Annotated in this window: 60 protein-coding genes (1 of these 60 cut by a window edge); 52 read left to right on the forward strand and 8 right to left on the reverse strand. The window is 69.1% G+C overall.

Going from position 1 to position 48,094, the window contains the following annotated elements; translation table 11 throughout:
• From IF30_RS0115760 to IF30_RS0115855, 21 genes are all read left to right on the forward strand, one after another.
• On the forward strand, nucleotides 1-40 hold the 3' end of the coding sequence (locus IF30_RS0115760; RefSeq protein ID WP_030237902.1) for a hypothetical protein. It extends 215 nt beyond the left edge of the window; the window shows 40 of its 255 coding nt (coding positions 216-255); its start codon lies off the left edge, out of view; the stop codon is at nucleotides 38-40.
• Between the two features lie 19 nt (nucleotides 41-59).
• A complete protein-coding gene (locus IF30_RS0115765; protein ID WP_030237904.1) occupies nucleotides 60-941 on the forward strand; it encodes a hypothetical protein in 882 nt (293 codons plus the stop codon).
• On the forward strand, nucleotides 941-1,471 hold the full coding sequence (locus IF30_RS0115770; RefSeq protein WP_030237905.1) for a hypothetical protein: 531 nt from the start codon (nucleotides 941-943) through the stop codon (nucleotides 1,469-1,471). The genes IF30_RS0115765 and IF30_RS0115770 overlap by 1 nt, the downstream gene beginning before the upstream one ends.
• 45 nt (nucleotides 1,472-1,516) lie before the next feature.
• Entirely contained in the window at nucleotides 1,517-1,882 is a 366-nt protein-coding gene (locus IF30_RS0115775) for a hypothetical protein (protein ID WP_030237907.1), read from the forward strand.
• A gap of 4 nt (nucleotides 1,883-1,886) precedes the next feature.
• Nucleotides 1,887-3,131 carry a hypothetical protein gene (locus IF30_RS0115780; protein WP_030237909.1) on the forward strand — a complete coding sequence of 415 codons (1,245 nt, stop codon included), beginning with the start codon at nucleotides 1,887-1,889 and terminating at the stop codon, nucleotides 3,129-3,131.
• A gap of 41 nt (nucleotides 3,132-3,172) precedes the next feature.
• On the forward strand, nucleotides 3,173-3,556 hold the full coding sequence (locus IF30_RS0115785) for a hypothetical protein (protein ID WP_030237911.1): 384 nt from the start codon (nucleotides 3,173-3,175) through the stop codon (nucleotides 3,554-3,556).
• Between the two features lie 107 nt (nucleotides 3,557-3,663).
• On the forward strand, nucleotides 3,664-3,786 hold the full coding sequence (locus IF30_RS50225) for a hypothetical protein (RefSeq protein WP_267884539.1): 123 nt from the start codon (nucleotides 3,664-3,666) through the stop codon (nucleotides 3,784-3,786).
• Between the two features lie 14 nt (nucleotides 3,787-3,800).
• Entirely contained in the window at nucleotides 3,801-4,259 is a 459-nt protein-coding gene (locus tag IF30_RS0115795; protein WP_051710367.1) for a hypothetical protein, read from the forward strand.
• Nucleotides 4,260-4,284: 25 nt separating this feature from the next.
• The gene (locus IF30_RS0115800; protein WP_030237917.1) at nucleotides 4,285-7,446 is read left to right on the forward strand and encodes a phage tail tape measure protein; all 3,162 of its coding nucleotides are present in this window, start codon (nucleotides 4,285-4,287) and stop codon (nucleotides 7,444-7,446) included.
• 22 nt (nucleotides 7,447-7,468) lie between these two features.
• Nucleotides 7,469-10,906 (forward strand): hypothetical protein, encoded by a 3,438-nt coding sequence (locus IF30_RS0115805; RefSeq protein ID WP_030237920.1) that lies wholly within the window; start codon nucleotides 7,469-7,471, stop codon nucleotides 10,904-10,906.
• 96 nt (nucleotides 10,907-11,002) lie between these two features.
• Nucleotides 11,003-11,524, forward strand: a complete 522-nt coding sequence (locus IF30_RS0115810; RefSeq protein ID WP_030237922.1) for a hypothetical protein — start codon at nucleotides 11,003-11,005, stop codon at nucleotides 11,522-11,524.
• Nucleotides 11,525-11,914: 390 nt separating this feature from the next.
• Entirely contained in the window at nucleotides 11,915-12,451 is a 537-nt protein-coding gene (locus tag IF30_RS47875) for a hypothetical protein (RefSeq protein ID WP_158835153.1), read from the forward strand.
• A complete protein-coding gene (locus IF30_RS45260) occupies nucleotides 12,444-12,803 on the forward strand; it encodes a hypothetical protein (RefSeq protein WP_078891410.1) in 360 nt (119 codons plus the stop codon). The genes IF30_RS47875 and IF30_RS45260 overlap by 8 nt, the downstream gene beginning before the upstream one ends.
• A 246-nt stretch (nucleotides 12,804-13,049) precedes the next feature.
• Entirely contained in the window at nucleotides 13,050-13,409 is a 360-nt protein-coding gene (locus IF30_RS0115815; protein WP_030237925.1) for a hypothetical protein, read from the forward strand.
• Nucleotides 13,410-13,424: 15 nt separating this feature from the next.
• Nucleotides 13,425-13,838, forward strand: a complete 414-nt coding sequence (locus IF30_RS41545) for a hypothetical protein (protein ID WP_030237928.1) — start codon at nucleotides 13,425-13,427, stop codon at nucleotides 13,836-13,838.
• 61 nt (nucleotides 13,839-13,899) lie between these two features.
• On the forward strand, nucleotides 13,900-14,346 hold the full coding sequence (locus tag IF30_RS0115825) for a hypothetical protein (RefSeq protein ID WP_030237930.1): 447 nt from the start codon (nucleotides 13,900-13,902) through the stop codon (nucleotides 14,344-14,346).
• Nucleotides 14,343-14,687: a hypothetical protein gene (locus tag IF30_RS0115830; protein ID WP_051710369.1), complete on the forward strand. Its 345-nt coding sequence runs from the start codon at nucleotides 14,343-14,345 to the stop codon at nucleotides 14,685-14,687. Before IF30_RS0115825 ends, IF30_RS0115830 begins: the two co-directional genes overlap by 4 nt.
• Nucleotides 14,687-16,414 carry a peptidoglycan-binding protein gene (locus IF30_RS49315; protein ID WP_030237936.1) on the forward strand — a complete coding sequence of 576 codons (1,728 nt, stop codon included), beginning with the start codon at nucleotides 14,687-14,689 and terminating at the stop codon, nucleotides 16,412-16,414. Before IF30_RS0115830 ends, IF30_RS49315 begins: the two co-directional genes overlap by 1 nt.
• Before the next feature lie 72 nt (nucleotides 16,415-16,486).
• Nucleotides 16,487-16,666, forward strand: coding sequence for a hypothetical protein (locus IF30_RS0115840; RefSeq protein ID WP_030237940.1), 180 nt, complete (start codon nucleotides 16,487-16,489; stop codon nucleotides 16,664-16,666).
• Nucleotides 16,663-17,409: a CHAP domain-containing protein gene (locus tag IF30_RS49320; RefSeq protein ID WP_051710370.1), complete on the forward strand. Its 747-nt coding sequence runs from the start codon at nucleotides 16,663-16,665 to the stop codon at nucleotides 17,407-17,409. The genes IF30_RS0115840 and IF30_RS49320 overlap by 4 nt, the downstream gene beginning before the upstream one ends.
• A gap of 19 nt (nucleotides 17,410-17,428) precedes the next feature.
• On the forward strand, nucleotides 17,429-17,740 hold the full coding sequence (locus IF30_RS0115855) for a hypothetical protein (protein WP_030237945.1): 312 nt from the start codon (nucleotides 17,429-17,431) through the stop codon (nucleotides 17,738-17,740).
• Between the two features lie 157 nt (nucleotides 17,741-17,897).
• Here the strand turns inward: IF30_RS0115855 and IF30_RS0115860 are convergent, their stop codons facing one another.
• Both IF30_RS0115860 and IF30_RS47885 read right to left on the reverse strand, forming a co-directional pair.
• Complete coding sequence (locus tag IF30_RS0115860) at nucleotides 17,898-18,500, reverse strand: hypothetical protein (protein ID WP_030237948.1); 603 nt, start codon at nucleotides 18,498-18,500, stop codon at nucleotides 17,898-17,900.
• 242 nt (nucleotides 18,501-18,742) lie between these two features.
• Complete coding sequence (locus IF30_RS47885) at nucleotides 18,743-19,237, reverse strand: hypothetical protein (protein WP_158835156.1); 495 nt, start codon at nucleotides 19,235-19,237, stop codon at nucleotides 18,743-18,745.
• A gap of 365 nt (nucleotides 19,238-19,602) precedes the next feature.
• Between IF30_RS47885 and IF30_RS50230 the strand changes: the two genes are divergently transcribed.
• Both IF30_RS50230 and IF30_RS47890 read left to right on the forward strand, forming a co-directional pair.
• Nucleotides 19,603-20,550, forward strand: coding sequence for an AAA family ATPase (locus IF30_RS50230; protein ID WP_051710372.1), 948 nt, complete (start codon nucleotides 19,603-19,605; stop codon nucleotides 20,548-20,550).
• Between the two features lie 121 nt (nucleotides 20,551-20,671).
• The gene (locus IF30_RS47890) at nucleotides 20,672-20,992 is read left to right on the forward strand and encodes a hypothetical protein (protein ID WP_030237955.1); all 321 of its coding nucleotides are present in this window, start codon (nucleotides 20,672-20,674) and stop codon (nucleotides 20,990-20,992) included.
• A gap of 23 nt (nucleotides 20,993-21,015) precedes the next feature.
• Here the strand turns inward: IF30_RS47890 and IF30_RS0115875 are convergent, their stop codons facing one another.
• A complete protein-coding gene (locus IF30_RS0115875) occupies nucleotides 21,016-21,507 on the reverse strand; it encodes a hypothetical protein (RefSeq protein WP_030237959.1) in 492 nt (163 codons plus the stop codon).
• 15 nt (nucleotides 21,508-21,522) lie between these two features.
• Nucleotides 21,523-22,497, reverse strand: coding sequence for a hypothetical protein (locus IF30_RS0115880; RefSeq protein ID WP_158835158.1), 975 nt, complete (start codon nucleotides 22,495-22,497; stop codon nucleotides 21,523-21,525).
• Between the two features lie 30 nt (nucleotides 22,498-22,527).
• Here IF30_RS0115880 and IF30_RS0115885 point away from each other — a divergent pair, with 30 nt between their 5' ends.
• From IF30_RS0115885 to IF30_RS49330, 11 genes are all read left to right on the forward strand, one after another.
• Complete coding sequence (locus IF30_RS0115885; protein WP_158835162.1) at nucleotides 22,528-22,959, forward strand: hypothetical protein; 432 nt, start codon at nucleotides 22,528-22,530, stop codon at nucleotides 22,957-22,959.
• A gap of 133 nt (nucleotides 22,960-23,092) precedes the next feature.
• Nucleotides 23,093-23,449, forward strand: a complete 357-nt coding sequence (locus IF30_RS0115890) for a hypothetical protein (RefSeq protein ID WP_030237968.1) — start codon at nucleotides 23,093-23,095, stop codon at nucleotides 23,447-23,449.
• Between the two features lie 56 nt (nucleotides 23,450-23,505).
• Nucleotides 23,506-24,276 (forward strand): hypothetical protein, encoded by a 771-nt coding sequence (locus IF30_RS0115895; RefSeq protein WP_030237971.1) that lies wholly within the window; start codon nucleotides 23,506-23,508, stop codon nucleotides 24,274-24,276.
• Between the two features lie 92 nt (nucleotides 24,277-24,368).
• Complete coding sequence (locus IF30_RS0115900; RefSeq protein ID WP_107054407.1) at nucleotides 24,369-24,695, forward strand: hypothetical protein; 327 nt, start codon at nucleotides 24,369-24,371, stop codon at nucleotides 24,693-24,695.
• Nucleotides 24,692-25,252, forward strand: a complete 561-nt coding sequence (locus IF30_RS43645; RefSeq protein ID WP_158835165.1) for a hypothetical protein — start codon at nucleotides 24,692-24,694, stop codon at nucleotides 25,250-25,252. Before IF30_RS0115900 ends, IF30_RS43645 begins: the two co-directional genes overlap by 4 nt.
• A gap of 26 nt (nucleotides 25,253-25,278) precedes the next feature.
• Nucleotides 25,279-26,382: a hypothetical protein gene (locus IF30_RS0115910; RefSeq protein ID WP_030237980.1), complete on the forward strand. Its 1,104-nt coding sequence runs from the start codon at nucleotides 25,279-25,281 to the stop codon at nucleotides 26,380-26,382.
• Nucleotides 26,379-26,945 (forward strand): hypothetical protein, encoded by a 567-nt coding sequence (locus IF30_RS0115915; protein ID WP_030237983.1) that lies wholly within the window; start codon nucleotides 26,379-26,381, stop codon nucleotides 26,943-26,945. The genes IF30_RS0115910 and IF30_RS0115915 overlap by 4 nt, the downstream gene beginning before the upstream one ends.
• Entirely contained in the window at nucleotides 26,942-28,285 is a 1,344-nt protein-coding gene (locus IF30_RS0115920; protein WP_030237984.1) for a tyrosine-type recombinase/integrase, read from the forward strand. The genes IF30_RS0115915 and IF30_RS0115920 overlap by 4 nt, the downstream gene beginning before the upstream one ends.
• 118 nt (nucleotides 28,286-28,403) lie before the next feature.
• Nucleotides 28,404-28,694 carry a hypothetical protein gene (locus IF30_RS0115925; RefSeq protein WP_030237985.1) on the forward strand — a complete coding sequence of 97 codons (291 nt, stop codon included), beginning with the start codon at nucleotides 28,404-28,406 and terminating at the stop codon, nucleotides 28,692-28,694.
• Nucleotides 28,695-28,805: 111 nt separating this feature from the next.
• Entirely contained in the window at nucleotides 28,806-29,744 is a 939-nt protein-coding gene (locus IF30_RS0115930; protein WP_030237986.1) for a hypothetical protein, read from the forward strand.
• 74 nt (nucleotides 29,745-29,818) lie between these two features.
• Entirely contained in the window at nucleotides 29,819-30,478 is a 660-nt protein-coding gene (locus IF30_RS49330) for a hypothetical protein (RefSeq protein ID WP_158835168.1), read from the forward strand.
• A gap of 131 nt (nucleotides 30,479-30,609) precedes the next feature.
• Here IF30_RS49330 and IF30_RS43650 read toward each other — a convergent pair whose 3' ends face one another.
• Nucleotides 30,610-31,410 carry a hypothetical protein gene (locus IF30_RS43650; RefSeq protein ID WP_051710373.1) on the reverse strand — a complete coding sequence of 267 codons (801 nt, stop codon included), beginning with the start codon at nucleotides 31,408-31,410 and terminating at the stop codon, nucleotides 30,610-30,612.
• 307 nt (nucleotides 31,411-31,717) lie between these two features.
• Between IF30_RS43650 and IF30_RS0115945 the strand changes: the two genes are divergently transcribed.
• The 11 genes from IF30_RS0115945 (at nucleotide 31,718) to IF30_RS47895 (ending at nucleotide 40,061) form a co-directional block, all read left to right on the forward strand.
• Complete coding sequence (locus tag IF30_RS0115945) at nucleotides 31,718-32,191, forward strand: hypothetical protein (RefSeq protein ID WP_030237993.1); 474 nt, start codon at nucleotides 31,718-31,720, stop codon at nucleotides 32,189-32,191.
• A gap of 86 nt (nucleotides 32,192-32,277) precedes the next feature.
• Nucleotides 32,278-33,369, forward strand: a complete 1,092-nt coding sequence (locus IF30_RS0115950) for an AAA family ATPase (protein WP_051710376.1) — start codon at nucleotides 32,278-32,280, stop codon at nucleotides 33,367-33,369.
• Between the two features lie 115 nt (nucleotides 33,370-33,484).
• Nucleotides 33,485-34,615: a hypothetical protein gene (locus IF30_RS0115955; RefSeq protein WP_030237998.1), complete on the forward strand. Its 1,131-nt coding sequence runs from the start codon at nucleotides 33,485-33,487 to the stop codon at nucleotides 34,613-34,615.
• 98 nt (nucleotides 34,616-34,713) lie between these two features.
• A complete protein-coding gene (locus IF30_RS0115960; RefSeq protein WP_030238001.1) occupies nucleotides 34,714-35,091 on the forward strand; it encodes a hypothetical protein in 378 nt (125 codons plus the stop codon).
• Between the two features lie 14 nt (nucleotides 35,092-35,105).
• A complete protein-coding gene (locus IF30_RS44580; protein WP_234322714.1) occupies nucleotides 35,106-35,849 on the forward strand; it encodes a hypothetical protein in 744 nt (247 codons plus the stop codon).
• A 19-nt stretch (nucleotides 35,850-35,868) separates the two neighbouring features.
• Nucleotides 35,869-36,093, forward strand: coding sequence for a hypothetical protein (locus IF30_RS0115970; RefSeq protein WP_030238007.1), 225 nt, complete (start codon nucleotides 35,869-35,871; stop codon nucleotides 36,091-36,093).
• Between the two features lie 733 nt (nucleotides 36,094-36,826).
• Nucleotides 36,827-38,119 carry a hypothetical protein gene (locus IF30_RS0115975; protein WP_051710382.1) on the forward strand — a complete coding sequence of 431 codons (1,293 nt, stop codon included), beginning with the start codon at nucleotides 36,827-36,829 and terminating at the stop codon, nucleotides 38,117-38,119.
• A gap of 161 nt (nucleotides 38,120-38,280) precedes the next feature.
• Entirely contained in the window at nucleotides 38,281-38,895 is a 615-nt protein-coding gene (locus tag IF30_RS43660) for a DciA family protein (RefSeq protein ID WP_051710384.1), read from the forward strand.
• Complete coding sequence (locus IF30_RS0115985) at nucleotides 38,892-39,101, forward strand: hypothetical protein (protein WP_030238011.1); 210 nt, start codon at nucleotides 38,892-38,894, stop codon at nucleotides 39,099-39,101. The genes IF30_RS43660 and IF30_RS0115985 overlap by 4 nt, the downstream gene beginning before the upstream one ends.
• Nucleotides 39,102-39,119: 18 nt before the next feature.
• Entirely contained in the window at nucleotides 39,120-39,326 is a 207-nt protein-coding gene (locus tag IF30_RS0115990; RefSeq protein ID WP_030238013.1) for a hypothetical protein, read from the forward strand.
• A gap of 420 nt (nucleotides 39,327-39,746) precedes the next feature.
• On the forward strand, nucleotides 39,747-40,061 hold the full coding sequence (locus IF30_RS47895) for a hypothetical protein (RefSeq protein ID WP_158835171.1): 315 nt from the start codon (nucleotides 39,747-39,749) through the stop codon (nucleotides 40,059-40,061).
• Here the strand turns inward: IF30_RS47895 and IF30_RS0116000 are convergent.
• Nucleotides 40,058-41,086, reverse strand: coding sequence for a hypothetical protein (locus IF30_RS0116000; protein WP_158835174.1), 1,029 nt, complete (start codon nucleotides 41,084-41,086; stop codon nucleotides 40,058-40,060). The two genes, IF30_RS47895 and IF30_RS0116000, sit on opposite strands and share 4 nt — an antisense overlap.
• A 157-nt stretch (nucleotides 41,087-41,243) precedes the next feature.
• Here IF30_RS0116000 and IF30_RS0116005 point away from each other — a divergent pair, with 157 nt between their 5' ends.
• The 7 genes from IF30_RS0116005 (at nucleotide 41,244) to IF30_RS0116030 (ending at nucleotide 45,011) form a co-directional block, all read left to right on the forward strand.
• The gene (locus IF30_RS0116005; protein WP_030238021.1) at nucleotides 41,244-41,501 is read left to right on the forward strand and encodes a hypothetical protein; all 258 of its coding nucleotides are present in this window, start codon (nucleotides 41,244-41,246) and stop codon (nucleotides 41,499-41,501) included.
• An 81-nt stretch (nucleotides 41,502-41,582) separates the two neighbouring features.
• On the forward strand, nucleotides 41,583-42,110 hold the full coding sequence (locus tag IF30_RS43665; protein ID WP_051710386.1) for a hypothetical protein: 528 nt from the start codon (nucleotides 41,583-41,585) through the stop codon (nucleotides 42,108-42,110).
• Between the two features lie 110 nt (nucleotides 42,111-42,220).
• Complete coding sequence (locus tag IF30_RS47900) at nucleotides 42,221-42,388, forward strand: hypothetical protein (protein ID WP_158835177.1); 168 nt, start codon at nucleotides 42,221-42,223, stop codon at nucleotides 42,386-42,388.
• Between the two features lie 251 nt (nucleotides 42,389-42,639).
• Nucleotides 42,640-42,972 carry a hypothetical protein gene (locus tag IF30_RS0116020; protein ID WP_030238026.1) on the forward strand — a complete coding sequence of 111 codons (333 nt, stop codon included), beginning with the start codon at nucleotides 42,640-42,642 and terminating at the stop codon, nucleotides 42,970-42,972.
• A gap of 142 nt (nucleotides 42,973-43,114) precedes the next feature.
• The gene (locus tag IF30_RS45275; RefSeq protein ID WP_078891414.1) at nucleotides 43,115-43,654 is read left to right on the forward strand and encodes a RusA family crossover junction endodeoxyribonuclease; all 540 of its coding nucleotides are present in this window, start codon (nucleotides 43,115-43,117) and stop codon (nucleotides 43,652-43,654) included.
• Nucleotides 43,602-44,477, forward strand: a complete 876-nt coding sequence (locus tag IF30_RS0116025; RefSeq protein WP_030238029.1) for a hypothetical protein — start codon at nucleotides 43,602-43,604, stop codon at nucleotides 44,475-44,477. Before IF30_RS45275 ends, IF30_RS0116025 begins: the two co-directional genes overlap by 53 nt.
• Before the next feature lie 12 nt (nucleotides 44,478-44,489).
• Nucleotides 44,490-45,011, forward strand: coding sequence for a single-stranded DNA-binding protein (locus tag IF30_RS0116030; RefSeq protein ID WP_030238032.1), 522 nt, complete (start codon nucleotides 44,490-44,492; stop codon nucleotides 45,009-45,011).
• Between the two features lie 257 nt (nucleotides 45,012-45,268).
• On the opposite strand, the gene IF30_RS0116035 is transcribed toward IF30_RS0116030, so the two are convergent.
• Both IF30_RS0116035 and IF30_RS0116040 read right to left on the reverse strand, forming a co-directional pair.
• Nucleotides 45,269-46,207 carry a ParA family protein gene (locus tag IF30_RS0116035; RefSeq protein WP_051710388.1) on the reverse strand — a complete coding sequence of 313 codons (939 nt, stop codon included), beginning with the start codon at nucleotides 46,205-46,207 and terminating at the stop codon, nucleotides 45,269-45,271.
• On the reverse strand, nucleotides 46,204-47,742 hold the full coding sequence (locus IF30_RS0116040) for a ParB/RepB/Spo0J family partition protein (protein ID WP_078891415.1): 1,539 nt from the start codon (nucleotides 47,740-47,742) through the stop codon (nucleotides 46,204-46,206). Before IF30_RS0116040 ends, IF30_RS0116035 begins: the two co-directional genes overlap by 4 nt.
• Nucleotides 47,743-48,094: the final 352 nt, after the last annotated feature.

A 48,094-nucleotide genomic window follows, 5' to 3' on the forward strand; every position in this document is an offset into this window, starting at 1 on the left:
GATGGCCGTGGGCTGCGAGCACGGCCACTGGACGCGCTGACCCGGAGGGAGGAGGCCACGTGCTCACTCTCCCGTACGTGACCCCGGCCGCGTTCCGCGCCCATCCGACGTTCCTGGACACCTACAACCTGCGCTCCGGGAACTCCTCCCTGGCCGCGCAGGACGCCGAGCTGACGAACGTCCTGCTCATGTCGAGCCAGTGGGCTGACAACTACTGCCGTCAGCCGCTCGCAGTGCACCAGACCACACAGCAGCACACCGCGCGCTACGACCGCGCCGGGAACCTGCGGATCCGCGCCGACCACACCCCGGTCCTGTCCGTCCAGAGCATCGCCTACGGCCACAACCCCACCGCGCTGACCGTCGTCAACCAGCCCGCCTACTGGGACGACAGCGGGAACCTCGTGTTCCCACCCAACATCGGCCCATGGAGCGGCGCGCTCAGCTTCACCAGCCCCCAGCTGGGCGGAAGCGTCTTCGCACGCGTCACCTACCTCGCCGGGCACGTCGCCACCGTGCTGACCGCGCCGCAGAGCGCCGGCGACCAGAGCGTCAGCGTGCCGGATATCACCGGCCTGCAGCCCGGCCAGAGCTACCGGCTGTGGGAACCCGGCGCCGAGGAGACCATCACCGCCTCCTCCACCTGGAGCCCGCCGGTCCCGACCGGTCAGCCGATGCCCGGCATCGTGCCGCTCGCGTCCCCTCTGCTGTTCGCACACACCGCCGGGATGGGCCTGTCCGGGCTGCCGGCCGACGTCCACCTGGCCGTCATCAACTACGCCACCGCGTCGCTGATGCGTCCGGACACCGCAGCCGAAGACGCCTTCCCCGACACGAGCCTGTCCGCCGGGATCCGGCAGCGAGACTCCCGCAGGGACGGATCCGGTCTGGTCGCCGAGGCCCAGCGCCTCCTCGCCCCCTACCGGCGGGTGGTGCCCTGATGAGCATTCAGAGCGTCATCAACGGCATCGGCACCTTCCTGGGCGGACCCTACGATCCGGCGACCCGGACCTACCGCAGCTCACCAGTGCACGGCGTCGGCGTGGTGCGTCGCGCATTCGCGAAGGCCGACGACCACGCCGACTACTACCGCGGCATGCCGCCCGGCACCCGCACTGGCTGCCAGATCGTCATCACCATCCCCGACCAGTCCGAGTACCGCGAGACAGTCGGCCCAGAAGGCGTCGGCCTGATGCGGGTCCTGTACACGGTCGAGCTGAACGTCTTCATCCGCTCCGAGTGCGAGTACGCCGAGGACGCCCAGGACGACGTGTACGCCCTGCGCGACGCCCTCCTCGCCCGGCTGCGCTCCGACCACACCCTCGGTGGCTGCGTGTTCCAGGCCGGCGAAGCCGTCGCCGGAGGCAGCGCAGCGATCAGCGTCCGCTACGGCCAGCCCAGCTCCAAGGCACAGCTGACCAAGCAGTACATGCAGATCAAGTTCACGGCCGTAGAGCTAACCGCCGTCTGACCTGCGCCCTCACTTCTTCCCTTCTCCGTGCAGGAGCAGCCCCCCATGCCCACAGCCAAGTCGGCTGCGGCGCAGGACGACAGCGCGCAGACCGCTCCGGCCGCCGCGCCCGCGCCCGCAGCCGAGCCAGCGACCAAAGCGACCGAAGCCCCCACCCACGCCAACGGACCGGCCGCCTACCAGTACACGGGCGCAGTCGAGCTGGTCTACCTCGCCGTCCCGCTCACCGCCCGCCCCGCGCGCCCGGCCCGGCCCTCCACCGACGACGACCCCGGCGCTCCCGCGACGCCAGCGACGGTCTTCGCCTGGCCTGACGGCCCGCCGGACGACGGCCGCTGGACGCCCACCGCTGAACCGCCCAACCAGCACCCCGACAACGAGCCCCAGCCGGGCGCGAGCAGCAAGGAGTAAGCCCATGGCCGTCGCCGCGTTCGCGCCAGCACGCCAATTCCTGGGAATCGCCGCGGAGGCCACCCCCGGCCAGCCCGTCGCGATGACCAACACCCTGACCGTGGCTCAGATCAAGCCGTCCGACAAGGTCACCTACCTCGAGGACAAGGCGCTGCGCGGCGTCATGTCCACCGAGTTCAACGAGATCCTCGGCGTCGGCAAGGCTGAGCTGGACATCAACAGCCCCGCGTTCGCCGACCAGCTGCCGTGGTGGTGCCGCAACATCCTGGGCGACGTCAGCGTTACCGGCACCCCGACCGGTACCGGCGCGACGACCCTCAGCGTCGCCGCGGCCGCCGGAGCGACCTCCTTCACCACGCAGGCCACCATCCCGGCCGGCACCCTGGTGCAGATCGGCACCGGTGCGAAGGCGGAGATCGTCACCACCGGCACCCCGACCGGCTCCGCCCCGAACTTCGTCATCCCCGTCACGGTGCCCGCCACCGGAGGCCTGGCCTACGCCCACAGCGTTGGCGACGCCGTCACCCCCGTCACCGGTCCGTACACCTACGCCTACAGTCTGCTCAACAGCGGCACCGGCCAGCCACCGTCCCACACCGTCACGCACTACCTCGGCCCGGGCAGCACCGGCGCCCGCCAGTACCCCGGCTTCGCAGCCTCCGAACTGGCGCTGAAGTTCGCCGTCGAGAGTGCGCTGCTGGAGTACACCGTCAAGGGCACCTCCTGGCCGTCGGTGCCCGCCGCGGTCGCCCCGCAGGCCGCGCCCGGCACGACCATCCCGCTGCCGTCATGGAGCACCACGATCGGCATCGGCGGGAGCGTTGCCGGATCCCCGGTTGCGACGGTCTCCGAAGGCGAGATCACCCTCAAGCGCGAGCTGGGGGTCATCTACACCGCGACTGGCGTCCGCGTGCCGTACGTGATCCAGCGCGGCGGACTCACCGTCGAAGGCAAGTTCACGTTCTCTGCGGTCTCCGACGAGAGCCCCCTGCTGTACATGCTGACCAACAGCCAGCCCCAGGTGCAGGTCATCCACAGCAACGGGCTGACCGGCGTGAACATGCTCAAGATCCAGATCGACATGCAGCAGTGCGCGTTCACCGTCGCCGACCCGGACGCCGGTAAGACCGCAGTCGGCTACACGACCACCTTCAAGCCCCTGCTGAACACGGCGAACGCCGGAGGCAGCGGCGGCTACTCCCAGATCAAGATCTCGATCACCTGCAACGTCCCGCCCGGCAGCTTCTGATCCCGGCGCACCCCTCCCACCTCTCCGAAGGAGCCCCACCCATGTCCGAGCAGCACCCCCTCGCCTCGCCCGACTCCTGGGTCGTCCTGCGGGACCCCAAGGAGCTCAAGGCCGGCGCGAAGAAGCGCATCCTGCGGTCCGTCCAGGACAGTGCCTCCAACATCTCCATGGGCCTGGACGTCGCCGACGGCCTGATGGCCCTCCTGGTCGAGAACTGGCAGCTCCCGCGTCCCCTCCCGCTGCCGTCCGTGTCCCCGGACTCGCTGGACCTGATGGAGATCGAGGACTACGACAAGCTCGCCGAGCTCATCCGCCCGGCGCAGCAGCTCCTCTTCCCGGGCAACCCCGACCCGACCGACGCGAAGGACCAGGCCGCGCAGGAAGCCGACCCCGCTTCCCCTACCGCGCCTACCGTCGCCTCGTAGCGGCCCTCGACCGTAGGCCCATCCCCGGCGAGCACCCCGCCACCCCGCTCGACGAGGCCGCATTCCCCTACGGCTGGTTCGCTCAAGTCCACCACTGGCCTCCGTCGGTGGTCGACGACCAGCCGTGGTGGCTGATCGAACAGCTCCCGGTCATCGCCCGCGCGTACGCCGAAGTCGAAGAGGCCCGCCATGAACGGGCCCGGGCCGAGGCGGAAGCCCGGCACCGGTAGCGGGAGGGAGGCCTGTGGGAGTCTCCCTGAGCGGCGGCGACGAGCTGCGCCGCGCCCTGACCGGCATCGGCGTCCGCGCCCAGGCCGCGACCCCGCTCGCCGTCGCTGAAGCCGCCGCCCTGTTCGCACACTCCGTCGAACGGCAGTTGACCCGCATGAGCCACGAGCGCGGGACACCGACGCCGTCCCGGCCTGGCGAACCACCCGCGATGGTTGTGCCCAGCACCAGCCGGTCGTTGCACAACTCCCTCACCGTCCTCGGCCCCACCAGGACCAGTCCCGGCGAGTGGCTTGCCGTGACCGGCCCGACAGCCGCGTACGCCCGCATCCAGGAACTCGGTGGCGTCACCGGCCGCGGGCACGCGACGACCCTGCCACCTCGCCCCTACATGCGCGCTGCATACGACGAGGTCGCCCACGACCCCGCGCTGCGCGCCGCCTTCATCCGAGCCTGGGGCGCGGCACTCACCTGACCCTCCGAACACGAGGAGGTGCCAGGTGTCTGACTCTCTCCTCCCTCCGGTCACCGCCGAGTTCCTCGGCAACGTCGCCCCACTGCTGTCCGCCATCGAGGCGGGCGTCGCCGCATTCGAGGACTTCGGCGCGTCGATACGAGCGATCGCCGCCCAGGTCGACCTCGTCTTCACGTCGGTGGGCGAGTCGGCCCGGGCCATGTCCGGCAGCCTGGCCGAGACCGGCGGCGTCACCGACGCGTCGTTGCAGGGCATCGCTGTCAGTGCCGAGGAGATGGCCGCCGCCGTCCAGACCAGCTCGGTGAAGGCCTCGACGTCGCTGTCAGCCGTCAGCGATTCCGCGCGGGCGATGGCCACCAGCGTCACCGAGAGCAGCACCGCTACCGACACGTCGCTGCAGTCCATCGGCGCGAGCGCCGAGCGGATGGCCGTGTCTGTGCAGGCCGCGTCGGCAACGACCACCGAGTCCCTTACCGCCGTCGGTGCCGCCGCCCGCAACAGCGCGACGGCCACCGATGCCGCCTCCACCGCGTCCGCTGCTTCGGCCGGCGGCGCGATGGCCACCATCAACAACGTCGGCAAGGCCGTCACGGTCGCCGGCCTCGCCGGTGGCGCCGCGAGCGTCAAGATGGCCGCGGACTTCCAGAGCGCCACGATGGTCCTCGTCACCGCCGCTGGCGAGCAGGAAGCCAACCTCAACGCCGTCCGAGACGGCATCAAGAACATCGCCGCCGACACCGGTACCAGCTGGCACCAGGTGACCGAAGGCATGTACGAGGCCGAGAAGGCCGGCTACAAGTTCGCCAACGGCGGCCTGGACGTTGTCCGGGCCGCCGCGCAGGGCGCCCGTGAGGAAGGTGCCCCGCTGAACCAAGTCGTGGACGCCATGACCACGACGATGAACGACTACAACATCCCGGCGTCGAAGTCCGTCCAGGTCATGAACGCCCTGAAGACGGGCGCTGGAGAGGCCAAGACCAACTTCGGGCTGTTCGCTTCCTCGCTGTCCACCGTGCTGCCGTCCGCGTATGCCGCGCACGTGTCCTTCGAGGATGTCGTCGGTGACCTCGCGTCGATGACGACGAAGGGTGAGACCGCGCAGCACGCCGCGCAGCTCATGGCAGGCGCGATCCGTTCGCTCCAGTCACCGAACTCCACGACGTCCGCGACCCTCCAGCAGCTGGGCCTGTCAGCCACTCAGGTCGCGCAGGACATGGGCAGCAAGGGCCTGTCCGGCGTCATGAACGAGATCGTGGAGGCGATCGGGCGGCGCCTCGGTCCGTCCGGGCTCTACGCGGTCGGCGTGTTCAAGCAGTCTGCGTCGGCCGCGCAGGACGCCGCGAAGATGGTCTCGGCCATGCCGCCGGCCCTGCAGAAGCTCGCGCAGGCCTACGAGCAGGGCCAGATCTCCCAGAAGGAGTTCAAGCAGCAGGCCAAGGACCTGCCAGGCGCTCTCGCGGCGCAGGCCGAGCAGTTCCAGTCCTTGTGGGATAAGAGCCAGGGCTTCTCCGACCAGGTCAAGGCCGGTAACCCCGAGCTGACCACCTTCTCCGACCTGCTGCGCAAGGCAACCGGTGGCCAGTCCGGTCTTCAGACCGCGCTGATGCTGACCAGCGAGGACGGCAAGAAGACCAAGGAAAGCATCGAGGCCGTCAGCAAGTCGTTCAACGACGGCGGCCACGAGGTCGAGGGCTGGACCGCGACCAACGAGCAGATGACCGTCCAGATGGCCAAGCTCAAGCAGGGCCTCGAAGTCACGGCCATCAGCATCGGCGAGAAGCTGATTCCGCCGATCTCCGCGATCCTCGGGTTCTTCCAGCAGAACTCGACAGCAGCCGGCGTCCTCGCCGACGTCGTGGCGGGCGGCCTGTCCGCCGCGTTCACCGTCTTCGCCGTGAACAAGATCGCCGGGGTGGCCAAGGGCGTCCAAGGCCTGATCGGCGACATGGCGTCCGGTGCTCGAGCCGCCGCCCAGTTCGCGTCTGCGGTGGCGGGCGCTCAGGTCGGCGAGAACGCCGGAGGAGCGGCCCGGGCCGGCGCCGCGGTGCGCTCTGGGGCAACCGCGGTTGCCTCCACCGTCTCCAGCGGCACGCAGAAACTCGCGTCAGGCGTCGCCAGCGGCGGCCAGGCCGCCGCAGCATGGATCGGCACCGCCTCCCGCAACGCCGCGGACCTCGCTGTCAACATCGGGCGGGCCACCGCGGCGGGCGCCGCATCCGCGTGGAGCGGCATGGTCCAGGGCGCAGCCGCCGTCGGCGGGGCGCTGAAGACAGCGGCCGTTGCCGCAGCTGAGTACGCGCTCAGAGCGGGCGAGGTCGCGCTTGCCTCAGCCCGTTCCGCGATCGCGTTCGTCGCGGAGAAGGTCGCCATGGTGGCCTCCACCGTCGCCGAGGGCGCGATGACGGCAGCCCAGTGGCTGCTGAACCTCGCGATGGACGCCAACCCGATCGGGCTGGTCGTCCTCGCCCTGGCCGCGATCGTGGGCGGTTTGATCTACGCCTACAACCACGTCACGTGGTTCCGCGTCGGAGTGCAGGCCGCCCTGAAGCTCGTCGTTGAGGCCTTCGACTGGCTCGTGTCGGGCGGTGAGCGTGCCATCGGCTATCTGGCCAGGCTGCCCGGGATGGTCGTCAGCTTCTTCTCTGGTGCTGGGTCCTGGCTGATCGACGCCGGAAAGAACCTGCTGATCGGCCTGTACAACGGCGTGATCTCGATGAGCGCCTGGCTCGCCTCGAAGCTCACGGGTCTCATCAAGGACATCGTCCCCGGACCGGTCCTGAGGGTCCTCGGGATCCACTCGCCGTCGCGGGTGTTCCACGAGATCGGAATGCACGTCGCCACGGGTCTTGCCAACGGCATCGTCGCCGGTAGCGACCCCGTCTCCGAGGCCGCCACGGGCCTGGCGCAGAACGTCATCACCAGCGCCCAGGGCATCACCACGGACGCCGTGCGCGTCACCGCCTCGGTCGCGGCTGCCGCCGGGCGGCCCGCTGGTCCGGTCGCCGTCGGCACCCTGCCATCGGGCACCTCAGCCGCCGGCGGAGGGCCGGTCCACGTCACCCATAACTGGAACATCACCGTGCAGGGCTCGGCCGTGACGACCAAGCAGCTCGCGGACGACATCGAGACGGAGTGGCTGCGCCGCGGTATGCGCAACTCCACCACCTACCCCGCCTACCGGCGCTGACCCCACGACAGGAGGCGCCGGTATGGCGAAGCTCTCCGCACTTCAGGACCCGTTCACCTCGCCCGGTCTCAACACCGCCCTGTGGAATGCAAGCAGCGTCGCGGCCTGCACCGTCGATCCGGTCAACCAGTTGGTGCAGGTCGCGGTCCCCACCGGCGCGAACACCTACAACACCGTCGGGTCGGCGCCGTGGGACGCGACCGGTTCCAGCATCCATGCGGAGATCACCCCGGCGCCCAACGGCAACGGCGGCACGCTCACGATCTTCAGGCTCGCCGCAGACGGCAGCAACTGGATCAACGCGCAGCTCGCTGCAAGCGGCGTGTTCAGCCTGCGGCTGCAGGTCGCCGGAGTGTTCACCACCACGCCGCTGCCGACCTACAACCCTGACACGCACCGCTGGTGGAAGCTCTCCGAAGCGAACGGCTCGTTCACCTTCTCCACCAGCCCGGACGGCCGTGCCTGGACGGCTCAGGCCACCATCGCCCATGCCTTCCCGGTGACCGGGGTGCAGTTCTTCTTCCAGACCGGCGCGACGGACAGCGAGCCGGCCGGGATGGTCGCCACCATCCGCAACGTCAACACCATCAGCGCGCAGCCCAACAACCCGAACTGGCCGACGATCGAACACGGCTGGGGAGCATCGCTGGGCGTCCAGGGTGGCAACGTCCCCTTGAACAACTACGTCGACGTCTCCAATCTCACACGCAACCAGGTCGCCTCCAGCCGAGGCAAGCAATACGAGCTCGACCAGATCCGCAGCGGCGAGCTGCGCCTGCAGCTCGACAACAACGACGGCCGGTTCGACCCCCTCAACGCCGCCGGGCCGTACTACGGCCACGTCCATCCCTACCAGCCGTACCGGTTGCGCGCGCAGTGGCCGCCGACCCGCAACTTGCTGCGACAGTCTCAGGCCACCGGTGGAGACGTCGGCGGCTACTCGCTCGGAACGCTCGACACCAGCGACAACGGCCCGGGAATCTACTCGCGCACCGACAGCGGCGGGGGCGCCTTCGTCGCCTCCAGCTCAGCCTGGGCTGGCGGCACCGTAGCCCAGTTCGCGGTACCCGCCTCAACCGCCGGCTCGACCGCCGTCGCCTACATCCAGCAGCCCAGCTTCGAGCCCGGCGCGACGTACAGCGCGCAGATGCAGGTCCGGAACGTCACGGCTGGCACCACGGTTCCGCTCTACCTGGCGCTGCGCTTCTTCAGCGCGGACGGCAGCACCCTGCTGCAGATGGTCCAGGGCACGACCATCACTCTCACAGGAGCCACCGCAGCGTCCTGGACACGCTTCACCGTCACCGGCACCGCCCCCGCCGGAACCGCCTTCTGCGCCGTCTCGCTTCGCACGAACGCCTCCCCGTCGGCGTCGTGCAACGTCCAGGTCGACGGCTGGCAACTCGAGCGGGCCGCCGCCCCGTCAGCCTGGTGCGCTCCAGGTACCTGGTACCCGATCTACAGCGGCTTCACCGAGCGCTGGGGCTCCAGCTGGGGGCTGTCGGGCACGTACGGGCAGACCCAGGTCACGGGCGTGGACACGCTCAGTCTCCTCTCGCAGGTCACCCTCTCCGACCCGTGCTCCGAGGAGATCAAGTCCTACACACCTCGGTTCCTGTACCGGCTGGACGACCCACAGGGTGCCGCCACCTTCGCCGACAGCATGGGCAACTACCGGCCCGCGACGCTCTACATCTCCAAGAACGGGCCCGGAACTCTCACCACGGGCAACAGCGTGACCGCGAAGGACCCCGTGAACGGCGTCTTCGCCGGCTCGGGCGGGACCGTCATGACGATCAACAACCCGAGCCCAGGGCAGGCCGGTGCCTTCGCTGGCTCGGCGCTCTGCCTGTCCGATGCAGGCATCACTGGCCCGGCGAACCCGGCACTGTTCAGCCGCCTCATCGCGTTCCGTTACACCGGCCCCGTTCCCCCGACCGTCACGTACGTCTGGGTGGGGACGGACGGCCAGATGACCAACGATCAGTTCATCGGTTCCAAGCTGGCCCTCGGGATCGACTCCAGCGGCCACCCGATCATGGTGGTCACCGGCCCCACGAACCACGGTTCGAGCTGCCTGCTGGCCGACCAGAACGGAAACATTCCCAACGTCGCTGACGGCAACTGGCACCTGGCGATCTTCGGCTACAACCAGCAGAACCAGCAGCTCCTCGCCTCCATCGACGGCGGCAACGCCTACCTCGGCAACATCCCGAACGACGCTGCCCCGACCGGCATCGTCTTCGAGAGCGTCGGCGGATTCGCCAACTGGGTCATCGGCGGCCCCTTCCAGGGAAACTTCCAAGGTGACCTCGCCTTCATCGGTGAGTTCACGCAGTGGTTCGGCGCCGACGACTGCCTGAACTTCTACAACGCGTGGAAGAACGCCTTCGCGGGCGAATCCAGCGACGCCCGCTACCAGCGGATCCTTGACTACGCCGGGTACCAGGGTGCACGCAGCATCGACACGGGCCAGACCCGAAGCCTGTCCGGGGCCAAGTTCTCCGGCCAGGACGCCCTGGCTGCCCTCGAAGACGTGGTGGCGACCGAGAACGGGCAACACTACGTCAACCGGACAGGTGCCATCACCTTCAAGTCCCGCGCTGCCCGGTACAACGCCACGACCCCCGTGTACACGTTCGGGGAGAACCAGGCTGGCGGGGAATGGCCGTATGAGGAAGCCGGCCTCGAGCTGGATGCGACCCACATCAGCAACGAAGTCCGGGTCACCCAGCAGTCCAGCCAGCAGGTCTTCAGCGCCCAGGACACGGCGAGCGTCGCCGCGTACTTCCCCCGCACGATGACGCGCACCAGCTACGCCAGCAGCACCTTGGAAATCCAGGACAGCGCCAACTATCTGCTGTCGCGGTACAAGCAGCCAGCGCCTCGAGTCACGACACTGACCCTCCACCCCTCGGCGATGCCCGCGATGTGGCCGGTCTGCCTCTCTCTGGAGCTCGGTATGCGCGTACGCGTGATGCGCAGGCCGCAAGGCGCTCCGCCGATCCAGGCGGACTGCTACATCGAGAAGATCGACTGGTCGTTCAACGACCAGACCGACGCCACGGTGACGCTCCAGTGCAGCCCTGCCGACCTGACCCCGTACGCCGTCTTCGCGGCGTTCCACACCACGCTCGCGTCGCCCGTCACGGCCGGAGCGACCACGGTCACCATCAAGGCCGGTCAGGACAACGTGAACCCCGCCCGGGCGCAGCTGGCCGCCGGTCAGCAGCTGGTGCTCGGCCAAGGCACACCCATGGCGGAGACCGTCACCATCGCACCTGGCGGTGTTCCCGCCACCACCTCCGGTTGGACGACATGCGTCCTGACGCTCACCTCGGCAGTGACGAATGCCCACAGTACGGGCGACCCCGTGTGTGAACCCCTCCCCAGCGGAGTGTCCGACCCGACCACCTGGGACAAGGTCTCGCAGTTCGACTCGACCGCGTTCGCCTACTAGCCGCATGCGCGAAGCCGCGCCACCACCGCCCCGGCCGCCAGCCCGGCCGGGGCTTCTGCCTGAGGCCTTGCGTGTCGCATCGAGAGGAGGACCAGCGTGGCGCTTTCCCTTCCGGCCCTGGCATCGCAGGTCCCAGGGAACTTCATCACCAGCGCGACGTGGAACGCCAACGTCTACACCCCGTTGTCGTTCCTGCTCAACCGACCCGTGTTCCGCGGTGTCCAGGCAGCGGCCCAGTCCATTCCGAACACGACCGTGACACCGGTGGCGATCGATACGACCGTCATCGACACCTACGGGGGCCACTCCAACACCGTCAACAACAGTCGCTACACCGCGCAGATCGCCGGCTGGTATCTGCTCATCGGCTCGGTCGGGATGGGCACCAGCAGCAGCGGCGCCCGTCTGGCACGCCTCCACAAGAACGGCTCGCTCATCGCGGCAAGCCAGTTCGGCATCCCGAACCCCTCCTGGGACATCACCACCGCCATCCAGACCCTGGCCATCGTCCAGCTCGCAGTCGGCGACTACGTCGAAGTAGCGGCCTACCAGGCCAGCGGTGGGGCGCTGACCACCAACGGAGACTGCGCGCTCACTGTCCTCTGGATCCACGCCTAGGAGGCCCAGTTGCTCCTCCTCGACTCCACGAACATCAGCCGACCGCCGCAGAGCCACTGCTGGGTCCCCAATTGCACCGCGGCAACCGCCGTTCAGTGGCGCCGCCGCCACTCCGCCGGCGCCGACGACGTGCAGGCGGTGTTCGCCTGTACGGCCCACGCGATCAGCCTCGACGGAGCTACCCACATTCACCAGCCGCAGTGCGTCGCTGATCCGGCCCGCCTACCGGCCTGCGGCTGCATGCCGGAGCCGCTGCCCGCTGCGGCTCCGGTTGCTCCACGAGCTCGGCCAGCCGCCGACCTGCCGCCCGCCTGGGCCGCCCCCGCGCCGCGTACCTGACCGACCGCCACCCCCACAACCGGCCTGGCCAATTCAGAGAGGAGGAGCAACGTGGGCCTTGCCGTTCCAACTCTGGCATCAGAGATCCCCGGCAACTTCATCACCAGTGCATTGTGGAATGCCAGCGTCTACTCCCCGCTGACGTTCCTTCTGAACCCGCCGACCTTCGTCGGGTACCAATCCACCAGTCAGTCTCTGAGCAATCAGAACTGGACGCCGCTGAACATAGACACGGTCTCCAGCGATCCCTACGGCGGCCATTCCTCCACCAGCAACACCTCGCGCTACACCTGCCAAGCGGGTGCGGGCGGCTGGTACACGGCATGCGGAGTCTACGCGCCGATCGGCAACAGCAACGGCTTTCGCGCAGTCAAATTGCAGGTCAACGGAACAGCTGTTCTCGGAGCCGCTGCATACCTTCCCGCGATGGGACCGGAAATTGGTCTCGTGACACCGGTCAAGGATATTTTCCTGAAACCGGGAGACTACATTGAGGTGTGCGGCTGGCAGAGCTCCGGCGGAGCACTTGGAACCGTTCTCGATTCCGACCTGCGGACCGGATTGTGGGTGAGGTTCTCCCATGTCTGACCTGCTGAAGCTCGGAACGACTGCCTTGACCTGCAAGCTCTGTGGTGCTCCAGCGCTCGTGCAGTGGCGTCGCCGCCCTACGCCGACGGAACTGACCGCGATGGCGACCCGGATCCCGGCATCCACGGCGGCCGACACAACGGTCACCGTCTACGCCTGCGGCCCGCACGCCATCAGCATGACCGCCGCGGCGCAGATCCACCAGGCGACGTGCACGGCACCGGACCAAGCCCACCTGCCGAACTGCTCATGTACTCCAGAACCACTGCCTGCTGCAAGGCCCGCCTTCGCCGCCGGCAGAACCGTCACCTTGGCGACCGGCTGGACGGTTCCTGCCCCCGCGAGCAGCTGACCTCCTCGTCCCGACTCTCCCGGCCCGCCGCCAACGGGCGGCTGCTGCCGGCAGCATCCCTGGAGGGCCGTCATACCCAACCTTCCCCCCGCACCGACCTGGGCCACCCAAGCCCCCGGCGGGTTCGTCACGAGTGCCCTGTGGAATGCCAACGTTTACGGCAACGGCTCCTTCCTGACGAACCCGCCTCTCTTCACAGCTCGTCAGGTCACCGCTCAGTCCACAGCCAACACCACTAATGCGGCCATGATCTGGGACACCGTCGACACCGACACGTACGGCGGCTTCAATCCCTCGGTGGACGCCACCAAGTACCGCGCCCAGCAGCCCGGCACCCTCGACGTCGCCTACAACATCTGCTGGGCCAACAACAGCAACGGCTTCCGCGCGGTGTTCCTGCAGAAGAACGGCAGTGGCCTACCCGGTTCCTGGTGCTCCGCCCCGGCGTCGACCTACTACCCCACCTGCGGCGGCTTCTTCCGGGTCCCGGTCGCCGCCGGCGACACCCTCCAGGTCATCGTCCAGCAGGGCTCAGGAGGTGCCCTGTCCACCGCCGCTCCCGGTCAGGGCGCTCCCTGGTGGTCCATCCGCTGGTCGCACGGCTGAGAGGAACCCCACCACATGACCAACGTCCACCCTGCGGTGATCAGCGTCGGGGAGGCGACCTGCGGCATGTGCGGAGCCGGCGCTGTTGTGCAGTGGTGCCGCCGCCTCACCGCAGCGGAGTTCGCCGCTCACCTTGCCACCGTGAAGGAGGCTCGCAGCCGCGACCGTGCCGACCGAGCCACCAGTGTTGACCTGGAGCTCTGGCCAACGTCCGTCGACGTCACCATGGCGGTCCGTGCGTGCGCTGATCACGCGATCAGTCTGGAGGCCGCCGCGCAGATCCACAGCGCGGACTGCCCAGCTCCGCATCAGGACCACCTTCCTGCCTGTGGATGCCGGCCCGAACCGGTCCCCGTCCTGGAGACGCCGAGCGCAGCCGAGGCTGTCCTGCCGCCCAGCTGGAGCGCGAACAGCCTGCCAACCGCCTGACGACCACGCCGCACCCCCGACCCGTCGACCGGTCGGGGGCTTTTTCATCCCAGGAGGCAGCTTGACCACCCACCCGCACCGCGAGGTCGCCGCACACGACCAGCCGGCCACCCACCGGTACACCATGCACTTCCCGGCCCACGAACCCCGCGAAGACGACCCGCACTACGCGGCGTTCAACGCCTACCGCAAGCACCACCGCCAGGGCGCGGCCTGCTACGTCGGCGAGCGCGCCGGGCACGACCAGTGCGCCGGAAACCTCGAGCTACATCACGCGGTCCTCGAGTTCGCGGTCGCCAACGCCGCCGACGCCGAGGCCCTGCACAAGGACTTCCCCGAGATCAGCGAGCACGCCACTGCCGAGGAGATAACCGACTGGGCCGAGTCTTCGCCGGGCCAGTTCCGCTGGTTGTGCGCCTTCCACCACAGGGGTGCCGGCGGCGCGCACACCGCCAGCCACGCCGACTGGACCGCGCAGCTCTACGTCCCGGGGCTGATCAGCCGATGAGCAACCTGACCAGCTTCAATGAGCGCCTGGCCGTCCTCGTCACCCGCGGGTTCGGCACGATGTGGGCCTTCTACGCCTTCACCATGTACGGCCTGCTGCCACTGCTGCTCCCCGCCGCGCAGGACCGCCTCCTGTACTGGTCCAACGTCATCCAGCTGGTGGCCCTGCCGCTGCTGATGGTCGGCCAGACCGTGCTCGGCCGCGCCGCAGAGCGCCAGGCCGGAGAGACCCACGACGCGGTCATGGAGGAGCTGTCTCTTCTGCGGCAGGCCCACGACGAGCTCAAGCAGATCGTCACCGCCGCGCCCAAGGATCCGGCACCGGCAGGGGAGGCACTCTGATGCCCAACGCTCGAGGCTACGACGTCTCTGACTACCAGGATTCGATCCCCGCCGACGCCGAGTTCGCCATCATCAAGGCAACCGAAGGCGCGCACACCGACCAGCAGGGCTACCGGGCCAAGCTCGCCGACGCGCGCGGCCGCAGCCTCGTCATCGGCCACTACCACTTCTTCCACGCCGAAAACGACGTCCAGGGCGAGGTCGACCACTTCTGCGCGGTCGTCGGGGACATCCCGTCCGGTGAGTTCCTGGCTCTCGACTTCGAACCGTACGGCCAGGATGTCGACGACACCACGGCCACCGACCGTAAGAACCAGTGGCTCGCACAGGTGAAGGCCCGTTACCCAGGGCACCAGGTCGGCCTGTACGCCAACCTCGACTGGTGGCACCGCACCGACGACGAGTGCGGCGACTTCCTGTGGATCGCCGACTACGACTCCCCGCCCGGCGCCCCAGCCGTCCAACATCCGTGGGCGTTCCACCAGACCACTGACGCCCCGATCGACACGAACCTCTACAACGGCACGGTCGACCAACTGCATGCCTGGGCCGGCGTGCCCACGCCGACACCGCCAGCCCCCGCCCCGGACCCCGCGTCCCAGCCGGACACGACCCCCACTGAGGCCCCGCCCTCGAGCCCCACTCCGCAGTGGAAGCAGCTCCTGGACCACGTCGCATCCATCCCCGAGCAGATCTACGAGGGCTGGAACCCCAACGGAGGCTACGACAACCACACGCCGTTCGGGACGGAGTACGGGGAGGACGGCGTCTCGTGGTGCGTCGAGTACTGCTGGGACATGTACCACGACACCGGCCTCGACTCGGCCGTGCCGAAGACCGACAACGTCACCGCCTTCTCCGACTGGGCCAAGCAGCACGGCCAGTGGTCGCTCTACCCGTCCATCGGAGCATGGGTCAACCTCGGCGACGGCCAGCACTGCGAGATCGTCACCGGTTGGGACGGCGACACCGTCTACACCAAGGGCGGCAACAGCATCGAGGCTGGCTCCCAGGACAGCGGGCAGGGCAACGGGGTGTGGTCGCACGCAACGCCACGCCGAGCGGCCCGCGTCACCGGGTACTTCGCCCCAACGTTCCCGGACCACATTGCCCCGCCCACCGCAGACCCGCAGGACTACCGCGGCGGACCCGCCGTCGACTCCTTCAACGTCCCCAGCGCACAGCTCACACCTGCTCCCGCCCCGACGCCGACCCCCGCCCGCTACCAGGTCACCATCGCTGGCCTCCGGTACGGCTACGGCGCCGTCGGTGATCAGGTCACTGTTGTCGGACGAGCCCTGGTCGCTGCCGGGCACGGCACCCACTACCAGGTTGGTCCCGGCCCGGCGTGGGGCGACGCGGACACCCTGAACTACCAGGATTACCAGCTCAGCATCGGACTGCAGGGGACCGCCCCGCACCAGGACGCCGACGGCGTCCCGGGCCCGGAATCGCTGCGCCGACTTCTCGGCTACCTCCCCGGAGAGGTGCCGCCGTTCCCTGGCCGGCAGGCCTTCGCGGACGGCCAGTCCAACCAGTACGTGCTGATGCTCGGTGAGCAGCTGGTCCGCAAGGGCTACGGCAGCCACTACCGCATCGGCCCGTCCCCGGCCTGGAGCGAGGCCGACCGGCTCAACGTCGCCGACTTCCAGCACGCCCAGGGCTGGAACGGCTCGAGCGCCGACGGCTACCCCGGCCCCGAGACCTGGCGCCTCTTGTTCACCTGACCCACCCTCACCCCGTTCAGCCCCCGTGGCCGCTGGCCCGGGGGCTCACTCATGCCCTCCAAGGAGGCACCCATGGGCGCACCCCGCCCCACCGACCCCAACCCGAGCCAGGCGCAGCAGGCCGTACTGCTCACCGAGAGCGGCAACGGCCCCACCACTCCCGACGAGGCCGCGCTTCTGGCTGCGAAGTTCGGCCAGCCCAACAGCGCCGGCGTCTACGGCGCTCCCACCACCGGAGGGAACCCCGCATGAGCGTGGAAACCATGATCTCCCAGGCCGAGAAGAGCCTGGGGCTGAGTGGCCGACCCAACTACATCACTGAGGACTACGCCTCCAGGGACGGCCAGGAGTTCGCCGATGCGCCGTGGTGCGACGAAGGGATCACCTACTGGGCCCGGCAGAGCGGCGAGTTCTCCGCGGTGTGCTTCGACACCGACTACGCGTACACCGTCGCCCACGCTGTCCGTTTCCAGGAGGCCGACCAGTGGCACGACGGCACCGACGGCATACAGCGCGGTGACGTCGTCTTCTTCGACTGGGACGGCGACCTGAGCGTCGGCGCAATCGACCACGTTGGTCTGGTCACCGACACCGACGGCAGCGGCAACGTCTACACCATCGAGGCCAACACCGGGAACGCCGTCGCCCGCCGAGTGCGGACCGCTGCCGTGATCGTCGGCTACGGCCGCCCCCAGTACAGCGACCAGGCCTCTCCGGCCCCCGCCCCGGTCCCGGCGCCCGCCGGACCGGCGTGGCCGGGCGAGTACCTGCGCCAGCAGAGCCCCATGCTCCACGACGAGATCGTTCGAACCTGGCAGCAGCAGATGGCCAACCGCGGTTGGCGCATCACCGTCGACGGCTGGTACGGCCCCGCCAGCGCGAGCATCTGCCGGCAGTTCCAGCAGGACTCCACGAACCACGGCTGGCCGCTGACCGTCGACGGCATCGTGGGGCCCGCGACCTGGACCGCGTCCTGGAACCGACCTGTCAGCTGACCCACCCAGGAGGTAGCAAGTGGACCTTGCGACGGCTGCCGGCCAGGCCGATGCCCTCGCGGTCTGGTGCGGCGCGGTCGCTGCGGTGTGTGCCGTCGCAGGCATCCTGTGGCGGGCGACGCGTGCCCTGCATCACGCCGCGCGCAATGTCGAGGACTTCGTGCGGGACTGGGCTGGTAACGACGAACACCCGGGCGTCATCCACCGGCTCGACACCATCGAGGACACGATCAACCGCATCGATCACGAGCTTCACCCCAACTCCGGCGGCAGCCTTCGAGATGCCGTCGACCGGGTCGACAAGCGCACTCAGCACCTTGACGGCACGTAGGCGGCCTGGTGCGGCACCCACCGATCAGTGGGTGCCGCACCAGCCGGTGTGTCCGATACGGTCTTGCACTAATAGGAGCGCCCAGGCTCCCTGAAAGCTTCTGAGAACTGGGCTCTGCTACTGGGGGAGGGGGCCGTCCCAGTAGCAGAGCCGGATGTCAGTGGTCCGGGATGAGGGTGGGATCGGGGGCGATTGTGGTAGCGCGGGCAAGCGGGTCGGCGATCACCTGGCGCAGGGCCTGGTCGTCCCAGCCGCGCATCATCGCCACCACGTCGAGGGCCATGCACGCCGTCTGCCAGTCCTCGGGCAGGTCCGGCCACATCCGCAGCAGGAAGGCCTTCGCCGCGCGGTAGGCGTCTGTGCGCACGCGCTCGTCCTCGTCGGCGCACCAAACCCTGCGAGCCCGCACGGCGACCATGGCCTCGACCGGGTACCAACCGGGCGGTGCCTCGTCCGGGCGGGCCGGGCGGCGCGGACGAAGTACGACGACGTCCGCCCACGCGGGGTAGGTCTCGTTGGTCTCCTGCCGGGTGAGGGCCTGGGCGGAGTTGGCGACCAGGGCGGCGAGGACTTCCTCGGCGGGGGCGGTGAAGTCGGGCCGGGGTCCGACCGGAAGGCTGGTGGACAGGAGGTAGCCGATGGTGGAGACCTTCAGGTCGCGGCCCTCGGCGAGGCGGCGGCGGGCTTGCATGAAGGTCTCGCCGGTGAGGCGCTGGCGGGCGCGGATTTCCTGCTTGCCGGGGTAGTTGTGCTCGGTCATCGTCGCGTCGTCTCTGGCCGCGCGTCCCACGCCCGCGCCGGCCGGGTCAACGGGACGGCGAAGAGCAACCGCGGTTGGAGAGCCTTGATCGCTGGCCGGAGGCGTGGGCACGGGTACCGGCGTGGATGACGGGACGCCGCGGAGCGCCCCCGCTGGAGACGTTACCCCGTCGGGGGGAACCGGCGCGGGTGAACGCGCCGATTCCCCTGGTGTTGATGCCCGGTGCCGCCCGGCGCGGGCCTTCAGCGACCGCGTCGGCCGGAACGCTTCTTGCCAGCGCGGGCGCGACTGCTGGCGCCCGACGAGCGGGGTGCTGACTCCAGCGCGGGCGGTGGGCAGGTGGGACACCAGACTGCGGTGACGGACATCGGCCCGGCCGGCGCCGCGTACTCGACTCCGCCTTCCAGCGTGCCCCGGGCCCCGCACCCCTGGCAGGTGCGGGCCTCCTTCAGCCTGCGCGCCAGATCGCACGGCGGGCAGCACACCGTCTCCGGCGCCTCGATCCACAGCACCGTAGGCGTTGAGACGAGCCGGTCTTCCCGGATATGCGCGCATCGTCGTGCCGTTCCGGCCCAGACTGCGGCCACGAGGGCTTCCATGGCCGGGCGTTGCCAGGTCGGTGAGCCCACGGAAACTGGAGCGGAGGCCCCTCGGGCGGTCAGGAAGGCATCACTCTCGGCGGCCGCGGCGTCGATTTGGTCGCGCAACGCGGAATCGGCGGGGTTGTTCTTCGTCATGGCGAAGACAGTAAACCCACAACTACCCATCGTAGAGCCAGAATTGGGCCCGTGCAATTTCGTATCTCGGGAGCGGGCGATTGTGTCCGGAACCGCTTTCCCCGCTGGCTGGAACCCGACCCGACGGCCACCCGCGATGGCCCCAGACACCGATCCGCGTCGCGTCGTCCGCATCCGCTCAGGACTGCCATGGGCCGGTACAGTAGGCCGTGGCTGGACACGCACGCCGATCGTCGCTGCCGCCCCGTCCCACGCCGGGAGAGCACCGTTCGACCAAGGGGTCCCACCCGACGCCCGTGGTGAATTCACCGTGCCCTTCTCCGGGCGGGGTGCGTGGGCGACCCGCCGGATGTGAGAGCACCGTTGTGACCAAGCAGAACCAGTCCCGTGCCGGCCGCCGTGCCCGTAAGGCGCAGCAAGACGGCTCCACTGCCCAGTACACCGAACTGCTGCGTGCTGGAGGCAAGGAGCCGGACGCTCGGCCAGCCGTCCCGATCGCGTCAGCTACGCCGGGCGGTGAAGGCAAGACGACCCACGCCGTTGACCTTCGAGCGGGCCTGGCTGAGTACGGCCAGCGTGTAGTCCTGGTCGACCTCGACTCGCAGAACGACGCCCGGCTCAGCGCGGCCTCTCAGGAGGAGCCAGCTGGCGGCTGGCCCTACCGGCTGGTCGATGCCCAGTGGCAGGGCTGGCTCACTGCGGGGAACGGACTGTACCGGGCGTCCTCCAGCCTGAACAGGCCGGGCTTGGAGGAGCCGTGGCCCTACGCCCGGATCGTCGCCGAGCGCGGCCCCGTGCGCCCCGTCAACCACCCGGTCGAGGGCGACGACTCCACGGAGAGGCTGGCCGCGCTGTGGGACAAGGCGGGTCGGAAGGCGGTCGCGTCCACCCTGGTGGCGCTGTACCGGGCGGTGCTGCGCTTTCCGGCGTCCCTCTACGGCCCGCATCCGCTGACCTCCGGGCGGGAGGGCAGCTGGGAGTCCGCCCGGCTCTTGAACCTGGCCTACACCGTCGGCGGCGACCTGGATGATCGGCCGAAGCGGTTCGACCCGGAGGTCGCCGATGGCGTCGCGGACGTTCTGGAAGGCTGGGTGCGGCGTCCCGAGACGTACACCGAGGTCGCGGAGAACCTTGCTGGCATCTTCGGCCGATACGCCGACCGTGCCGGCGGCTGGACGAAGGTTGCCGATCAGTGGCTGCAGCCCGGCGCCCGCGCCGGCCACGATCCTGACACCGTCTTCGCGGTCGGCTCCTGGCTGCTCTTGGGCTCCTCCGAGCATCTGCAGGCGTTCCTGGACTCCGCGCACCGGTAGTCGGTAGCGCGGCGGGCAGCGGTGCCAGACCACCGCTGCCGGCCGCGGCCGCCGGGCTGTCGGCGGCTCCGGCTAACCTGTCCGAGACCCTGCAACACCCGCACCTGCGCGAGGATCTTCGATGGCTCTGGAAATCAAGTCGACCGACGACCCTCGCAGCATGGAGCTCCACGACGAGACGGGCCGGGTCGGATTGCTCTTCTATGTCGGCCCTGATGAGGGGGATCCGGACGACAGCGCCGTGGGGTGGGTGGCTCGGGTGCACGGCTTCGCCTACAGCGGCAGCCAGGAGACCAAGTTCTGCAACTCTGCACCTGAGGCGTTCGCCGAGGCGCTTCCGCTGTACGACCAGGTTTTGGAGCAGCGCCGGACGGCCGAGCGCTTCCACAAGAACCAGCCGGTCCACATGATCAGTACCCCGATGGGCGGCCAGCCCCGCTGAGGGCCGTGCCGCGCTACCGCTGGTCAGCTGTTCCCACTGAGCAGGCCCGGGCCGACGCCGAGCCAGCGGCCGACGTCGATCGTCGGCTCGGAGCGGGGCCGGCCGCTCATGGCGAAGGCGGTGTCGATGAGGCGGCGCAGTGCGTCCCGCTCGGTCTCGGGGGCGCGTACGCCGCCTCGGACGTCGGCCTGGATGGGCCGTAGCGGGTAGGCGTCGATGGTGATCCGGCCCCGGGTGTGCTTGGTCAGGTGGCGGTTGCCGATCCAGAACCAGTCTGAGCAGTCGAGCCGTGCGGTGAGAGCGGCCTGGTCGATGCGGTCGCCGAGCGGGGCGCCGCCAGTGGTCCAGGAGTACCAGATCCTGGCGCCGCCGTCGGGACGGCGGAAGGCGATCCACAGGAACGTCTCGGGTTCGAAGTCGGCGGCGATGCCCTCGGTGACGGCCTTCTCCACGGGGGTTGGGTCATTGCTGGCGCTCAGAGCGACCGGGAGGCGGGTCAGGGTGTCGGTGGTCATGGCGGTCTCCGGGGTCTACAGCTCGACCAGGACGATGCCGGCGGCGTTTTGGGTGATGTCCGTGGGCGGGTCGCCGTCCAGGCAGGCCTGGACGTATTCGGGCAGTTGCGGGCGCAAGCCGCGCTGTATGTGCCGTACGAATTCGCTGCTGAAGTAGTTCCGGATCCGAGGCCCCAGGGTTTGCATTCGGTGTGGGCCGTCATAAATGAAGTCGGGCTCATGGCCGCGATAACTGCCGAGCATGTTGAACATCGTCCTGGCGATGCGCGGGGCGCCGATTTGGTCGACTTCCAGGAATGGCCGAAGTTCCTTACGAATTCCGGACAGTGCCAGTTCGGTGAAGGGGGTTTCCGGCGCGTTTGGGTTGGAGAGGTCGACGATCGGGGTGGCCTGGTGGAAGACGCTCACCGCGTCGGGGCCGCCCGGCAGGTGCCGAAGCCGGGTGGCGGCGATCGCTTCGTCCTTGGTCTCGTCGCGGACGGGCAGCGCGGGCAGGAGGGTCACGCCTGCGCCTTCCCGCAGGTGACAGGCGGTGTCACGGTGCCTGCTCGGGCAATTCATGGCCGACCGGTAGTCCACATCCCCGGCGTACAGCATGAGGCCGGCGGGCAAGCCCAGACGGTCGGCACTGCGTAGCAGGAGGGTCAGCTGCTGCTCCAGCTTCAGAGGGGCGTCAGAGCCGACTTTCCATTTCCGCCCGATCCGCTTGAGGCTTTTCGCCTGAATCAGGCAGCCGAAGGACTGGCCGGAACGGTCAACCCACCACCACATGTAGTCGGCTCCGGTGCGCTTTTCCTGCGGACGGTTGAATTTTGCATAGCGGACCTCTGGAAACATTTTCTCGCACAGCTCGTGCGTGATATGCTCCTCTTCCCAAATGGCATATCCATGGTTGATCTGAGTGGCCATTTTCTGCTCTGCATGCCGAGTCCCGCGCGTGAATGCGACGTGGGCGGGCGGGATGTAGTCGGCACGCTCGGCAAGGCTCATGGGCGCATCTCCCGGGAGGCGAGGGGCATCGTGCAGTCCATCATCTCGCACGGCACTGACGCCGCGTCAGCGCCAGTCGGCCGCCGCTCGCTGGTGGACGCGCCGCCGACAGACGATCAGTGGCCGCTGGTCCTGCGGGTCGCCTGGGGCCGCCTGGACCACCGGGGCCGGACGAAGGAGCGGGGCGTCGGCGTCATCTTGGCCTGTGGCTCCTCGGCACTGTGGGGCGATCTCGACAACTCGCTGTCGGGAAAGCCGTGTTCGCGCTGCGCCCAGCGAATCGAGCGGGACAACAGCGCTGCGATCACTGCGCCCGCCGCGCTGCTCGCCGCACTTGATCGGAAGGCGCCGGCCGGTCAACTGTCACTCCTGCCCGCGGCCGCGCTGCTTGATCTTGTGCGCGCCAGTCGGATAGCGCCTCGGCGGCCGACCGCGCTCGCGCGCCGGTCGGCTGTCCGCTGACGCCCGCTCAACCGCCCTTCGAGGCCCCGCACAGCGCGTTAACGATGGTTAGCCTCGTATATCTGGCAATATACGAGGCAACCGCTGTGAGAGGGCTTCCCTCGCAAGCACCGTTTTCCGGCAGGAGGCCATCGTGGCGACGTCGACCGAACCCGGGACGCCGCTCGGGCGCCTGCTGGACGAGCTGGCCGGCTTCGTCCGGGCCCGGGTCGCCGAGCGTACCGCGGACCCCGAGCGGCCGGCCCCCGAACGCGAGCACTTCACCCACCTGCTCCCGCGGCTCGACCAGGTCCTCGCCCACGCCCACGACAGGGGCGCGCTCCAGCAGCTCCACGCCCTGCGCCTGTTCCGGGAGATGTCGCTGCTCTGGTACGGCCACGACGAGCACCCCGACAACCCGTGGCTCGAACAGCTCGCCACCACCGACCCCGAGGCCGCGCTGCGCCAGCTGCGGGACGTCCAGGACCGGGTCGACCGCATGACAGACTGATCACCAACATCGCTCTCGCGCACCGCAGTTGAGCCGACCGAACAGGAATCCAGCCCGTGCCGTCCGAACCGTCCGGCCGCCCCGCCGCCGCCGCCGCCGACCAGCTTCACGCCTTCGTCGGCTTCGTGCGCTCCCGGCTGCACGAGGAGCTGGCCGCCCCCGGTCTGCACCACTCCACCCGGCGCGCCCTGCAGCGCCGGCTGGCCCTGGTTGGCGAGATCGCGGACCAGGCCGACGGCACGGCCCCGGCCTCCCTGATGGGCCGGGCGGCGAACGGCGTCGAACTGGTCGACCTCGCCCAGCGCTGGCGCGACCACCCCGACTACCCCGGCACCCGCACCACCCCGGAGGCGGCCGCGCCCGGCCGGGAGCTGCCCGCCGCGGTGACCCACATCTACGAACGCGGCATCACCGCGGATCTGCTGTCCGAGGTCGGCGGCTACCCGGGCCTGCACGAGGAGGCCCGGACCGAGCTCGCCGACAACCACCCCTGCCGCCGTGCCGAACCCACCGCGCCCGTGCCGGTCACCGTCACCTCCGACGGCACCGGTTTCCTCACCGTCCGCGCCGAGATCCGCTGCACCGACCGGGCCTGCCGGATCGAGGCCGCCGCCGTCGCCCGCTACGAACCGCTGCTGGCCGCCTACGAGGTGGCGCGGGAGTCGCTGCGCGGCGCCGACCTGCTGCTGCAGCAGCCCAACCTGGTCACCACCCCGGACCCGGAGCAGCTCCGGCGGCAGTGGGCCCGGCGGGAGAAGGCCATCCGCGAGACGCTGCGCACCGTGATCGACACGCTCGCCCCGCACGCCGCCCCCGCCGCCGAGTGAACCCGACCCCGGCCAACGGGCCCGCCGGACGCACCCCGCCAGCCGCCTTCGTGCTGTTCCCGTTCCGCTCACACCCCGTCAAGGAGACCCGGATGACGTACGACGACCCCGAGGACCGCGCCGAAGCCGAGGCCCAGACCAGGCAGCGGCAGGCCGCCGACCTGGAGCACATCGCGGCCTACTACAGGCTGGAGCGCCGCCTGGGCATCACGGTCGCGCTCGGCGGCCGGGTCCGCCACGACGGCCGCGAAGGCGTCATCGTGGACACCGCCGGCCAGCGGCTCAAGGTCATGTTCTACGGCGACCAGCAGGCCAGCATCTGCCACGCCACCTCGCAGATGGAGTACGAGACGGCTACCGGCTGGATCACCGCCACCCCCGTCCCGGACCCGTGGGCCGCCGGCCCGGCCGCCGCATGAGCGTGACGGACAACGAGTCCGCCGCCGCCCGCGCGTTCTGGGCCGAGGGCGAGCAGGTGGTCCCGGCACTGAGAATCCGTCCACCCGAGAACGCCACCGAGCAGGCCCTGCTCGGCTGGATGAACATGCACATCACCATGGAACGCGAGGCGAACCGGCCAATCAGCGGCTGGGCGTACCGGTCCGTGTTCGAGCTCGTCCTCGAACACGGACGCTGGTTCAACCCGGTCAGCCTCCCTGCAGCCATCCCGCGTGGCCCGGAGAGGGAGTGTTTTCACAACGCGGCCGCCATCGAGCGGGCGCACCCGCACCTGCGCTACGTCGAGGGCTTCGCGATCGTTACCGGCAGCCCGGTGGCTACCGCCCACGCCTGGTGCACCGACGGCGACGGCAACGCGATCGATCCCACGTGGACTGAACTCGGCGAGGACACAGCGTACTTCGGCATCCCGTTGGCCCCGACGCTGCGCCCGAACCCCCGGTTCAGCAGCGGCGTCCTCGAACGCCCCGAGACCCTGTACCCGCTGCTGCAAGACGGGCTGACGGCCAGCACCTGAACAGCACCGACCAGAGAGGCACTTCCATGGAGCAGTACCCGCACGATCACGCCGAAGAACTGGAGCGCGCCGGGTACCGTGACCGGATCCACCGGCTTCACCAGGTCATCGCCGCGCGCGTGAGCGACCACCGCGTGGCCGGCGAGGCCGTCGACGCGGTGGTCGCCCGCCTGGCGGCCCGTTCCGTGGAGAACCTGCTGAGCGAGGCCACGCTTCTCGGCGAGGGCGCTGCGGCGGACGGCTTCACCGAGACGGTGGCGCTCCACCAGCTGGAGACTCTCCTCGACCGGGCTGCCCGGCGCGCGTGGCCCACCGAGGCAGCGCCGTTGGACGACATCGCCCGCCTGCGCAAGGACACCAACGTGCAGGTGGCCGCGCTGCTCGCCGGTCGGCAGCCCGGGCCGTCGGCCGTGCGAGTCCGCGACCAGGTCAACGAGCTGGCCGGCTTCATCAACCGCCGCGCCCAGGAACCGGTCCACAACACCGCCGAAGGCCTGCACTCGGGCCTCGGCCAGATCCTGCGCACCACCTCCTACGCCCACGGAGCCGTGGACACGGCACTTGCCGCTGGCCGCCTGGACTTGGCCGCCAAGCAGTTGCGCCACCTGGTCCAGCAAGCACAGAAGTGGGCCGATCAGGCGGAGTACCCGTCCGCTCTGGTGGCTGACCTTCTGCGGACCGCGGAAGCGGCCGATCCACACAACGAACCCGCGCCCGGCCCGGTCGTTCCGGAAGCAAGGACCGCCCAGCGGGCCGTAGCGGGCAGTCCCGCGAAGAAGATCACGCTCGCTCAGGCTGAGCGCCTCTTCCGCGCGATGGGTCTGGCCATCGGCAGCGACGGCCAGGAGGGCTTCACCTTCCGGGCCCGCGGCGGCCGCGACGGCTCGCGGGCAGTCAAGTCCTCCCACCAGATCGAGGTGCGGTACCGCCTCGCCGGGGGCTACACCCTCATGGGCAACGACCTCGACGGCCTCCCCGAGGTGATCGAGCACTACCGGTGGGCCGTCGAGAAGGCCCCTCAGCACGGCTACACCGTGACCTGGAGGCCAGCCAACGTCTGGATGGAAGTCACCCGCACTCCGGTTGCCCCCGAGACGCCCGCCGACCGACCGCAGGAGGCCGCATCGTGACCGGCGCCGCCGACGAAGCCGAGCAGAAGCTGCGGCACTGGGTGGACACGTACGCCCAACTCCACTCCGGTGACGAGAGCTGGCGCTTCCGTAGTTTTGCCGCGCTCGTTGCCGCCTTCGGAGTCCTCTACCACCCTGCCCCCTGGCCGGCGGATCAGCCCCGGGGGCGGCTGGGCCGCTGCTTCGAGGAGGCCAGCAAGTACGCCGACGCCACCGGCGCCACGTACGTCGAGGGGTTCGTCCTGGTCCCGGACGCCCCGCTGATGTTCCCGGTCTTCGAACACGCCTGGTGTCTGACACCTCAGGGCACCGTGGCCGACACGACCATCCCCGATGGCGGCGCCGTCCTCTACCTCGGCCTGCCGCTGCACGCCGCGTTCCGCCGCACCGCCCAGGCCCGGCGACGGACCTGGGCGGTGCTCACCTACGACACGGACAATCTCCTAGCCGGCGTCAACGACGTAGTCCTGAAAGCTGGCCTGCCACCGGGCGCACTGGCCCTTCCGAACACACCTTCACCGCCCCCTGGTGGGCCTGGCCCCGTCGTACAGGAGGTTCCGTGACCACCCTCGATCAGTCAACTCCCGCCGAGGTCGTCGACGCCGAACTGCTGGACGACGACGAGCAAGCCCTTCCCGCAGTACGCGAGCCCCTGGGCTTGGACCTCAGCGACTTCACCCGGGACACCGTGCTGGTCGCCGGGCGGCCGATCCCGGCCGCCTTCGTCGCGCCGCAGTACTCCGCCGCGGACTACGTCATCTCCGAGGACGTCGCCGAGCTGATCGAGGCGGCCCGGCCGGAGAACACCGAACGCAACCGGCGCAGCCAGATCGGCCTGTTCCAGCGCTGGTGCGACGACCGCGGCCGGGTCGCCCTGCCGTGCACCACCGCGACGCTGATCGAGTACATCGGCGGTCTCATCCAGCGCGGCCTCGACCCGGACACCATCGCGGCCCACAAGAGCACGGTCGTCACCTGGCAGGAGGAGGAGACCCCGGGCAACACCCGGCCCGGAACCCGGCAGGTCTCTGCGATGATCGCGGCGTACCGGGCCAGGTGGAGCCGCACCAAGACCGACAAGCAGTCACCGGCGATCCGCGAGGTCGACCTGGAGCTGATGGTCGCGGTCTGCGACGAATCCGGTCGGCCTGCCGACCTGCGCGACGCGGCCATCGCCTGCCTGGGCTTCCACCTGCTCACCCGTCGGATCGAGTTGGCCAGCCTGCTCGTCACCCACGTCACGCTGGAGCGCGATGGCATGCACGTGCGGCTGGTGGACCGCAAGACCCACAAGGACGGCACGGTCTTCGAGGCTTGGATCCCGGCCCGGGACGACGCCCCCCATATCTGCCCCGTCCGCCGGGTGCGGGCCTGGCTGGAGTACGGCCGCCTGATCCACCAGCCGCAGGACCAGGCGCTCTTCCGGGCGTTGGACAAGGCCGGCCGCCTGGCCGTGCGCCTCACCCCGCAGACCCGACCCAAGCACCCCGACGGCACCGACAAGCAGGACCGCGAGCTCACCGCAGAGGACTGGACGCGGCTGTCGATGCTCTCCGGCGAGGCCATCAACAAGTTCGTCAAGGCCCTCGCCAGGAAGGCGTACGCCAAGATCGCACACCTCACCGAGGAGCAGCGCGTCGGGCTCGGCCACAACGCGCTGCTCAACGAACAGACCGCCTCCTCCGTCACCTCGCACGGCCTGCGGGCCGGCGGGGCAACCGAGCTGTACGAGTCGGACGTGCCGGAGGACGTTATCGCGATGCTCGGTGACTGGGCCAAGGGGTCCGCGGCGATGAAGCGCTACTTCCGGAAGATCCGGACCAGCGGTGAGAACGCCTGGGCGGTCGCCCGGCAGGCCCGGGAGAGGATGCGGCTCGCGGCGAGCCAGACGGTCGTCGCGTAGGCGGTTACCGCTCGGGCAGATCAGCCCATGGCACCCGCCGGGCCGCCCGGGGCCACGCGGTTGCCGCTCCCGGCCCGCCCGAAAAATGGCCAGCGGATGCGGATGGTCGTGGGAGAAGATGCTCGACATGTCGAACGCGTGGACCGCCCCCGACACCGGCTGGTACCGACTCGCCCCTGGAAAGGTGCCGGAGTATCTGGGCAAGCAGCTTCCTGATCCCGCAGCACAAGGCCAGTGGACGGTCGTTCCGCTGAACGCCTCGCCTCTGGCCGGGCCCCGCCCGGTCACCATGATCGGCGAAACGACGGCGAGCGTCATGCACTTCCAGCGCGGCGATATGACCATGAACAGCGGCGGAACGCTGCGGGGGACGCCAGCGCCCGCGCTCACGGTCCCATGGCGGCCATGATGCGACCCCAGAGCTGACCGCCGCGAGACCTCACCCGTCTCCGACGCACGATCCGGCGGAGTTCTGCCCGGGCGCTCACAGCGAACGCTCCGCTGCCCGTACGCTCTTCCCATGAGCGGCGGTGAGGCCTTCGACCACTTGAACGACGTCCTGCGGGTCGCTCTCGCGGACCGTGACATCCACACCAGCGAGAAGCGAGGCGAGCGCCTCAGGGTGACCGTGGCCACCGTCGAGCGTGGCCTGACGTTCCTGGCCCGTCCCCTGCTACGGGTTCCCGGTGCCCTGCTGGACGAGCAGGTCGTCGGGTACCACGAGTGGCCGCTGACCCTGCTCGGGCACATCGCCGCCGGGCAGTGCCGGGCGAAACCGCCCTACAACCGCCTGAAGCCCTCCAGCGTCCGGTACATCATGGACGGCCTGGCGGACCTGAACAGGGCAGCCGGGAACCGCCCGTACTGGTGGGAGGCCAAGGGCATGCGGCCGTGGGCCGGCCACACCAAGAACCCGGTCGCTCCGCTGGAGCACGTCGTCCTGCGCCGCGAGTTGAGCGAGCCCGGCCCCCAGCGCTGGGAGCCGTACCGGCTGCGCCTGCTCGCCGCCGTCGAGTTGCTGTGGGACACCGGGACGACGCCCAGCGGCCTGGTCGCCGCCAACGTGGACGACTTGTCCGCTGACTTCTCGCGCATTCGACTCGCGTGGACCGCGCCAGGGCGGCACACCGAGCGGGTGGAGCAGGAGTGCCTGCTGCACCCGAACACGACGGCCGCGTTGAAGATGTGGCTTCCGGTGCGAGACCAGGTCGTACAGGACACGCTTCGCCAGGGCCTGGAGGGCTCCCGGGCGCTGTTCATCACCCTGCGGCACACTACGGGCGCGCAGAAGGACGGATCGCCTCGGCAGGTCCCGCCCGGCGTCAGGATCCTGCGCACCGGCCTGGACACCGCTTGGCTGTCGTGGATCCGGAGAGCGAACAGCCACCACGCCGGGGAAGCCGGATGGCCGATCGCCACCGACTTCTACCGGGTCGCCCGGGGAGACGGCCCTACATAGCAAAATCTTTGACAAAGGCGGCGCGAGGCACTAAAAATGGGTGCCGGCCACCCGTCACTCCACGAGGACTCGACATGACGCTGCCTCTGCTCGAAACGCTGCCGACCCGAGACCCTCGCATGGTGCGCGACAACAGCCCCTACCGCCGGCTGGCCCAGGAAGTCCTCAAGGCCCACGCCGAGAAGAACACCGACCAGCTCGAAGCCCTTCTCAAGGCCTACACCCTGATGGTGCATCCCCTGCCGAGCAGCCGCACCAAGGCCGTGACCATCGTCCGCCAGGAACTCGCCGACAGTGACACGTTCTGGAACACCCCGCCCCTGGAGCGCTACGACCTCATCCCCGCCGACGCCCGCGGAGACGGAGGCCGGTACATGACCCTGCGAGGAGTCTGCCTCCTCGACGCGCAGCGCTCCGAGTACGGACCGGACGGCAAGCGCTGGAACAACCGGACCTTCAGTGAGCGGTTCGGTGTATCGCGCGGCCGCATCGACCAGCTGCTCCAGGCCGCCAAGAAGGCCGCCGACTACGATCTGACCCTGGTCGAAAACTGCTGCTCCCCGGCGCCGGGGGACCCGATCGTCGGCTTCACCACCCGCGGCAACGACGTCTCGGTGCACCGCGCCGACTGCGTCAACGTCGAGGCACTGAGCCAGCAGCCCGAGCGGCGGATGATCGACGTCGAGTGGGCGGCCACCGAGCCCTCGGTAGTCGTGGTGGACGCCAAGAGCTGACACCAGCCCCCGACTAACCTCTACCGCTTCCCAGTAGCTGATCCGGCTTGGGAAGGCGACAGGCAGCCTCGGCGCTCCTATTAGTGCAACACGGCATCGGACAATGCGTTGCACTAGGGGTGGCGAGTGCTTCAGGCGCCGGCCAGGTGAACAGCCCAGGCTGCGGCGGCTTCACCCGACCAGGCGGCCGCGCTGGTGCTGTGCCCGCAGGAGCAGGTGATGGTGTGGTTCCCGCGGCCGCCGCGCTGGGTGGGGTAGTGGTCGCTCAGGTGGCGGCCGTAGGGCTGGTGGTTGTCGCAGACACGGCCGACGTTGGCGTACGACATCCAGTAGCCCGTGATGGTCCCGGAGGGGTCGTAGTCACGGCTGCAGTCCGGGTGGAGGCACGTCTCGCGGGACAGGTACTTGGTCGGCAGGCGGCGGGAGATGTGCTCGTGGGCGAGCTTGGCCCATTGGGCGTCCGCCACCGGGTGGTGATGGTCTGCTGGCCGCGGCGGCATGTCGGGCATCCCCGCGAGCGTCCGCAGGGTGCGCAGGTCGTTGACGTGCATCGGGATCTGACGGTGGTTGTTGTTCCAGTCACTGTCGAAGAGCATCTGCAGGTTCACTTCGTCGCGGGCGCCGTAGTAGGCGTACAGCTCGGCGGGCTCGTCGCCGGGGGTCGCGGTGAACCAGGCGGTCAGGTCGTCGCGAATCTGCTCGGGGGTCTTCACGTCCGGGTGCGCGAGGTCGAGTTCGCCTGCGCGGGTGGGCAGGTGAGGCCAGACGTTGTCGCGTAGCCAGGGGTGGGCGCGGGCGGCGTCCTGGTCCATGGCCGCGTTCACGGCGAAGTACGTGTTGCCGGAGCCGTCGGTGATGGCGAGTTCGAGCAGTCCCCCGATGGTCCGGCGGTCGGGGTGGTACTCGGTGTCGAGGTAGGTGTGTCGGGTCACTGGTGGGGCTCCTGAAACTGGGGGTGTGGTTTGCCGGGAGATTTCAGTACGATGTCTGCGTCTGGGTTGTCCTTCCGCACAGTTGGTGCGGGCGGGGCAGCCCTTTTTGCTTGGCTGACGACAGTCTAGCCGTATTCAATTGCGCGCGCATTCGAATAGCTGTAGCGTCGGGATCATCAGCAACCGAGCGCGTCAGTACTTAGATGCGCGCGCAATTGAATAGGAGGACACTGGCGTGAGAACGCGCACCGCGCGTCCGCCCACCGTCCCGAGCGGTGGGCGTCCGCCCAGCAAAGGACACCCCACGATGGCCACCCGATCCACGACCAAGGCCAGCGGTCTCGGCCACCGCCTGCTCGCCGCCGCGACGTTCCTCAAGGAACTGGGAACCCCGGAGGCGGCCGAGCATGCCGCTGCCGTCGCTGAGGCGGCCGCACGGGAAAGCCGTGTCCGTTCACGGCCTGACAACCCGACCCTGACCCTGTACGTCCACACGGACACGTGGAAGCAGGCGCAGGAGGACGCCACCCCCGACCATCCGGTCACGGCTGAGGTCGATGAGGGTCTGCAGCTCTTCCTCGCAGGCGAGTTCATTCCGGAGCGGCCGGTGCGTGCGAAGCGCGGCACCTCCGCCAAGGAGACCGTCACCGTTCGCAGCACCACGGAACGCCGCGACCAGGTCGCCAACTACGCGCAGGCCGAGGCCAGCGAACGCGGCTGGGAACCGACCGTGAACCAGGTCGCCGCCGCGTGGCTGGAGCACCGCTACCCGCCGCGCTGATGTCCAGGCGGGCGGCAGGTTCCCGGAAGCCGACACTGGGCTGCCCCCGCCTCCATGAGCCCCCTTTCGTCTTGGAGTACCCCCAAGTGCCACCGAAGATCAAATCCCGCAAGCCAACCGGCATCGTGCCCTTCCCTCTGATCCTCATCGAGGGTGATGAGGGAGCCGGGAAGACGTACAGCGCGATCGAGTTCAGCGCCTCCGACAAGGTCGGCCAGATGTATGTGCTCGATCTCGCCGAAGGCTCGGCCGACGAGTACGGGGCGATTCCCGGTGCCCGGTTCGAGGTGATCGAGCATGACGGTTCCTACCTGGACATCGCCGAACAGGTCGAGGCGGTCAAGGCCGAGGCCCGCCGCGTTGCTGAGGCCGGCGAGAAGCCGGTCGTCCTCGCCATCGACTCCGGGACGGCCCTGTGGCGGATGCTCTCGGACTGGGCCTACGAGCGTGCCCGCCGAACCGACAACAACCGGGCGAAGCTGGAGCGCAACCCGGACGCGAACGTCGACGTGACGCGGAACCTGTGGAACGACTCCACCAACCGGTGGTACCGCGTCATCCACGCACTTCAGACCTTTCCCGGTATCGCGATCATCCTGGCCAGGGGCAAGGACATCTCCGCGACGGACGAGAACGGCCAGCCGCTGCTCGACGAGCGGCGCCGCGTCGTGCGGGAGTGGAAGGTCGCGGCCCAGAAGGACCTCGGGTTCGACTCCACCGTCTGGATTCGGATGCGCCGCGACCAGGACCCGCAGCTGATCAAGGCCCGCACACTTCGCTTCCGCGTCGAAAGCGGCAAGCCCATGCCGTTGCCTGGGTTCTCCATCGAACGCCTGGTGTTCGATCTCCTGGGGTGCTCGGCCGAGAGTCAGCCCCGGAACATGCCGGCGCTCACCGGGGACCGCACCGGGCCGTGGATGGCGCGTATCGCGGCGGCCCTGGACCGCGACGCGTGCGTGAAGCTCTGGAAGGAGCTCGACGCCGGGCCCGCTACCGGGCTGAGCGAGACCGAGTGGAAGACCGTGCGCCTGGCCGTCCAGGAACGGGTCCGACAGCTTGCCGCACCCGCCGCCGACATCGATGGCACTCCTGACGACGATGCCAGTCGTCTGCGGGCGGCAGCGGAAGCACAGCAGGCGGAGGCCGACGCCGAATTCACCGGCCAGGAAGCGGCGTAGGCGCCCCCTGACCGCCGTGGTGGGCAGCCCGGGCGGGCTGCCCACCAGCTTCCGTCCCCACGAATCAGCGCACCCGCGAACGCGGGACCGCGTGCCTACCGGGAAGTGCTCACCCATGTCCGCCCCTCCTGCGCCGTCCCCCTCGATCTGGATAGCGGCCGATGCCGTCGACCGTGCTCGACCACGATCCAAGCAGCGGCAGCTCGGTGCCTCGGACACGGTGTGCGAACGCCGTGCCGCATACGTCTATCACGGGTGGCCCCGCACCGATCACGTCATCAGCCGGGCCGCCATCCTCGGCACGTACATCCACGAAGGCCTGACTACCGCCGCGAAGCGGGAGTTCGGGTGGCTGGTGGAGAAGCGCGTCGCCGACGAAGAGATCCGGGGCACCATCGACATCGTCCAGTTAGACCAGGCGACAGCCCGGCGACTGCCCCGCCGGCTCCGACCGAAAGTCCCCGCCGACGTCAACACCGTCGAGGACATCAAGACGAAGACCGTCCGACGCTGGGACCGGGTGCTCCGGTATGGCGCGACCGATGCCGAGCTTCGTCAAGTCCATACCTACGCCCGTGTCCTACGCACCCATGGCTTCCTGGCGGTGGACGGGCAGCGGGCCCTGGCCCGGCTCGGGCCGATCCCCGTCGAGAGGATCCGGATTCGGTTCATCGACCGGGACTCCGGCGAGGAGCACGTCCAGGAGATCCCGTACGACCCGCAGCGTGCGGAGGAGGCCCGCTGGTGGCTCCAGCGCATCACCGAGACGAAGTCACCCGAAGACGCCCGTAGGGACTTCTACGGCCCCGGGATCGACACGGTGTGCGACTTCTGCCCCTTCGCAACCGCTTGCTGGGGCGCTCCGGCAGCCGGTCGTCCCGTGCAGGCGAACATCGTGCGCACGGACGCCGACGTGGCGCAGAAGCTCGCGGACTACACCGCCGCGCACGAGCAGTGGTCCGCCGCCAACCGCATCAAGAAGTTCGTCCGCAAGGCAGTCGACGCCACCCCCGAGGGCCAGTACGGCGCGCACCTGCTGGAATGGCGCAGCCCCGAAAGCGCCCAGGAGGAGCCCGACTTCCGGCAGATCATCGAGCTGTACGACGACCTGCAGGTGCCGATCCCGACCGTCCCGGACAAGGAGCGGATGGTCAAGGCGCTGATCACTGCCGGCATTGCCGTTCCCATGCGGAAGATCAAGAAAGCGGCGTCCCGCGCAATCAGCGTCTCCACCGCTGCCAAGTAGGGGTCGAGCGGCCCGTGCCATGTCCGGCCGGGCCGCTCGACCTGCCGCAAGGAACTCGAGCACGACGAAAGAGCCAGTTGCCAAGACAGGGGGAGCCAGTGGCAGGGCAGCGAGGGCAGCCAGCCCGTATCCAGCCGAAGCAGTACACGCGTCTGATCGTCGTGCTGCGTGACAGCCCGACGATCGCGGCCGCGGCGGCCGCGATGAAGGTCGATCCCAGCACCATCTACCGGCTTTTGAAGCGCGAGCCCGTTCTCGCGCAGATGGCTGCTGCGGCACGGGCGATCGCCGCTGGCGACAAGCCCACTCCGCAGCGGGAGATCTGCGGTACCGAGTCCCGGTACGTGCTGGAGGGCTGCCGCTGCACCGACTGCACCGAGGCCGCCACGTTGGCGCGCGCGAAGCGCCGCCAGAACCTGGCTGCCGTCTACGACTCCGTCGTCCCGATGCCGATTCGGCGGGAGGACGCTGCCTGAAGGGGGGAGCAATCTTGACGTCCATCTATCACGACGCCGCTGTTGTCCGAGCTGGCCGTGCGGCAGGCCCGGCTGACACCCCGGTCTGCCAGTGCTGCCCGCGCCGGCTGAAGCGCGAGGAGCTGAGCGCTGGTCGCGGAGTCTGCTGGCTCTGCGAGGACCGGATCGCGAGCGGGCTGCAGGAGATCCGCACGCTGTGGCCGCGGCTCAGCGAGGTGGTGCACCAGGGCGCAGCGCCCCGGGAGGAGGGCATGCCCAAGCCGCCCAGCGGGCCGGACGGGTCTACCGCGCCCGGCAACCTGGAGGCTTATGACCTGCTGGCCGGAGGAGTCACCGGTCCGCTTCTGGCCCGTGAGGACGAGTGGCGGGCAGAGCTGCGCCGCCACGATCCTCGGTGGCCGTTGACGCCTCATCGCGGCGGTCAGGATCAGACGGTGGCTGGGGTGCTGGAGTTCCTCGGCGCCAACCTGCGCTGGGCCTGTGGCGGCGGGTACAGCGACGTGGACGATCTCGACACCGACGTGCGCCTGCTGGTGCGGCGGATGACCGCCGTGGTCAACAACGACCGCCGGCGGCCATGCACCCTGAAGGCGCCGTGTCCGCTGCCGTCCCGCACCGACCCGTCCGGCACGTGCGGCGGGGAGCTGGTGTACGAGCCGGTTCCGGAGGCTGTGATCCGCTGCGGGCTGTGCAAGCAGCGGATCGGCTACCAGTACTGGACCGACCTGGTCGACGCCGCCGGTCTTCTGGCCGCCTGACGAAGGGAACGTGTTGGTGATGTTCAAGGGTGGGCGAGAGCCGACAGCCGAAGAGACCGCCCGTCAGATCGGCGTCAACCTGATGGACCTGGCGGTGGTCCTGGCTCCGTTCTTCGACGTGGCTGACGGCATCAAGCGGGAGATGCTCGGCCGCGGCTGGTCGTCAGCCGCAGCCGAGGCTGCTGCCCTGGAATGGCTGCTGGGCATGCTGCGCCGCATGACGGCCGAGGCCGGACGTCAATGACGCTCCGGACGACGCTGTCCAGGCATCCGCCCTGGTGACGGCCCTTTCGCTGGCCAAGCGGAAGCGGTGGTCGCCATTCCTATTAGTGCGACGCGAGTGCCGGTCCCGGTCTAGAGTGAGCCGGGCGGGTCGTTGGCTACGTCCGGTAACAAGGGGGTACGCTACAGCCTTGGCGTCTTTGCCCTGACGGGCAGTGACATGACCTCGCCTCAAAAATCGAACTGGGGCCTTCCCGGTCTCGCGCGGCGTCGGAACCGCGTGTGCGAGTGGGAGACCCCAGGTGCAGTAGCGCCCGTTCGTGGAAGTCCGGGCCTTCTGCCGACGACACACAACCCGTCTTAGAGGAAGCGCAGTGCCGCAGGCCGATGATAGCGGGCGCCTGCCCGCATCCACTACCCCGACCCGCCTTGCCGCCGTCGAGCATCCCGCTCCGGCGCCGCATGGCGGGTCGTCGTGTTCCCGGACCGGATCTGGTCAGGGTGGTTCTCCCGAGAAGGCAGAGAGTATGAGGTAAGCCGCACGTAGGCAGCCCTCCGGGCCGCCAGGCCGGCCGAGATGTTCCACCATCTCAAGGCCAGCCGCAATGTCACCCCGCCGGGTCGAGTACCAGCTCTTCCCTGCGGACTTCACCCCCGAAGGCCTCCGGTTTCCAGGCCACCGGCCGACGGGGTTCACACCCAGAGCACCGAGACGGGGCTCTGTCGCGCCCTCTTCAGGAAGGAGGCGCACCATCATGGTGCCTTACCACGCCCCTGTTCGCCAATCCACCGAGAATGCAAGCGCGTCGAAGTCCACCCGGAAGTGGTCGCCTGCCCGGACTGAGACCATCACCGGCACCACGTCCCGGCGGACTACCCCGGCCCGGTGGTGGCGCGACGTTCAGATCGCCTACCAGGCCGGACTCATCCCCGGGGCGACAGCCACCACGCTGACTGTCGCTCAGGACCTCGTTCCCCGCATGGACTGGACCACTGGTCGGGTCCGCTACTGCTGGGCCGGTGTGATGAACCGCACAGGCCTATCCCGGACCGCCGTCGCCACCCACATCCGCCACCTACGCGCCGCCGGCTGGCTTGCCTGGGCCGAGCACGGCAGCCACTTCAACTCCAAGCGGGCCCGCGGCCAGGAGGGATACGCAGCGACGGCGACGGTGTACGCCGCCGTGGTCCCTCCACTGTTCGACCAGCACGTCGGAAACCGGATCGAGGGCACGGGGTACACCGCCCGGGTCATCGGGGTGACCGAGCGGGGCCGCCAGGAGCGCATCGACCGGGTTCAGCAGGACGCGGCGGCAAAGGCGTCGCGTACCCCTTCCTTGAGGGTGGTTAAGGAAGAGGGTCAGGTTCAGGTAAGTGATGGGTTTTCAACTACCACGCACGCGCGGCCGACGAAAAGCAAGCCCCGGAGGACGATTCTCGGAGCAACGGTCACCCGGGCCATGGCCGACCGCGCCGAGCGGGCTGCCCGGTACATCCGGCCACTGGTGACCTGGTGCCAGACTGCGAGCCTTCGGCAGCTGTCATGGACACTGCTCGACCTGGTCGCCCGAGGCTGGGACGAGATCCGCATCCTGGTGTGGGTCCGCGAGCAGGCGAAGACCGCTCGCGGAGGGGTGATCTGGCGGCCCGACCGGCCGCACCGCTACCTGGCCGCGTGTCTTCACCTGGAGCGCATCCTGGAGGCGGAAGCAGCCCAGCGCGCTGCCGAAGCCGAGAACCGCGCCGCTCCGGACACCAACCCGGAGTGGATGGCCTGGCTCGACACCCGGTCTGCGGCGGCCAAGGTGCCCCCACCGGACATTCAGCCGGAACCGGACCTGACAGTTGACGGGCTCACCCTGGAGGAGATCAACGACCTGCGCACCCAGGCCCGGGGAGAACTCGCAGCAGGCCGAGGGGAACTGGTGCGGGTCATGGTCGAGGCCCACGGTCTGGACGTCGCCCGCCGACTGCTCGGTCAGGTCGTAGACCCGGCACTACGCCTCTCCTGGGTGTCCCGGCGGACCCGACTGGCGGTGGTGGCATGAGGGACCACGCGCCGGTCGGACCCGACCTTGCCCGGATAGCACTCGCCCAGGCCCGGGAAGCCGCTCGGCAGCGAACATTCGCACCCAAGCGAGCCGAGCCCAAGACGCCGAAAAGGGCGGCTGCCCACTCCGGAGGCCGTGAGCCAGCGGCCTTCGCCGCAGTGCTCGAGCGCCTGGTGGAGGAGGCAGGCTGGAAGCGCGGCGCCTCCGCCGGCAGCATCCTCGACCAGTGGCCCGGGCTCGTCGGTCCGGACCGCGCGAAGAACTGGCGCGCTGTCGGGTACGACCCGAGCGCCAAAGTCCTGACCATCAGCGCAACGAGCGCAGCCTGGTCCACGGCGCTGCGCTTGGAGCAGGCCCGTCTCCTCGCGCTCCTGGAGCAACGGTTCCCCGGGACCGTCGGCAGCATCCGGGTGCGCACCGGCACTACCCACCCGGCAGAGCCCGAGCCGGTCGACCAGCACCGGCCTGTGTCCGCGGGGCGCCCAACGCTCAAGGGCTGGAGCGGGCAGCCGCCCGGGGTTGAGTACTGCGCTGTGCGACAGCAGCTGCGTACCGCGAAGAACAGCCCCGAGGACAGCGAGGCGGTCAATCCGTTCCTGCCCGTGGGGTACGGCCGGCTGGGACGCGAACCGGAGGACCGGTTCCTGCCCGGCCGCGATCTGGCCCGTGCTGTGGCCGAAGCCCAGCAGTTCTCCTCTGCTCGGCGCTCGCTCGAATCCCACTACCGCGCACTTGCCACCGCACGTCAGCAACGAAGGGAGCAACCAACGTGAACGACACCGGGTCAGCCGCCAGCGCCCCGCGGGCTTGCCTGCTCCACCACGACGTCCATCCGATGACCAGCGTGTGCTGGGAGGCGGTGTCCGCCTGGGTCGGCAGCGAGAAGACCCGCTACCCGCACCGCACCGTCTGGGAACTCCAGGACGCTTACGAACTCACGTTCGAGCGCTCCCTACTCGATCAGCTCGTTAACACCTGAACCCCCGAGGAGACTTCCGTGGCAACGATCGCTTCCGGCCTGTCTGCACGCCAGCTTCAGGCTCTGCAGCAGACCACCCTTCTTGCCCGGCGCGCGCGGGCCGCCTCACCCGGCCACATGGATCGAGCTGGCGTTGACCAGCTGTTTCTCGAGCCCCACTACATCGACGGGCTGCCGTACCACGAAACCCGGGGCTTGACGGGCCCTTTTGACGACTGGGACTGACCTCTGAATTCCGCAACAACACATCGGACAGGATCAAGAGTTCAAGGGCCGAGCAACTTCGGTCATCAGTGGCGGAGAACCGCCGCCGTCGTGACAGAGGCTGACGAAGTGTCTAGAATCCCCGGCTGGGAGTACGCCTCCCAACTACCTCGCTACCCCCGCCAGATGGCGGGGGTAGAGGGGGCTCATACCCCCCTTGCTGCACTGTCAATCCTTGTCGGCAACACGGTGTCAGTGCAGGAGGGGGGAAATGACAATGGCCATAAGAGACTCTTAAATCCTGGCCGTGCACTAGCGCCTTCGAGGGGTTTTTGAAACCCTTTGCCTGCCGGACCCACGATCGGAGCCCTCTGCATGTCCCCGAGTGCCGCGTTGACCGACGACGTACCCGAGCATCGGTCACCCCGTCTCGCTCCCGTGGTGAACCTCGCGTCCTGGCAGGCCCGGTCGGCGTCCGCCGCTGCCGCCGATGAGGCAGTCTCCCAAGCACGCGAACACTGGACCAGGGTTCTCACCACAGCCGGTCTGAGCTGGTCAGCTCCCAGCTCGGTGAGCCAGGTCGTCACCGTCGTCGCCGAAGAACTGGAACGCCTCGTCGGCGGCCTGCACGCGATACGCGAAGGCGGCGGGCCTCTCGGCTTGCCCCCCAACCCCGACGCCGGTCTCGACCTCACCGGCGCCCTGGCGGTCCTGGAACTGCTGAAGGACCTCGAGGACGTGGCCAAGGCCCGCTAGTCCAGGTGCTGCTCCCGGCTGGTAGCCCACCAGTAGATGACCTGATCGCGGGTCGGGACCGTCTGGAACTCACCGAGCTCGGCGAGTCTCCGTCGGAGCGCGCCCAGTGCCTGCTTGACTCGGCTCACCGAGACGGACAACTCCCGCGCGATGACCTCGTAGGTGCGGCCGGCGACCAGTGAGCGCAGGATCGACCGTTCCTGCTGCGTGGTCACCGGCCCGGTCCCCTGGTCGTCGCTGCGGTCGGCCTGCCATGGCTCGGCGCGGTCCCAGGCGAGATTGAAGACCTCGACGATGAACGCCACCATCGCCGGGGCGGTCACGATCCAGGCCGGCGCCGAGCCCTTCTCCGGCGGCGTGTGGAAGCTGGGGATGAACGCGGTGGACTCATCGATGACGATGAGGCGGGTAAATGGCGCGGCCAGCAGGCGGACCTGGGCGCCGAGGCCGGTCATGTAGTCCACCCACTCCCGGGTAGCGGTCCCGTCCGATCCCGGGGCGATCGCGCTGGAGTGGTAGAGCGTGCGCATGGCGACGCCGCGGCGGATCGCCTTGCTGTCCCGTTCCCAGGAGTACGCCAGCTTCTTCGGGGAGCGGGCCCCGCCGGGCTGTGCGGTCAGAAGGCTATGGCTGGCGCCCTCGATCTTCTCATCAATGGCGTAGTTCACGTTGCAGCCGTAGACGTACTCGATGCCGTTGGTCGAGGTGCAGCCTTCCCTGGACAGGCTCCCCATGAGGATGTGGAGACCGCGAACCTTGTCCAAGGTCTCCTGCAGGGTGTCCAGGGCCGTGGCCGTCGCGCGACGTTCGAACACCTCCAGCGGTACTGCGGTGTACCGACCTGGCTCGACGCTCGCCGGCACCAGCAGGCCCAGTGTGAGCAGAAGGTCCAGGTATGGGCTGTCGTCCGGGATGCGCTCGTGGCGAAGGGCGCGCTGCCAGAGGACAAGCGCAGGTCGCGGCAAGGCGCCTGACGTCAGGGCAGCCGCTGCGGCCGCCGCTTTGTCCGATTCTTCAGTATTCAACGATGTACCTTCGGACACCGGACGGACGTGCACCAACGCTCCCCTTGATCGGCATATGCGGTCAGGGCGAACCTTAGTGCGGATGATCATCCAATTGCACTCAAACCAACGGCCTAGTACCGGCCACCGAATCCCATCCACCGATCCGAGAGACCCGATGTACCTCACAACCAACCTCCGCCGCGCCGCCGTAGCCGTCCTGCTGCCCGTCCTGGCAGCCCTCGCCCTGTACAGCACCTACGCCACCACCCGAGCCAGCGCAGCCGACTCCACCTGGGGCCACGGTGACCAGGACACCGCGGTCGTCGCGGACTCCACCTGGGGCGTGATCGCGCCACCTCCGGTTGGCGATCAGACCGGTCGGACCGGCCAGGACCAGAACCCGGACACCCCGGACGACTCCACCTGGGGCTGAACTGATTCGTGGGCTGAGCTCGTCTGAGGGCTCGAGCCCAGAGTGCGGGGGCGGGTGCCAATAAACGGGGGGAACAGAGAAATGCGCCACCAGCAGGCCCGGACGAACGCTGCTCACCGGGTCGCAGAAGACAACCACTGGATCACAGCCGGCTCTACGAGGGCGGGCGCGGTGGTGACAGGGGACCGGCCCGCGGCCGGCCCAGAGGTTCCGCTGAACCTGCGCGTGTATGAGGTCGCCGAGCTTCTTGACCGTGAGCTGGCGGAGTTCGCGCAGCGCCACGCCTCCGGACCTGCCCCGATCGGGCGCAAGAACTTGGCGGCGTACGCCTACTCCATCGCCCAGCAGGCCGACGCCAGCGCCCGAAGCGAGTACGAAGTGCTGCAGATGGCCTCGAACCTTCGCGCCGCGATGGAGACCGGGGATGCCGACCAGGCGGTGGGGAAGCTCACCTGCCCCGGTTGCCTCTGCTGGTCACTGATCAGCGCGCGCATCCGCGGCCAGTGGCACTGCGTCTGCCTCAACCTGCGGTGTGCACCGACTCCTGACGCGCCGCGCAGCTGGGCGCTCGCGGACGTCGCCCGGCACAACCTCGGCGCAGCCTCGTGACCGCCCGGACGAGGCCGGCCTGCCCGACCCGTCGTTACCTGTCTGGTCGGCCCCGAGATCTGGTCACGTGGGCGCAGGCCGCTGAGGCCATCGCGCAGTCGCCTCATCCGATGTCGGAGCGCAACCTGCGTCGGCTGTACCGGATGTACGGAGGGTGCGTGTACCGGCTGGTCGGCGTCCGCGGTGAGCTGGTGAGCAGGACCGCGGTGTTCGAGTGGCACCGCAACTACTGGAGAGGCTGGTCGCAGGCCCCGGCGCGACCCCCCGCGCGCCGTTAGTAGATCCGCGCACGAATGCCCTGGACAGGCCACCTGACCAGGGCATTCGTGTTTCCGCCACCCCTCTACTCAATTGCGCGCGCATTTGAGCAGAGCTAGGATTGGTAGTGCCGAAAAGGACTCGTTGCGGGGCCCTTCGACATGCGCCGTCGAGGGCCCCGCAACGGCACACCAATCCCCGCGGAGCCCCCGTGAGCACTGTCCGTGATCCACCCATGCCCCAAACCGGCCGCAGCCCAGGATGCCGCCGCGTGCCGTGGGACACCCTCGACGCCGAGCAACAGCACCTCGTCACAACGGTCCTGGACCTTCTAGGAACCGCCAACGGCCTCACCGAGGACGAAGCCCCCGTCACCGCGCCGCCGGCCAGGGCCACGCTCAGCACGCTGGCGGCCGCCGTCGCCGGTCTCACCGTCACCTCCGGAGCAGAGCTCGCCCAGTGCTACGACTGCACCGACCTGGTCGACGGATACGACACCAACGTGACCAACGGCGGAGTCATCATCTGCGACGACTGCCACCACCTCCGGAACGCCGCCGACCCGGACTTCTGGAGGCCCGATACCACCCGCTACGACGACTGATGCCCAACAGCCAGCCGCCAGCCGCGCGCCCCGCTCGGGTCTGCACCCGCCACGAGCCGCACCACAAACCCGCGAAGCCGGTCCCCTGCCGACTTCCCCGATCCCGTCCTGCAACCGGACGGTCCCCACCTAGGAGACGCCCTTGCTTGAACAATCCGCGGCCGACCCCGCGAGCCGTCCTCTCTTCGAGTGCACGGTCTTCGGCACGCCCGCCCCCCAGGGCAGCAAGTCACCGAAGGGCCTTCGACGTACCAAGAAGGGCAACCTGGTCTCGAACCTGGTCGAGTCAAGCAAGCTGGTCGGTCCCTGGCGCGACGCCGTCAAGGCCGCCGCGATCCGGACCAGACTTGCCCTACCGACCTGGCGAACCCTGGACGGTCCCCTCGTCGCGGAGATGCACTTCACCCTCCCCCGCCCCAAGAGCGCCCCCGCCTCGCGCACCCGCCCCGACCGCTACCCCGACCTCAGTAAGCTCGTTCGCTCAACCGAAGACGCCCTGACATCCGCTCAGATCTGGCGCGACGACGCCCGCGTGGTCGAGTACGAGGCTCTGGCCAAGCACTACGTCGGCAGCAAGGACCCCCGCGCCCTGGCACGACCCGGCGTGATCATCCGTATCTGGAGTCCACGTGACCCGCACCACCAACCTGCTTGCCGCGACGCATCTGCGGCATCTCACTGACACGGGGAGCAGCCCGGCTGGCATCCGTGACCTCGCCGGTCTGAACCAGCCCACCTACCGGGCGGCCTGGCGCAACCGCCCCGTTCCCCCGCTCGTCCACACGCGCGTCCTCGCCCTGCCGCTGCCCGCATCGCTCGAGATCGCCGCTGAGAAGCCCAGCTTGGGTACGCGCCGCCGACTGCGGGCGCTGGTGCATCAAGGCTTCCCGCCGACGTTCCTCGCCGGGGAGCTCGACTGGCCGGCCGACCACCTGCAGACCCACCTGCGTGCCCACAGCGCCCGGCACACTGTCCATCGTCACGCCCAGGTCCGGGCTCTGTACGACCAGCTCTGGGACCAAGAGCCAACCCACCACGGCGTGTCCGTCGACCAGGCCGAGGCGGCCCAGCAACTGGCTCAGGAGCAGCGGTGGCCCGGCCCGCTGCACTGGGACGACGCGATGATCGAGCAGCCCGTCGGGCATTCGAGGCTCACCTCCACAGGACAGCTGCACCCGCCACCTGACATGGCGGCCGTCATCCGTGCCTTCGATGGTGAACCGATCGCCCTGCGCGCAGCTGACCGCAGCGCAGCGATCGTCCGAGCACACCTCCAGCAGCGTCTGGACGCCGTCACCATCGGCAAAGCCCTCGGTCTGAAGCCCGACAGCGTCAAACGAACCTGGGACCGCGCCAAGAAGCGTGCGGTCAAGCACAACGAGCCCTGGGCGCCGTTGATCCCCTACCTCGCCGAGGCCGCCATCGACGTCGCGAACAGCAACCGCCAGGTCGACCTCGTCCGCACCATCCACTACACCCGCCCCGTCATCCGTACCGCTGCCTAAGGAGCCGCCCCCGTGGCTGGAGAAACGCTCATAACCCTGACCGGCAACCTTGTCGACGACCCCGAGCTGCGCTTCACCCCCTCGGGGGCTGCGGTCGCGAAGTTCCGGATCGCCTCCACCCCCCGCACCTTCGACCGCCAGACCAACGAATGGCAGGACGGCGAGAGCCTCTTCCTCACCTGCAACGTCTGGCGCCAGTCGGCCGAGAACGTGGCCGAGTCCCTGCAGCGCGGTATGCGCGTCATCGTTCAGGGCTTCCTCAAGCAGCGCTCCTACGAGACCAAGGAAGGCGAGAAGCGCAGCGTCTTCGAAGTCGAGGTCCAGGACGTCGGGCCCTCTTTGCGAGGTGCGACGGCCAAGGTGACGCGCTCGCAGCGATCCGAGCGCAGCAGCACGAACGGGTGGCAGCAGAGCCGCGGCGGTGGGGAAAGCCGGGGCCCGTCGCAGCCCAACCCGTGGACCACACAGGGGCCAGTGGGCGATCCGTGGGGCAGCGACACGCAGGGCGGCCTCAACGAGGAGCCACCGTTCTGATAAGCGTGCGGGGCGTACGGTCAGGGCCCGGGCGCCCCGGGGCCCTGACCGGCGAAGGCCCCACTGTACGACCGGTCCCAGCGCGTCCATGCTGCCAGCCGTTCTCGCGGGCTAAGCCAGGTCCCTGATGGGCGATCAGCCCTGACGTTGTCCTTGCTTCTCGGTAGGGTGGCTGAGCAGGCACAAGGCCCGTACAGAGCGCGGGAGTCACTACCTTCCGCGGTCCGTACGGGCCGTTGTGCTTGCTGCTGCGGAACCTACTCGCCGGGCTCCAGGTCCGGGAACCCGAGAGCGTCCACGACGGCTTCGTAGTCGAGGGCCGGGGCCGAAGAGTCGGCGCTGATCGACACCGGGCACTGCTTGGAGTACTGAGCCGCCGCTACGCCGCTGTACCGGACGTACGGGAGGATCTTGCCGGGGTTGTCCAGCTCCACCTTCTCCACGGTCTCGTGGTACTCCTTGGCGCTGTGCGAGGGCGTGGGAGTCGCGCACAGCAGGATGTTGTGCACGGTCGGATTGGCGGGCGCACCGCGACCGACGTTGTCGTCGCGCATCTTCTCCAACGCCTTGTAGAGCTTCTTGAGCGCGCCAGCCTCCTTGCCGGTCACCAGAAGCGGCGGGATCACCTCGTCCTCCTCCTCCATGGCGATCATCGACGTGACGGTGACGCCCTGGTAGTTGGCTGGCAGGTCGAGGAGCCAGATCTCGTTGTCGTCAGCGGTGAGCTTGCCGTCCTCGTAGGCCGCCGTGAGGTCCGCGAACCAGTAGAACTTCTGGCGCTGCGTGGCGAAGATGGTGTCGGCGTCGATCAGCTCCGGGTCGCCCGGGACGACGTACAGGTTCGGGATCTCCCGGAAGCAGTCCTCCGACGTGCCCAGCGCGACGCGGAAGCGCCCCGGGAGCAGGGTCTCCTCGAGAGTCGCCCTCTTGTTGATCAGGTCCCAGACGGTCTTGCTGCCGGGCTTACGCTGCTCCTCGCCCTGGCACAGGGTCTCGGAGGCGTTGCTCTGCGCGTCGAGGTCGAAGACGACGACCTTGTAGCCGCGCAAGGCCAGGATGCAGGCGATGGCGACGGTGCTCGTCGTCTTCGCCGTGCCGCCGGCCGCGAGAAGGAACGCGATGATCAGCGGGTGCAGGCGGTCGTTGGGCCGCAGGCGCTTGCGGATCTCCTGCATGGGGAGGAGCTTCGTGCTCACAAGGACTCCTGGTCGGTCAGTTCCGCCTCGTCACGGGCCGCTTCGCTCAGGGCAACTCCCAGACGCGTCAGCGATTCCCGCTCCCAAGCGGTCTCGGGTACATAGCCAGCTGCGGTGATCAGGAACTGCACGTGAGCTGCGTCGTGCGCGTCCCAGTTCGGCCGACGACGGTCGGCTGCGCGGCCCTCGCCGGTAGCAAGAGCAGTGGCGAGAGAGGCATGGTGAATGAGGTCAGCGGATTTGGAGGACAGTACCGCCTCGAAGTAGCTTTCGGGATCCTTCACGCTGATCCCGGCCTGCCCGGCCTTCTGCAGCCAGTCGTGGGCGCGAACCCGGGCGGCCTGGTTGGTGCCACCGAGCAGAGCCCTCGAGATCACCCCGTCGACGCCCTCCAAGGTGTAGGCGTGGGGATCGCTGAGCAGCGAGATGCAAGCCTGCTCACGGTCTGCCGAGGCGACCCGTCGCTCCAGCGCCCGCTTCCCTTCCGCCTTCTCAGCCCGGCTCTGAACGGGAGCGGCCGGGGCCGGCCGGGGCTGGGCGGGAGCAGCCGAGGCCTCCGCAGCGGCGGGCGCGGCAGCGGCGCTCTCCCGAGGCTCCGCAGGCGTTGACACAACAGCGGGCTCCGCCGCCGGAGGCGCTGCCGCAACGGCCTCGGAAGCAGTCTCAGCTTCCGCCTCGTCCACTTCCGTCGGCCGTTCGACCTCGACCTCGGGCTTGGCGGCCTCGAGTGACTCTTCCTCTTCCGCACCGCGCTGGTGTCCGAGCAAGACGTGCCGCATCGCATCGTCCAGCGTCATGTCCTTTCCCCGGACCAGCTCCCAGGCCTGGACGGCCTGTTCCTTGTCCTCGAACCCCAGCAGCTTGCGTGCGTCGGAGTAGCCCAGCTCCTTCTTGGCCATGGCCTGCTGGAGCTCCTGCGGGAGCTTGAGAAGGTCCAGGCGCTTCTGCACCGTGCTGTGGCTCTTGATGTTGAGCCGGCGGGCGATCTCTCGGACGGACATGCCCTCGAACAGGCCGAACTGCAGCGCCTCCTCGTACTCGGTGGGTTGCTTGCGGTGCCAGTTCTCCTTGATCAGCTCTTCGCGGATGGTCGGGGCCAGGTCATCGCGCAGTACCGCGCGGATGCGCCGCAGGCCGGCCAGGAAGTGAGAACGCCAACGCCGCTCACCGAAGCCCAGCACGTACTTCTGCGTGATGCTCTCCGCAGCTTCCGGATAGAACCTTGCGAACTCCTCTCGATGCATCACCGACACGGGCTCCAGCAGACCGGCCGGCTGCTTGAGGCTCTCCGCGATTTCCTCGAGGTCGCCCATATCGCGGAGGTTGTACGGGTTCGGTGCGATCTGGTCCAGCGGGATGTTGAGGATGTCCCAGTCGCGGTCCGGTACGTCGGTCACCTTGGGACCGCTATCGGCAGCCGGCTGCTCAGCGACGGTGGGTGGCGCCGAGCCTGCGCCGCCGCCTTCTGCATCCTTCGATGCCGAAGCAGTTGACGGCTTGAGGTTCCGTCCGGGCTTGTCCACCTTGATCGCCACGGTTCTCCTCTCGTTTGTCGGGATGTGTCGGGTCTGAGGCTATCGGCCGCGATGCCGGCCAGTTTCACCTGACGTCCCCGACTGGGCCGCGTTTCCCCGGGAAACACCAGGCTCGTCCACCGGCTCGGCAGGTACTCCGCTGGCGCCAAGGGTCAATCCGCCGTTCACAGGAGGACCTGTTCGCGTGCCTGCCGCACCGTCGATCGCCACTGCGTCAAGCCCCGCGGAACGCCCTTGGGGCCAGGCCCGCCGCGCCGGCCACCGCTCGGCGTAGGTAGCCAGGTCCCTGAACCTGAGCTGGCGCGGGTCGTTTTCGGCGCGGGTGCTGCGGGTGGGGGGTGGGTCTTGGGGG

Origin of the sequence: Streptomyces sp. NRRL S-350 (assembly GCF_000719705.1) — a bacterium.
In the GTDB taxonomy this organism is placed as follows: Bacteria; Actinomycetota; Actinomycetes; order Streptomycetales; family Streptomycetaceae; genus Kitasatospora.

What these genes read in the sequence shown, in the direction of transcription:
- IF30_RS0116005 (WP_030238021.1), top strand. Translation starts at nt 41,244, where the DNA reads ATGTACCTCACAACCAACCTCCGCCGCGCCGCCGTAGCCGTCCTGCTG.
- IF30_RS47900 (WP_158835177.1), top strand. Translation starts at nt 42,221, where the DNA reads ATGTCGGAGCGCAACCTGCGTCGGCTGTACCGGATGTACGGAGGGTGC.
- IF30_RS43665 (WP_051710386.1), top strand. Translation starts at nt 41,583, where the DNA reads ATGCGCCACCAGCAGGCCCGGACGAACGCTGCTCACCGGGTCGCAGAA.
- IF30_RS0115780 (WP_030237909.1), top strand. Translation starts at nt 1,887, where the DNA reads ATGGCCGTCGCCGCGTTCGCGCCAGCACGCCAATTCCTGGGAATCGCC.
- IF30_RS0115910 (WP_030237980.1), top strand. Translation starts at nt 25,279, where the DNA reads ATGGAGCAGTACCCGCACGATCACGCCGAAGAACTGGAGCGCGCCGGG.
- IF30_RS0115785 (WP_030237911.1), top strand. Translation starts at nt 3,173, where the DNA reads ATGTCCGAGCAGCACCCCCTCGCCTCGCCCGACTCCTGGGTCGTCCTG.
- IF30_RS47890 (WP_030237955.1), top strand. Translation starts at nt 20,672, where the DNA reads ATGGCTCTGGAAATCAAGTCGACCGACGACCCTCGCAGCATGGAGCTC.
- IF30_RS49315 (WP_030237936.1), top strand. Translation starts at nt 14,687, where the DNA reads ATGCCCAACGCTCGAGGCTACGACGTCTCTGACTACCAGGATTCGATC.
- IF30_RS0115840 (WP_030237940.1), top strand. Translation starts at nt 16,487, where the DNA reads ATGGGCGCACCCCGCCCCACCGACCCCAACCCGAGCCAGGCGCAGCAG.
- IF30_RS0115925 (WP_030237985.1), top strand. Translation starts at nt 28,404, where the DNA reads ATGCTCGACATGTCGAACGCGTGGACCGCCCCCGACACCGGCTGGTAC.
- IF30_RS0115775 (WP_030237907.1), top strand. Translation starts at nt 1,517, where the DNA reads ATGCCCACAGCCAAGTCGGCTGCGGCGCAGGACGACAGCGCGCAGACC.
- IF30_RS49330 (WP_158835168.1), top strand. Translation starts at nt 29,819, where the DNA reads ATGACGCTGCCTCTGCTCGAAACGCTGCCGACCCGAGACCCTCGCATG.
- IF30_RS49320 (WP_051710370.1), top strand. Translation starts at nt 16,663, where the DNA reads ATGAGCGTGGAAACCATGATCTCCCAGGCCGAGAAGAGCCTGGGGCTG.
- IF30_RS0115770 (WP_030237905.1), top strand. Translation starts at nt 941, where the DNA reads ATGAGCATTCAGAGCGTCATCAACGGCATCGGCACCTTCCTGGGCGGA.
- IF30_RS0115830 (WP_051710369.1), top strand. Translation starts at nt 14,343, where the DNA reads ATGAGCAACCTGACCAGCTTCAATGAGCGCCTGGCCGTCCTCGTCACC.
- IF30_RS0115860 (WP_030237948.1), bottom strand. Translation starts at nt 18,500, where the DNA reads ATGACCGAGCACAACTACCCCGGCAAGCAGGAAATCCGCGCCCGCCAG.
- IF30_RS0115975 (WP_051710382.1), top strand. Translation starts at nt 36,827, where the DNA reads ATGGTGCCTTACCACGCCCCTGTTCGCCAATCCACCGAGAATGCAAGC.
- IF30_RS0115815 (WP_030237925.1), top strand. Translation starts at nt 13,050, where the DNA reads ATGATCTGGGACACCGTCGACACCGACACGTACGGCGGCTTCAATCCC.
- IF30_RS47885 (WP_158835156.1), bottom strand. Translation starts at nt 19,237, where the DNA reads ATGACGAAGAACAACCCCGCCGATTCCGCGTTGCGCGACCAAATCGAC.
- IF30_RS43645 (WP_158835165.1), top strand. Translation starts at nt 24,692, where the DNA reads ATGAGCGTGACGGACAACGAGTCCGCCGCCGCCCGCGCGTTCTGGGCC.
- IF30_RS41545 (WP_030237928.1), top strand. Translation starts at nt 13,425, where the DNA reads ATGACCAACGTCCACCCTGCGGTGATCAGCGTCGGGGAGGCGACCTGC.
- IF30_RS0115880 (WP_158835158.1), bottom strand. Translation starts at nt 22,497, where the DNA reads ATGAGCCTTGCCGAGCGTGCCGACTACATCCCGCCCGCCCACGTCGCA.
- IF30_RS0115805 (WP_030237920.1), top strand. Translation starts at nt 7,469, where the DNA reads ATGGCGAAGCTCTCCGCACTTCAGGACCCGTTCACCTCGCCCGGTCTC.
- IF30_RS0115930 (WP_030237986.1), top strand. Translation starts at nt 28,806, where the DNA reads ATGAGCGGCGGTGAGGCCTTCGACCACTTGAACGACGTCCTGCGGGTC.
- IF30_RS0115945 (WP_030237993.1), top strand. Translation starts at nt 31,718, where the DNA reads ATGGCCACCCGATCCACGACCAAGGCCAGCGGTCTCGGCCACCGCCTG.
- IF30_RS0115900 (WP_107054407.1), top strand. Translation starts at nt 24,369, where the DNA reads ATGACGTACGACGACCCCGAGGACCGCGCCGAAGCCGAGGCCCAGACC.
- IF30_RS45260 (WP_078891410.1), top strand. Translation starts at nt 12,444, where the DNA reads ATGTCTGACCTGCTGAAGCTCGGAACGACTGCCTTGACCTGCAAGCTC.
- IF30_RS0115970 (WP_030238007.1), top strand. Translation starts at nt 35,869, where the DNA reads ATGTTCAAGGGTGGGCGAGAGCCGACAGCCGAAGAGACCGCCCGTCAG.
- IF30_RS0115955 (WP_030237998.1), top strand. Translation starts at nt 33,485, where the DNA reads ATGTCCGCCCCTCCTGCGCCGTCCCCCTCGATCTGGATAGCGGCCGAT.
- IF30_RS0115875 (WP_030237959.1), bottom strand. Translation starts at nt 21,507, where the DNA reads ATGACCACCGACACCCTGACCCGCCTCCCGGTCGCTCTGAGCGCCAGC.